This is a genomic window from Pseudomonas gingeri, from assembly GCF_013386165.1.
Lineage (GTDB): Bacteria > Pseudomonadota > Gammaproteobacteria > Pseudomonadales > Pseudomonadaceae > Aquipseudomonas > Aquipseudomonas gingeri_C.
Window position 1 is genome coordinate 779,729 of record NZ_JACAOS010000016.1, and the last position, 54,757, is coordinate 834,485.

Genomic DNA, 54,757 nt, shown 5'->3' on the forward strand with positions numbered 1-54,757 from the left:
CAAGCTCGCTCCTACAAGGGATCTGCATGTAGTCCCTTTCCCCTGTAGTGGATTTCCCCATGAGTTCTGTTGCTGTGTTCAGCAAAGCCTCGCCGTTCGATGCATTGCAGCGCTGGCTACCCAAACTGGTGCTGGCGCCCAGCATGTTCATCGTCCTGGTGGGCTTCTATGGCTATATCCTGTGGACGTTCGTACTTTCGTTCACCAACTCGACTTTCCTGCCGACCTACAAATGGGTAGGTCTGGCGCAATACGCCCGGTTGTTCGACAACGACCGCTGGTGGGTGGCGAGCAAGAACCTGGCGGTCTTCGGTGGCTTGTTCATCGGCGTCACCCTGGTGATTGGCGTGCTGCTGGCCGTGTTCCTCGACCAGCGCATCCGTCGCGAAGGTTTCATCCGCACCATTTACCTGTACCCGATGGCGCTCTCGATGATCGTCACCGGTACCGCCTGGAAATGGCTGCTCAACCCGGGCATGGGCCTCGACAAACTGCTGCGTGACTGGGGTTGGGAAGGCTTCCGCCTGGACTGGCTGATCAACCCGGATCGTGTGGTCTATTGCCTGGTGATCGCCGCCGTATGGCAAGCCTCGGGCTTTATCATGGCAATGTTCCTGGCCGGCCTGCGCGGTGTCGATCAATCGATCATCCGTGCCGCCCAGATCGATGGCGCGAGCCTGCCCCGGATCTACTGGAAAGTGGTGCTGCCAAGCCTGCGTCCGGTGTTCTTCAGTGCCGTGATGATTCTGGCGCACATCGCCATCAAGAGTTTCGACCTGGTGGCGGCGATGACCGCCGGCGGCCCGGGCTATTCGTCCGACCTGCCAGCCATGTTCATGTATTCCTTCACCTTCAGTCGCGGCCAGATGGGCATGGGCTCGGCCAGTGCGATTCTGATGCTCGGTGCGATTCTCGCGATCATCGTGCCTTACCTGTACTCCGAGCTGAGGACCAAGCGTAATGACTAGTCTCGCCCACAAACCGGCTATCAGCCTGAGCCGCGTCGCGATCTACGCGGTGCTGATCATCGCCGTGCTGCTCTATCTGGTTCCGCTGGTGGTCATGCTGTTGACCAGCTTCAAGTCGCCGGAAGATATCAGCACCGGCAACCTGCTGAGCTGGCCGACGGTGATCACCGACATTGGCTGGGTCAAGGCCTGGGCCACGGTCAACGGTTACTTCTGGAACTCGATCAAGATCACCATTCCGGCGGTACTGATCTCCACCGCCATCGGTGCGTTGAACGGCTACGTGCTGTCGATGTGGCGCTTCCGTGGTTCGCAGTTGTTCTTCGGCCTGTTGCTGTTCGGCTGCTTCCTGCCGTTCCAGACCGTGCTGCTGCCGGCCTCGTTCACCCTCGGCAAGATGGGCCTGGCGAGCACCACCACGGGCCTGGTATTCGTGCACATCGTTTACGGCCTGGCGTTCACCACGCTGTTCTTCCGTAACTACTACGTGAGCATTCCCGATGCGCTGGTCAAGGCGGCACGCCTGGACGGTGCGGGCTTCTTCACCATCTTCCGGCTGATCATCCTGCCGATGTCGACCCCGATCATCATGGTCTGCCTGATCTGGCAGTTCACCCAGATCTGGAACGACTTCCTCTTCGGCGTGGTGTTCTCCAGCGGTGATTCGCAGCCCATCACGGTGGCGCTGAACAACCTGGTCAACACCAGTACCGGGGTCAAGGAATACAACGTTGATATGGCAGCGGCGATGATCGCCGGTCTGCCGACCCTGCTGGTCTATGTGGTCGCAGGCAAGTATTTCGTGCGCGGGCTGACGGCCGGCGCAGTCAAGGGGTAATCATGGCAACGCTCGAACTTCGCAATGTAAACAAGACTTACGGCGCCGGTCTGCCGGACACCCTGAAGAACATCGAACTGTCGATCGCCGACGGTGAGTTCCTGATCCTGGTCGGGCCTTCGGGCTGCGGCAAGTCGACGCTGATGAACTGCATCGCGGGCCTGGAGAACATCACCGGCGGCGCGATCATGATCGGTGACCAGGACGTCAGCGGCATGAGCCCGAAGGATCGTGACATCGCCATGGTGTTCCAGTCCTATGCGCTGTACCCGACCATGAGCGTGCGCGAGAACATCGAGTTCGGTCTGAAAATTCGCAAGATGGCCCAGCCGGCCATCGACGAAGAAGTCGCGCGGGTCGCCAAGCTGCTGCAGATCGAGCACTTGCTCAATCGCAAGCCTGGTCAACTCTCCGGTGGTCAGCAACAGCGTGTGGCCATGGGCCGTGCCCTGGCCCGGCGGCCGAAGATCTACCTGTTCGACGAACCGCTGTCCAACCTCGACGCCAAGCTGCGGGTCGAGATGCGCACTGAAATGAAACTGATGCACCAGCGCCTGAAAACCACCACGGTCTACGTGACCCACGACCAGATCGAAGCGATGACCCTGGGCGACAAAGTGGCGGTGATGAAGGACGGCATCATCCAGCAATTTGGTACGCCGAAGCAGATCTATAACGACCCGGCGAACCTGTTCGTTGCCAGTTTCATCGGTTCGCCGCCGATGAACTTCATCCCCCTGCGCCTGCAGCGCAAGGATGGCCGGCTGATGGCCCTGCTCGACAGCGGCCAGGCCCGTTGCGAGTTGCCGCTGGGCGTGACCGACGCCGGTCTTGAAGACCGCGAGATCATCCTCGGCATGCGCCCGGAACAGATCAGCCTGATGCAGGGCGAGCCCAATGGCTTGCCGAACATCCGTGCCGAAGTACAGGTGACCGAGCCGACCGGTCCGGACACCCTGGTATTCGTCAACCTCAACGGGACCAAGGTCTGCTGCCGACTGGCGCCGGACGTGGCACCGCAGGTGGGCGAGACCCTGACCCTGCAATTCGATCCGGCCAAGGTGTTGCTGTTTGACGCCCAGACCGGTGAACGCCTGGGTGTGGTTAAACCACAAGCCCAGGTGCATGCCGACAATGTGGCGCAGTTCAAGGGCCGCTGATTGTGGCGAGGGAGCTTGCTCCCGTTGGGCCGCGAAGCGGCCCTAAAGCCTGAGGGGCGGGAGTATCAGGTAAACCGTCTGCCAAGAAGGTTCAACGCGTTACAGACGATGTAAACCACGTTCAATAAAAACCGTTAATAACAATAAGACGAGGATGTAGGGATGAAAAAGAACACCAATACCCGGCTGATCTGCCAGCTGTCAGCGGTAGCAGCACTGGTCATGGCCGGTAACGCAATGGCCGACGACGCATTCAGCGCCAACTCCAAATGGATGACCGGTGACTGGGGTGGAGAGCGGACCAAACTGATCGACGAGGGTATCGACATCAAGGCCGACTACGTCGGTGAAGTCGGTGGCAACCTGAGTGGTGGCTACAACGATCAAAAGACCGCGCGCTACAGTGACCAATTCGGTCTGGGCGTGGCACTGGATCTGCAAAAGCTGTTCGGCTGGGATAACACCCAGGCCAAGATCCAGCTCACCAACCGTAACGGTGAGAACATCTCCAATGACCGTGTCGGCGACCCGCGTGTCGGCACCATCAGCTCGTCCCAGGAAGTCTTTGGCCGTGGTCACATGGTCCGTCTGACCCAACTGTGGATTCAGCACCAGTTCCTCGACGGTAAGTTCGACGTCAAGGCCGGTTACTTCGGCGAAGGCGAAGACTTCAACACCTTCCCGTGCGAATTCCAGAACCTGACGTTCTGCGGCTCCCAGGCGGGTAACTGGGCGACCGGTATCTGGTACAACTGGCCTGTCAGCCAGGCGGCGATCCGCTTCAAGTACAACATCACGCCTGAGTTCTATGCCCAGATCGGTTTCTACAACCAGAACCCGACGCAGCTGGATTCCGGCAACGGCTTCAAGCTTGACGGCACTGGCACCAAGGGTACTGTGATCCCGGTGGAAGGCGTCTGGTCGCCGAAGTTCAACGGCCTGCCGGGCGAATACCGCCTGGGTTACTACTACAGCAGCGCCCCGGCCAACGACGTTCTCAAGGACGACAATGGTGGCGATGCGGCAGTGAGCGGTTTGCCGTACAAGACCCACAAGGGCAAGAGCGGCTACTGGTTCGTGGCCCAACAACAGCTCACCGACTACAAGGGTGATGCTTCCCGTGGTCTGAACATCGCGGCCAACGCCACGTTCCACGACAAGGACACCAACTTCATCGACAACTACCAGTCGATCATGCTGGTCTTCAAAGGTCCGTTCGATGCACGTCCGAAGGATGATGTAGGCCTGGGTATCGGTCGTATTCACGTGAACAGCGATGTGCAGAAAAATGCCGAGCTGATCAACGAAGAAAACGGCATCAGCGACTACAACAACCCGAGCTTCCTGCCGATCCAGAAGACCGAGTACAACGTCGAGCTCAACTACGGCTTCCACGTCACCAACTGGCTGACCGTACGTCCCAACCTGCAGTACATCAAGCACCCAGGTGGTGTTGATCAAGTGGACGACGCCCTGGTTGCCGGTCTGAAAATTCAGTCGGTCTTCTAAGGTTTCGACTGGTAAGCTCTCTCTCTATGTGCGCATCTTGCGGATGGTCCACCAGACCGTCCGCTTTTTTTTGCGCAGAAGGCGGGTTGATTCCTTGAGGTGCAAACGCACCTCGAATGCACCGCCACTCTCCCTGTAGGAGCGAGCTTGCTCGCGATGGTAGCCCAGGCACCGCGGACGACCAGGACGTCCGCGTTATCGTTGACGACCATCGCGAGCAAGCTCGCTCCTACAAAGGAGGGACGCGTGGTGTTTTCGACGATAGAGACGATTTTCAGGATTTGCGGCACATGCATGAGCAACCGCTACAACGCTTTTTCAAATCCCGGCGCGAGCAGCCGACCTTCCAGTGGGAGCGCTTTCAATTGCGTGAGGTGCTGGTGATCGACCACCCGCTGTGCCAGGCGGTGTTCAGTCGCCAGGGTGCGCAGTTGCTGCACTTCCAGCCACGGGGACAGAAGCCCTGGTTGTGGTGCGCGGCCAAGTGGCCACAGGTCGGGGCGATTCGCGGTGGGGTGCCGGTGTGCTGGCCCTGGTACGGCCGTCACCCAAGCGAGAATGCCTGGCCATCCCATGGTTGGGCGCGGCTGATCGACTGGAAACTGCTGGAAAGCAGCAGCGACGACGAGGGCGTCAGCCTGCACTGGCGTCTGCAACTCTGTGACTGGCAGGTTGACCTGCATGCGCGCCTCGGCGAGAGCATGGAGTTGCGCCTGAGCACCGAGCATCAGGACAGCGAACCGTGTCAGTTGAGCCACGCGTTGCACGCCTATTGGCGTATTGGCGACGTTGGTGAGATAGCGCTGTCTGGGCTCGACGGTGCGGAGGGTTATGACCAGTTGAGTCGCCAGGCGTGCCGGCAGGAAGGCGAGTTGCGGGTCGATGGCGGTTGCCAGCGGGTGTTCCAGCATGAGGGTGAGTTACAGATCAAGGATCATGCCTGGCAGCGGGAGTTGTGCATCGATACGGGCGACAGTGGCGACACCGTGGTCTGGCATCCGGGGCACCGGCCGTTGCTGGGGGTGAGCTGGAATGAAGTGATGGGCTTTGTCTGTGTCGAGGCCGCCAGTGGCGGCACCGACAGCCTGTGCCTGGCGCCCGGGGAGCGAGCGCATCTGAGCCTGCAGGCGCGGGCTTCGGCCTGACCTGGATTATCGGGTGTGGCGGATGACGCCATCGCCAGCAAGCCGGCTCCCACAAAATTGTGCCAGACACTGATCCTGTGGGAGCTGGCTTGCCGGCGATAAGGCCCGATCATTCAACGCAAATTCACACAGGCTTCAGTTGAACTCATCACCCACCGGATACCGGCTGGCGTTGAGGCTTTCCTTGATCTTGCGCAGGTGCGGTTGGAAATCCACGCCACGGCGCAGGGTCATGCCGGTGGCCAGCACGTCCAGCACCGTCAACTGGATGATCCGCGAGGTCATCGGCATGTAGATGTCGGTGTCTTCCGGCAGCGGAATATTCAGGCTCAGGGTACTGGCCTTGGCCAGGGGCGAACCCGCCGCCGTCAATCCCAGCACCGAGGCACCGTTCTCCCGGGCGATACGCGCCACTTCCACCAGTTCCCGGGTACGCCCGGTATAGGAAATGATCACGAACAGCTCACCGGTGTGGGCCACCGAGGCAATCATCCGCTGCATCAGCACGTCGGCATGGGCGGTGACCGCCAGGTTGAAACGAAAGAACTTGTGCTGGGCATCCAGGGCCACCGGCGCCGAAGCGCCCAGGCCGAAGAAGTGGATCTGCCGGGCCTGGATCAACAGGTCGACGGCGCGGCTGATCAGGTTCGGGTCCAGGGCCTGGCAGGCGCTGTCCAGGGAGGCGATGGCGCTGCCGAAGATCTTTTGCGTGTAGGCCTCGGGATTGTCGTCGGCCTCCACCGCACGGCTCACATAGGCCGCGCCGCTGGCCAGGCTCTGGGCCAGTTGCAGCTTGAGTTCAGGGTAGCCGCTGACACCGAACGAGCGGCAGAAACGGTTGACCGTCGGTTCGCTGACCGAGGCCGCCTGGGCGAGGGCGGCGATGCTGAAGCGAGTCGCCTGCTGCGGGTTGAGCAGGATGACTTCGGCGACTTTGCGCTCGGCCTTGTTCAGGTCTTCGAGGCGGCTCTGGATCTGCTCCAGAAGATTTCGCACGCGGTCCATTTGGTGATTCCTTGATTCGAGGCAACTTGGGTTCTGCAAGGCCCGGAACAATGCCCTTGGGCAGCTCCCGGCGGTGGCCTATCCTACTGATGGCGTGTGATGACCACCACTCGGAATCATCATATTGATAAAATGTTGTGGTTATTACTACATTTTTCCTTGAGTGATGCCTCGAAAAAAGGTATTTATCGTTTAACTTGATAAAAGAACAAACATCATGCCTTCGATAACGGTTGAACCGTGCACCTTTGCCTTGTTCGGCGCCCTCGGCGACCTGGCGCTTCGCAAACTGTTTCCTGCCTTGTATCACCTCGATGGCGCGGGCCTGCTGCATGAGGACACGCGCATCCTCGCGTTGGCGCGCGAGCCCGGCAGCAATGCCGAGCACCTGGCGACCATCGAAGAAGAACTGCGGGTCTTTGTCGAAGCCAAGGAAATCGACGAGGCGGTGCTCGAACGCTTCCTCGCGCGCCTGAGCTACCTGCATGTGGACTTCCTCAAGCCTGACGACTATGTCGCCCTGGCCGAGCAAGCCGGCACCAGTCAGTGCCTGATCGCCTATTTCGCCACGCCGGCCTCGGTCTATGGCGCGATCTGCGAGAACCTGGCCAAGGTCGGCTTGGCCGAAAACACCCGGGTGGTGCTGGAAAAACCCATCGGTTCGGACCTCGAGTCGTCGCGCAAGGTCAACGACGCCGTGGCGCGGTTCTTCCCGGAAAACCGCACCTATCGCATCGACCACTACCTGGGCAAGGAGACGGTGCAGAACCTCATCGCCCTGCGTTTCGCCAACAGCCTGTTCGAAACCCAGTGGAACCAGAACTACATCTCCCACGTGGAAATCACCGTGGCCGAGAAGGTCGGTATCGAAGGCCGCTGGGGTTACTTCGACAAGGCCGGCCAACTGCGCGACATGATCCAGAACCACCTGCTGCAGTTGCTCTGTCTGATCGCCATGGACCCGCCGGCCGACCTCTCGGCCGACAGCATTCGTGACGAGAAGGTCAAGGTGCTCAAGGCCCTGGCGCCGATCAGCCCGGAAGGCCTGACCACCCAGGTGGTGCGCGGCCAGTACATCGCCGGGCACAGCGAAGGGCATTCGGTCCCGGGTTATCTGGAAGAAGAAAACTCCAACACCCAGAGCGACACCGAAACCTTCGTCGCCCTGCGGGCCGATATCCGCAACTGGCGTTGGGCCGGCGTGCCGTTCTACCTGCGGACCGGCAAGCGCATGCCGCAGAAGCTGTCGCAGATCGTCATCCACTTCAAGGAACCGTCGCACTACATCTTCGCCCCCGAGCAGCGCCTGCAGATCAGCAACAAGCTGATTATCCGCCTGCAACCGGACGAAGGTATTTCCCTGCGGGTGATGACCAAGGAGCAGGGCCTGGACAAGGGCATGCAACTGCGCAGCGGGCCGCTGCAACTGAACTTCTCCGACACCTATCGCAGTGCGCGGATTCCCGACGCCTACGAGCGTCTGTTGCTGGAAGTGATGCACGGCAACCAGAACCTGTTTGTCCGTAAAGATGAAATCGAAGCCGCGTGGAAGTGGTGTGACCAGTTGATCGCCGGTTGGAAGAAATCCGGCGATGCGCCCAAGCCCTACGCGGCGGGGTCCTGGGGACCGATGAGTTCCATTGCACTGATCACACGGGATGGGAGGTCGTGGTATGGCGATATCTGAATTGAAACTGCCGCAAGGCGTGCAGGCCCACGAGTTCCGCAGCCCGGCGCTGCTGGCCGAGGGTCAGGCGCAGGCGGTGGCCGAGCAACTGCGCGGGGCCATTGCCGCCCGTGGCGCGGCGACCCTGGTGGTGTCCGGCGGGCGCAGCCCGGTGGCCTTTTTCCAGAGCCTGGTGAAACAGGAGCTGGATTGGTCCCGCGTGGTCATCAGCCTCGCCGACGAGCGTTGGGTACCGGTGGAGCACGCCGACAGCAATGCCGGTCTGCTCAAGCGCTACCTGCTCCAGGGCCCGGCGGCCAAGGCGCGCTTTATCGGCTTGTACAGAGCAGCGGCGAACCTGGAAGCGGCGGCGGAACAGGCCGATCAATTGCTCGCCGAACTGCCGGATATCGACGTGCTGGTCTTGGGCATGGGTGATGACGGTCACACCGCTTCGCTGTTCCCGGACAGCCCGAACCTCGCGGCGGCTCTGCAAGTGGATGGCAGCCGGCGGGTCTGGCCGATGCTGGCGCCGACCGTGCCGCACCAACGCCTGAGCATGAGCCGGGCCCTGCTGGCTTCGGCCACCTTTACCGTCCTGGCGATTTCCGGTCAGTCGAAGCTGACCACCCTGAATGCCGCATTGGCCGGTGATGACCTCGCCGCCATGCCGATTCGCGCTTTCTTGCAACCTACCCTGAATATTTACTGGTGCCCATGAGTCAAGGATCCGCTGCTATGACAAAAAATGCCCCGACCGTCTCCATGGCAGACAAGGTCGTCCTGATCGATGAGCTCTGCGCCCGTGCACGGATTCTTCCGGTGATCACCATTGCCCGCGAACAGGATGTCCTGCCGCTGGCCGACGCCCTGGCCGCTGGTGGCCTGACCGCGCTGGAAGTGACCCTGCGCTCGCAGTTCGGCCTCAAGGCCATCCAGATCCTGCGTGAGCAGCGTCCGGAACTGGTGACCGGTGCCGGCACCGTGCTCGATCGGCAGATGCTGGCGGCGGCGGAGGCTGCGGGTTCGCAATTCATCGTCACCCCGGGCATTACCCGTGACCTGCTGGAAGCCAGCGTCGACAGCCCGATCCCGTTGTTGCCCGGTATCAGCAATGCCTCGGGGATCATGGAGGGGTATGGCCTGGGCTATCGCCGCTTCAAGCTGTTCCCGGCGGAAGTCAGCGGCGGCGTGGCGGCGATCAAGGCCTTGGGCGGCCCGTTCGGCGAAGTGAAATTCTGCCCGACCGGCGGCGTCAGCCCGGCCAATATCAAGAGCTACATGGCCTTGAAAAACGTGATGTGCGTGGGCGGTAGCTGGATGCTTGATCCGGAGTGGATCAAGAACGGCGACTGGGCACGTATCCAGGAGTGCACCGCCGAGGCGCTGGCCCTGCTGGACTGATTCATCGTTACTGAACTCGTTGTGTGTTCTACGGCTTTACGGTGCGCTTGGTCGGCGCACCGTTTTTTTTTGCCTGGCGAAAAACCCTGCCATACCGTTATCGCATGTACGACACGGACCTGCAGGAGCAAGCTTGCTCGCGATCCCGCGCTTTCAACCGCTTAGTTCGCCCAACGCCCGGGCCAGCAACTTCAGATCCTCGGCCGAGTTGGCCAACCCCGGCGTGACCCGGATGCAATTGCCATGGGCCGTGCCTTCGCGGGCCACGGTGAACAGGTTGTACTCCGTCAGCAGTCGGTCGACCATCCGCTGCTGGTTCGGCTCATGCCGAAAGCGCAGCGAGGTGATGCCGCAATACAGCCGCGGATCATCCGGTGTCAGCACCTCGATCCCCGGCATCCCGCGTGCCGCGCTCACCCAGATATCCCGCAGGTAATTGAGCCGTGCGCCCTTGGCCGCCGAACCACCGAGTGCCCGATGTTCCTCGAAGACCAGGGGCAAGGTCATCCAGGCCGGAATATTCGGCGTGCCATAGGGCGCGCGGGAGCGGATGTCGCTGATCGGGTAGCGGTCTTCGCCCATGTCCGGGTCGATATCCGCCAGGCGCGCTGGATCGATATAGATAAAGCCCAGGCTCAGGGGCGCGCCCATCCATTTCTGCAGGTTGAAACCGGCAAACAGGATACCCAGCGCGGCAAGGTTGAAATCGATCTGGCCCAGGGCATGGGCGCCATCGAGGATCACATCCACCCCATGGTGACGGGCGGCGGTAGCGATGGCCTGGACCGGCATCACCAGCCCGCTGCGATGGGTGACGTAGGTCAGGGCCATCAGCTTCAGCCGGGGATAACGCTCGAATGCGTCCTGATAAGTCTCCACCAGGCTGGCGAAGCTCACCGGGACGGGATGGCTGATCTCGATCAGTTCGAGGCCGCGGTTGCGCGCCAGCCAGCGCATGGCGCCGAGGACGCTGGGGTATTCCTGGTCGCTGACCAATAGTTGATCGCCGGGCTGCAGGGCGTTGTAGTTGCGGATCAGTGAATGCAGGCCGTCGCTGGCGCAGCGGGTCAGGGCCACCGCTTCGTGATGAGTGCCCAGCAGATCGGCCAGTTGCGCACGAATCTCCAGGCTTTCGATGGTTTCGAAGCGCTGGCGCACATGCACCGAGTTGCTGCGGTTGATGAACTCGATATGGCCTTTGTACGCCTCCACGACACTGCGGGTCATGCGGCCGAAGTAGCCGTTTTCCAGGTTGATCGGGCCGGGCTCCACGTCATAGCGCGCAGCCACGCTGTGCCAGAAGTGTTCGTCGCGGGCGTGCTCTTCATTCCTCGGCATGGCGGTGCTTCTCTCGACAACGGGGTCAATGGCGGGGTTTGGGTTTGCCGTGTTTGGCGCGTAGCGGGTCGAGCAGGTCGGACAAACCGTTATGGTCGATCTCCTGCATCAAGGCCAGCAGGCCGCCCAGTTCGCCGTGGGGGAAACCCTCGCGAGCGAACCAGTTCAGATAAGGACCGGGCAGGTCGGCGATGATCCGTCCCTTGTATTTGCCGAACGGCATCTCGCGGGTGATCAGCAGTTCGAGTTTTTCGGGATTCATGGGCAACCTTGTCTTGCGCTGTTCCAGCGTCTTGAAAAATACAGGCATTCTGCATGCAGGCCAATTGACAGATCATGCAAATAACCGCCATACAGATACTTTGAATATTTTTAAGTGGTTGAAATATATGTAAAAAAATACCGATCAGGGCTTGGCACGGTGACTGCAACAGTCCTTGCAACTTCCACCACCAGAAGGAATTGAGCCATGACCAACATCAATAAAGAAGCCGTATCGATTCTCAACCATCTGATCGAAGTCAGCAAAGACGGTCAGAAAGGTTTTCAGACCTGTGCCGAAGATATCAAGCACCCCGAGCTCAAGGCATTGTTCGTACAGCGTGCCAGCGAGTGCGCGAACTCGGCCATGCAACTGCAGGCCGAGGTGCGCAAACTGGGTGGCGATCCGGAGACCTCCACCAGTGTCGCCGGTGATATGCACCGTCGCTGGGTTGACGTGAAGGCGCTGTTCACCGGCAAGGGTGAAGAGGCGGTGCTCAACGAAGCCGAGCGTGGTGAAGACCACGCCAAGAAAGCCTACAGCGAAGCACTGGTGAAGCTGGCCAAGTACAACCTGATGGGCCTCACCGATCTGGTGAACCGTCAGTACCAGGGTGTGTTGCGCAACCATGACCAGGTCAAGGCGCTGCGTAACATCGCTCGCGCCAGCTAAGTCGGCTGCTGCAATAAAAAACGCCGGTTGATCCGGCGTTTTTTATTGGATGGTTGTGCAAGCTTCACCGTCGCCATCGCCAGCAAGCCGGCTCCCACAAAAAACGCGGCAGACGCTGATCCTGTGGGAGCTGGCTTGCCAGCGATGAGGCCATCATGGACGCATGATCAGCCGATGGTGATCGGCGGTGGGCTGGTCAGGGTCACGGTCTGTTGCTTGCGCGGCGCGAGGATCTCGGCCTCGCCGTCGACCACCAGTTCCTCGCGCTGGTTGAACACGCGAGTGGCGATGCGTACGCGGAATTTCGGCAGCTTCTCGAGGATCTCCAGGCGCACCGTCAGGGTGTCGCCGATCTTCACCGGCTTCTGGAAACTCATCTGCTGGCCCAGGTAGATGGTGCCCGGCCCGGGTAGCTCGCAGGCCACCGCGGCGCTGATCAGCGCACCGCTGAACATGCCGTGGGCGATACGCTCCTTGAACATGCTCGCCGCAGCGAATTCGGCGTCCAGGTGCACCGGGTTGTGATCGCCGGACATGGCGGCGAACAACTGGATATCGCGCTCTTCAACGGTCTTGCTGTAGCTGGCGGTCTGGCCGACTTCAAGGGCTTCGTAAGGCGTGTTGGTAACCTGGGTCATCGCAAGGGGATCCTGTTAGGTGTTATCTAAAATCAACGGATTGATCTTAAGGAAAATAATTGAGCCGGCGATCATTCCGAGCGCGACGGTCGACGGTGGGCCAGGGCCTGTTCCAGCCACTGGATCAGGTCGCGGGTGACGTCCTCGCGGTGGGTCTCGTTGAACACTTCATGCCGTGCCTGTGGGTAGACGTTCAATTGCAGGTTCTGGCTACCGGCGGCGCGCAAAGCGTCGGCCAGATCCTTGAGACGCTTGCCTTCGCTGACCGGATCACATTCGCCGCCGATCACCAGCAGCGGCAGGCCCTGATCGATCTGGGCAAGGTTTTTCGCCTTGCTGATCTGTTGCAGGCCGCCGAGCAGATCAATCCACAATTGGTTGGTACAACGGAAGCCGCACAGCGGGTCGTTGACGTATTTGTCCACTTCATCCGGGTCACGGCTCAGCCAGTCGAAGGCCGTGCGGTTGGGTTTGAAGGCCTTGTTGAACGAACCGAAGGACAGCCAATCGATCAGCGCGCTGCGTCCGGTGGGCCCCTGGCGCCAGCGTTCGAAGCGGGCAATCGCGGCGGCCGCGCGGTACAGCGCCACCGGCTGGAAGTTCGAGCCGCTGAGGACCGCGCCCTGCAAGCTGGCACTGTGGTGCAGCAGGTAGGCCTGGGCGATGTAGCTGCCCATGCTGTGGCCGAGCAGGATGATCGGCACCCCCGGGTGCTCTTCGCCGATGCGCTGGTTGAGGCTGGCCAGGTCACTGACCACCGCGCACCAGCCGTCCTGGTCGGCGTAGTGGCCGAGCACCCCGTGTTCGGCGGTCTTGCCGTGGCCACGCTGGTCGAAGGCGTACAAACCATGGCCGGCGGCGCACAGGGCCTCGGCCAGGCGGGCGTAGCGTCCGCTGTGCTCGGCCATGCCGTGGGACAGCAGGATCAAGGCTTTCGGGCTGCCGTCCGGCAACCAGCGATTGACGTACAGGCGGCTGTGGTCACTCACGGTCAGCCAGAAGGTGTCATGGATCATGGCGGTTCCTTTGCACGGGGACGAGACGGACATCGGCCTGGGCGCGTTGTCGCTCCATTGTATAGCGCATCCTCGCACAGGAAGCAGACCCTGCCGCGCATTGGCAGCAAGATTCATGATGTTAATGACTGTGTCTGGCATGTTTGCCTGATCCGCGTTAACTGCTAACGTCCGCTAAGCACCGCTTTTTTCGCCCTGGCGCGCAGGCGGCCCCGCAGAGGCTCAGGTAAGAGGACAAAAACAATGCAACCTGATTTCTGGAATGACAAACGCCCCACCGGCGTACCCCTGGACATCGACCTGGGCGCTTACAAGTCGGTGATCGAGGTGTTCGAGCGCTCCTGCAAGAAGTTCGCTGACCGTCCGGCGTTCAGCAATATGGGCGTGACCCTGACCTACGCCGAGCTCGAGCGCTACAGCGCGGCGTTCGCCGGTTACCTGCAAAGCCACACCGAACTGCAACCGGGCGACCGCATCGCGGTGCAGTTGCCCAACGTCCTGCATTATCCGATTGCCGTGTTCGGCGCGTTGCGCGCCGGGCTGATCGTGGTCAACACCAATCCGCTGTACACCGTTCGCGAGATGCGTCATCAGTTCAAGGATTCCGGCGCCCGCGCGCTGGTGTATCTGAACCTGTTCGGCCAGCGGGTCCAGGAAGTGCTGCCCGATACCCAGATCGAGTACCTGATCGAGGCGAGGATGGGCGACCTGATGCCCGCTGCCAAGGGTTGGCTGACCAACCTGGTGGTGGACAAGGTGAAGAAGCTGGTCCCAGCCTACGATCTGCCCCAGGCGACCTCGTTCAAGAGCGCCTTGCGCCTGGGCCGTGGTCACGGAATCCGACCATTGAACGCCAGCCTGGAGGATATCGCGGTGTTGCAATACACCGGCGGCACCACGGGGCTGGCCAAGGGCGCGATGCTCACCCATGGCAACCTGGTGGCGAACATGCAGCAGGCCCGGGGCTGTCTGTCCCAGCCGGGGCCCGATGGCCAGCCACTGCTCAAGGAAGGCCAGGAGGTGATGATCGCGCCGCTGCCGCTGTACCACATCTATGCGTTCACCGCGAACTGCATGTGCATGATGGTCACCGGCAATCACAACGTGCTGATCAGCAATCCGCGGGACATCGGCGCGTTTATCAAGGAATTGAAAAACTGGCGGTTCTCCGCGCTGCTGGGGCTCAATACCCTGTTCGTGGCCTTGATGGAGCATCCCGAGTTCAAGACCCTGGATTTTTCCAACCTGAAACTCACCAACTCCGGGGGCACCGCGCTGGTCAAGGCCACCGCCGAGCGCTGGCACACGCTCACCGGCTGTCGTATCACCGAAGGCTACGGCTTGACCGAGACTTCGCCGATTGCCTGCACCAACCCCTATGGCGACAAGGGCAAGCTTGGCACGGTGGGCCTGCCGGTGCCCGGCACCGCCTTGAAGGTCATCGATGACGATGGGGTCGAGCAGCCATTGGGTGAGCGCGGCGAGTTGTGCATCAAGGGGCCGCAGGTGATGAAGGGCTACTGGCAGCAGGCGGAGGCCACCGAACAGGTGCTCGATGCCGAGGGCTGGTTCAAGACCGGCGATGTCGCGGTGATCGAACCGGACGGCTTCGTACGCATCGTCGACCGCAAGAAAGACATGATCATCGTTTCCGGTTTCAACGTGTACCCCAATGAAATCGAAGACGTGGTGATGGCCCACCCGAAGGTTGCCAATTGTGCGGTGATCGGTGTCCCGGACGAGCGTTCCGGCGAGGCGGTGAAGTTGTTCGTGGTGGCACGGGACTCGGGGGTCAGCCTCGAAGAGCTGAAGGTCTACTGCAAGGAAAACTTTACCGGCTACAAGGTGCCCAAGCACATCGTGCTGCGCGATTCGCTGCCGATGACGGCGGTGGGCAAGATTCTGCGGCGGGAGCTGCGGGATATCGCCTAGGCCGCAATAGCGGTGGCGTTATTGAGAGACCCTTCGCGGCGGTCCGGGGTGCCGGGCCGCCGCGAAGCTTTTTGGGGGCCGAAATCCCCAGTCCAGAGCGAAATTCAAGCAAATAGAATTTTTACTCTAAAAGTGACCATTGGTGTTTCTTGAGTCATGTTTGTGACCATGAGGGCCACGTTTGGCTCTAGGCGACCTATGGCAAAGCTGCTACTCTCGGCGCGCTTTGTGACTTCTCGGCGTAAGTTAAAGCCGGATTCACCCAATAAAAAACACAGACAAATAATAATCGCATCAAATGCGGTGCTGAATTCGCGTTGCCGAGGAGTAGGCTTCCATGATCGAAGACTTTTGGAAGGATAAGTACCCTGCTGGGATTGCTGCCGATATCAATCCCGACGAGTACCCGAATGTTCAGACGGTATTGAAACAGTCTTGCCAACGATTCGCCAGCAAGCCGGCCTTCAGCAACCTGGGCAAGACACTCACCTACGGTGAGCTGTACGAACTGTCGGGCGCTTTTGCCGCTTACCTGCAACAGCACACCGACCTGCAACCCGGTGATCGCATCGCCGTGCAGTTGCCCAATCTGCTGCAATATCCCGTCGCGGTCTTCGGCGCCATTCGCGCCGGCCTGATCGTGGTCAACACCAACCCGCTGTACACCGCGCGGGAAATGGAACACCAATTCAACGACTCCGGCGCCAAGGCCCTGGTGTGCCTGGCGAACATGGCGCACCTGGCTGAAACCGTGGTGCCCAAAACCGGCGTCAAGCACGTCATCGTCACTGAAGTCGCCGACCTGTTGCCGCCGCTCAAGCGCCTGCTGATCAACAGCGTCATCAAGTACGTGAAGAAGATGGTCCCGGCTTATCACCTGCCCAAGGCCGTCAAGTTCAACGACGTGCTGAGCAAGGGCCATGGCCAGCCGGTCAATGAAGCCAACCCGCTCAGCAGTGACGTTGCCGTATTGCAATACACCGGCGGCACCACCGGCGTGGCCAAGGGCGCAATGCTGACCCACCGCAACCTGGTGGCGAACATGCTGCAGTGCAAGGCACTGATGGGCTCGGACCTCAATGAAGGCTGCGAGATCGTCATTACCCCTCTGCCGCTTTACCACATCTATGCCTTCACCTTTCATTGCATGGCGATGATGCTGATCGGCAACCACAACATCCTGATCAGCAACCCACGTGACTTGTCGGCGATGGTCAAGGAACTGTCGAAGTGGAAGTTCAGTGGCTTTGTCGGCCTGAACACCCTGTTCGTGGCGCTGTGCAACAACGAGGGGTTCCGCAAGCTGGACTTCTCCGCGCTCAAGGTCACCCTGTCCGGCGGCATGGCCCTGCAACTGGCCGCGGCCGAGCGTTGGAAAGCGGTGACCGGTTGTGCGATCTGCGAAGGTTACGGCATGACCGAAACCAGCCCGGTGGCGACGGTGAACCCGAGCCAGAGCATCCAGATCGGCACCATCGGCATTCCGGTGCCTTCGACCCTGTGCAAAGTGGTCAACGATGCCGGGGAAGAACAGGCCCTGGGCGAAATCGGCGAGCTGTGCATCAAGGGCCCGCAGGTGATGAAGGGCTACTGGCAGCGCCAGGACGCTACCGACGAAATCCTCGACAGCGAAGGCTGGTTGAAGACCGGCGATATCGCGATCATCCAGCCGGACGGCTACATGCGGATCGTCGACCGCAAGAAGGACATGATCCTGGTGTCGGGCTTCAACGTCTATCCGAACGAACTGGAAGACGTGCTGGCGACCCTGCCGGGCGTGCTGCAATGCGCGGCCATCGGCGTACCGGACGAGAAGTCGGGGGAGGTCATCAAGATCTTCATCGTCGCCAAGCCGGGCGTGACCCTGACCAAGGACCAGGTGATGGAACACATGCGCGCCAACGTCACCGGCTACAAGGTGCCCAAGTTCGTCGAGTTCCGTGATGCGCTGCCCACCACCAACGTCGGCAAGATCCTGCGTCGCGAGCTGCGTGATGCCGAACTCAAGAAGCTGGGCCTGAAGAAAATCGCCTGATCCTACAGGTAAAAACGACAAAGCCCCGCACTGCGGGGCTTTGTCATTTGTAGCCGGGGCTGTTCAGCGCTGCTGGAACGGCGCGAAGTCCACACCGGTGCCGGCCGGGCGCACGTCCTTGAGGAACGAGTCCTTGTCGGCGCTCAGTTCCAGGCTCAGGGTCGGTCGGCGCTTGCCGGCGTTGCGTACCACCAGGCCTTCCATCTTCTCGCGCAGGAACGCCGTGGTCACCTTCAGGTGCAGCAACTGGTCGGTGCTCGGGGTGTGCAGCAACAGGTGCACCCATTCGTATTGCCCGATCGCCAGGCGTGCCACCGGGATATCGAACCACCAGATGTTCTTGTTGCGGTTCAGTTCGGTGAAATGACAGTTGTTGACGCCCAGCACCGCGCCGCCCAGTTCCTGGTTGCGGCGGGCAATGGCCTGCTTTTTATCGAGTTTCATGACTTTCCTACCGTTATCGATTTTCAGCGCAGCAGCCTGAATCTGGTGCGCATTCTCGGGGGTTGGCGGGCAAACATAAAGGCAAACCTGAATTCTTCGATGAAAAGCCCCGTGCAAACACTCACTGAAAAAAAATGAAACTCCGCGCGCAGGCCTCGGGTCAACCTTATGTCGAGACATGACACCCGCATTTCTTATTGGAGAAATATCATGAGCAGCACCAGCGATAAAATCAAAGGCACGGCGAACGAAGCGGTGGGTAACGTCAAGCAAGCCGTCGGCAAGGCCACCGGCAACAACCAGATGCGCGCCGAAGGCAAGGCCCAGGAACTCAAGGGCGATGCCCAGAAGGCCGTCGGTAAAACCAAGGACGCCATCAAGAAAGGCGTCGACCGAGCCTGACCCTTCGGGGAGCGGACCGTGCGGCCATCCCAGGATGGCCGTTTTTGCGTGGCGGCTACACGGGTTAAGATCGAGAAACGCTTTGAGGGTCGCCAACGGCGTTGCTTTGCGTTAGAAAGAGCTGTGTCGGAACACCCTTTGAGTCGCCTTGACTCGCTACCTCTATTTGCGGCGAAAGGAGACGCTATGATTTTCCCTGAGTTGCGCGACCTGCCCCTGCATCGCGTGATGATGCGCACGGTCACTGAGTTCGTCGCCGACGAAATGTCGACCTATGCCTCGGCATTGGCCTACCAGATGCTGTTTTCGTTGTTTCCCTTCCTGTTGTTCCTGATCGCCCTGATCGGTTTCCTGCACCTGCCGGATTTCTTTACCTGGCTGCGCATGCAATCGGAACTGGTATTGCCGCCCCAGGCGCTGGACCAGGTCAACCCGGTGATCGACCAATTGCAGCAATCCAAGGGTGGCCTGCTCTCGGTGGGTATCGTCATTGCCCTGTGGACCGCCTCGGCCGGTGTGCGGCTGATGATGAGCGCGATGAATGCCGCCTACGACGTGGTCGAGGGCCGGCCGATCTGGAAGCGCTTCCCGCTGTCGATCTTCTACACCGTGGGCATCGCCGTGATGCTGCTGGCCGCCGCCGCGCTGATGGTGCTCGGGCCGCAGGTGATGAGCTGGCTGGCGGGGCAGATCGGCATGCAGGAGTACGTCGTCACACTGTGGACCTGGCTGCGCTGGCCGGTGGTGGTGCTGTTGTTGATGTTCGCCGTGGCCTTGATGTACTACGTGATGCCTGATGTGAAGCAGAAATTCCGTTTTATCACCCCCGGCTCGGTGCTGGCGGTGGTGGTCTGGATCGTCGCGTCCCTGGGTTTCGGCTACTACGTGAAAACCTTCGCCGACTACAACGCAATGTATGGCAGTATCGGGGCGATCATCGTGTTGCTGCTGTACTTCTATATTTCCGCGGCGGTCCTGTTGCTGGGGGCCGAGATGAATGCGGTGATCGAACACATGTCGTCCGAAGGCAAGAATCCTGGCGAAAAGGACTTCCACGAGCATGACGACACCCTGCCTATCTCCGGACTTGGGCGAGACCACTCGCCGAAGCCGACTACTGACGAAGCCTGATCATGATTCGTGAAATCCTGAAAATGGGCGATGAGCGCCTGTTGCGCATTGCGCCACCGGTGCCGCCGGAACTGTTCAACAGCAAGGAGCTGTGGGAGCTGATCGATGACATGTTCCAGACCATGGAGCATGTGGGTGGGGTCGGCTTGGCCGCGCCGCAGATCGGTGTCGACCTGCAACTGGTGATCTTCGGTTTCGAGCACAGCGAACGCTACCCGGATGCCGAGGCGGTGCCGCAGACCATCCTGATCAACCCGCTGATCACGCCCCTGGGACCGGAGTTGGAAGAAGGCTTTGAAGGTTGCCTGTCGGTGCCAGGGCTGCGGGGCGCGGTGGAGCGCTATTCGCGTATCCGCTACGAAGGCTTCACGCCCAATGGCGAGCCGCTGGTGCGGATCGCCGAGGGCTTTCATGCCCGGGTCGTGCAGCACGAATGCGATCACCTGATCGGACGCCTGTACCCGTCGCGGATCAGCGATTTCAGTAAATTCGGTTTCACCGAAGTGCTGTTCCCCGACCAGGACCCGACGGCAGACGACTGACCGCCGCCGCTCCCGGCCGCTGCTATTGGGCCGCCACCTTGCCGGGTTTGACGAAGCGCAGGGTCAGGCGGTCGGATTCACCGATGGCGAGGTACTTGTCCCGATCCTGATCACCCAGTCTCAGCGACGGTGGCAGGGTCCAGACGCCGCCAGGGTAGTCCTTGGTGTCCTTGGAGTTGGCGTTGATTTCGCTTTGTCCTTCCAGCGCAAACCCGGCATCGGTGGCCAGTTTCACTACGTAGGCGGTGGGCAGATAACCGCTTTGCTTGATGCTGGCCAGATCCGCGCCGTCCTGGGCCCGATGATCCACCACGCCGAGCACGCCGCCCGGTTTCAGCACCTTGAAGAAGGCGCTGAACATCGCCGGGGCGTCGTCGGCCATGACCCAGTTGTGCACATTGCGGAAGGTCAGTACCCGGTCCGCCGAGCCCGGCTTGCCGAACACCGGCGCCTGGGGATTGAACTCGACGACGCTGGCCTTGGCGTAGTGGCTCGGGTCCTTGGCGAATTTCTGCTTCAGGTTATCGGCCGAGCGCTTGGCGAACTCACTGGTCGAAGCGGCCTGCACGGCGGCAATGTAATGCCCGTGGTCCTTGAGCAGCGGCGCGAGCACTTCGCTGTACCAGCCCCCGCCGGGAGTAATTTCGATCACCGTCTGGTTGGTCTGTAAACCGAAGAACTGCAGGGTCTGCTGGGGGTGGCGGTAGCCGTCGCGGACACTGTTTTCCGGAGCCCGCCATGGGCCCGCGAGGACCTTGGCGTATTGCCCGTCGGTGATGGCGCTACTGGCGGTTGCGGCCTGGCTGGTGAATGGAGCGAGAAGGGCGGTCAAGGATAAAGCCACGAGCGTGCGTTTCATGATCATCCTGGTCAAAACGAGTGTGGGCTTGAGGCTATCACGGGCAAATGCGCCGTCGATCACACATTTTGCACAGTCGAGTTTACCAACGGTTCTATACCCAGGGCGATCATCGGCTTGCTCCGTGAGTAGCGCGCCAGGCGCTCTGCCAATGGCTGCGGCAGTAGCGGATCGCCGTGGAAGCCCTGGCGTTCATAAAACCCGCGCAGCTCGGGATGGCAGAACAGCCAGACCGGGCCGTTGCAGGTGCCGAGTGCCTGTTGCAACAGCTGTGCGGCGATCCCCCGGCCACGGGAGAGCGGGGCGACAAACAGCCCGGTGAGCCAATGCCCCTGGGCGACGGGGGTCAACGAAAGGCCGCCGATGATCTGCCCTTGCCGGGCCACCCACAGCTGTCCATCGCTGGCCGAACGCATGGGCGAGTTGTGCGCGCGGTAGAACTTGTTCAGCAGAGGCCGCAGCGTTTCCGGCAGCAGTGCGTAGTCGGGGTCGGGCATGGAATTCATCGGTGGTGGGGCGGGGCGCGGGATTATAAGAGAGCCGAAGTGCCCGGATGGGTGTATACCTTGAGTCTACATCCTCCTGGAGTGCGCATCATGAGCAAGGGTATGGATTCAAAGAAAGCCGCCAAGAAGAAACCCGCCAAGACTGCCGACGAAAAGCGTGCGGCGAAGAAGGTGAAGAAGGTTGATGTGCTCGGCCACTGAGGGTTCTAAGGATATAACCAATCGTTCTGCAAGATTTTCCGTCGGTAATTCACACCAGAGGATAAAGCCGGGGTTTATCCATCGGCTGTCCCTGTGTGAAGCCGACCGATGCCCAATTATCTTGATGTTGCCCAACGCGAAGAAATCCTGCACCTGCACCAAACCTTCACCGGTCGTACCGAATGGCCGACCTGGCTATTGCTGATCGGTGTCTATCTGAGCTGGTTCGCCGTGCTGCTGGCCAGTCCCTGGCTGGGCCTGTGGCCGAGCACCTTTTTGTTGATTCCTGTCGTCACGCTCTGGATGTCGGTGCAACACGAGCTGTTGCACGGTCATCCGACCCGTTTTGTCTGGTTGAACAAGCTGATGGGCTACGCGCCGCTCGCCGTCTGGTATCCCTATACCCTGTATCGTGACAGCCACTTGTTGCATCACCGCGACGAGGACTTGACCTTGCCCGGTCGCGACCCGGAAAGCCGCTACTTCAGCCAGCAGGACTGGCCGCATCGCTCGGTCCTGGTGCGCGGCCTGCACCGGTTGAACAAGACGGTCCCCGGTCGCCTGCTGCTGGGGGCGCCACTGTCCTTGTTCGGCCTGGTCAAGGAAGAAGGCCAACGCTTGCGCCGTGGTGATCGCCAGGCCTGGCTGATGTGGCTGACCCACGGCGCGCTGACCCTGTTGATGCTGGCGTTCATCGCCCGTTACAGCGTGATCCCGGTCTGGCATTACCTGTTGCTGATCAGCGTCCCGGCACTGTCGGTGGGGGCGCTGCGGTCTTTCTATGAGCACCGCCCGAATGCCTTGCCGGAGCAGCGCACGGTGCTCAACGAAGCGGGCTGGCCGTGGCGCTGGCTGTTCCTCAATCTGAACCTGCACCTGGTCCATCATGACCTGCCGAAACTGCCCTGGTATTTCCTGCCGAGGGTCTATCGTGCGCGGCGTGAGGCCTGGTTGGCGCGCAGTGGTGGCTACCTGGTAAAAGGCTATGGCGAACTGGCGCGGCGGCATGCCCTGCAAGTTGTCGATAGCCCACAGCATCCGTTTGCCTGAGGAACCTTCATGACTCACCGTTATGCCGAATTGTTGATGTATGTGGCGCCGCACGAAGTGCAGGAGGCCAACGAGCGCTGGATCGAACGGATCGTGGAAACGCTCGGTGTCCGCCGTGGTTCCGCCCGGGACCTGGAGCTGATGCAACTCTGGCTGTCGCCGCAGTTGTTGTTCACCCAGACCTGCGGCTATCCGCTGATGACCCTGTTGCGCGGCCAGGTCAAGCTGATCGGGCGTCCGCGCTATGAGTTCGAGCATGCCTCGGGCGGTACTCATTGCAGCCTGCTGTTGAGCCATGAGCGTGAAGGCCGACGCACGCTGGAAGACTTCTACGACAGCCGCGGGGTGATCAACGACGAAGGCTCCAACAGCGGGATGAACCTGCTACGCCATTCCCTGGCACCCCTGCATCAGGACGGTCGGTTCTTCGACAGTGTCGGGCAGAGCGGCGCCCACCGCGAAAGCCTGCGCTGGTTGCGTGAAGACCTGGCCGACCTGGCGGCAGTGGACAGTGTGAGCTTCGCCTACCTGGCGCGTTTCGCGCCCCATGAGGTGGCCGGTTTGAGAGTGGTGGCGCGCAGCGCCTTGAGTCCGTGCCTGCCTTACATCACCCATGCCGAGACGAGTGTCGAAGCGATCGAAGGCATTCGGGCGGCGATGAACCAGGCGCTGCAGGAGCTTCCCGATGTCGCCTCGACGCTGGGTTTGAGTGAAGTGCTGCCGGCGTGCGAGGCGGACTATCAGGTGTTGCTGGATTACCGGGATGAGGCTCAGGCACTGGGGTTTGCATCAATTCGTTAAATAACTAATAAGTATATAAAAATAGTTTTTAAGTATTATTAAAGAATAAGCCGTGTTGGTAGGATTCCTGCCACCGGACCACCGGACATACAGCGCATCTCTCTTGAATTGGAGCCACTATGTCCGGCGCCGACACACCTCACCGCGATTACGTGGGCGGATTGTTCCGTAGTCATTACCCATGGCTGTGCGCCCGTATGCGCCGCCACCTGGATTCCCGCGCCAGCGCCGAAGACATCGCCGCCGACACGTTCGTCCAGTTGCTGATGGCGCCCGACGTGGTGCCGATCCGCCAGCCGCGCGCGCTGCTGACCACCATTGCCCAGCGCCTGATGTACCAGCGCTGGCGCCGTCGCGACCTGGAACGGGCCTACCTCGATGTCTTGCAACAGATCCCCGACGCCGACGTGCTGTCGCCCGAAGAGCGGGCCCAGATGCTCGAAGCCCTGGAAAACATCGACTGCCTGCTCGATGGCCTGCCGGACAAGGTCAAGGCCACCTTCCTGCTGTCCCGCGTCAACGGCCTGACCTATCCCGAGATTGCCGCCGAGCTGGGCATTTCCCAGCGTTCGGTCAGCGACTACATGACCCGGGCCAGCAAGGTTCGTATTCCAACGGGGGAAATCCCGTGCAAGGCAACGATTGACCCTGAAAACCAAACCACCACGAGGCGAGCATGAAATCCATCAAGACCCTGTTCGGCGGCTCCATCCTGGCCCTGAGCCTGTTGGCCCAGCTGGCACCCGCCGCGGAAAAGAACGCCCCGATCCACTTCGGTGACATCACCTGGGAGAGCGGCAGCCTGATCACCGAAGTCCTGCGACTGATCGTCGAGAAAGGCTACGGCTACTCCACCGACACCTTGCCCGGCAGCACCGTGAGCCTGGAAGCCGCCCTGGCGAAAAACGATATCCAGGTCATCGGCGAGGAATGGGCCGGACGCAGCCCGGCCTGGATCAAGGCCGAAAACGAAGGCAAGGTGTTCGGCATTGGCGACACGGTCAAGGGCGCCACCGAAGGCTGGTGGGTACCGGAATACGTGATCAAGGGCGATCCGGCACGCGGCATCAAGCCACTGGCGCCTGACCTCAAGTCGGTGGCCGACCTGCCACGCTACAAGGACGTGTTCCGCGACCCGGAAGATCCGTCCCGTGGACGCTTCCTCAACAGCCCCACCGGCTGGACCTCGGAAATCGTCAACAGCCAGAAAATCAAGGCCTATGGCCTGAGCGACAGCTTCGTCAACTTCCGTACCGGCTCCGGCGCGGCACTGGACGCGGAAGTGGCGTCTTCGGTCAAACGCGGCAAGCCGGTGCTGTTCTACTACTGGTCGCCGACCCCACTGCTGGGTCGCTTCAACCTGGTGAAACTGGAAGAACCCGCGTTTGACGCCGAAGCCTGGAAGACCCTGGCCGACGCCAACAACCCGCACCCAAGGGGTACCCGCTCGATGCCGGCGCACCTGGCGATCGGCGTGTCCGCGCCGTTCAAGGCGCAGTACCCGGACCTGGTGGAGTTCTTTGCCAAAGTCGACCTGCCGATCGACCTGCTGAACCGCACCCTGGCCGACATGGCTGAAAAACGCCTGCCACCCCGCCAGGTCGCCGAAGCTTTCCTGCGTGAGCAACCACAGGTCTGGAACGCCTGGGTACCCTCGGCGGTGGCCCAGCGTGTAAGTGGCAGCCTGTGATGCTCAAGGGCCTGTGCCTGTTGCTGGGGCTGATCGAGACCCAGGGTATCAGCCCGCCTCCGCCGCCAGCGCGGCGATCACCGCCGGACGTTGCTCGACGCGTGCCATAAAGCGTTGCAGTGCCGGCCATGGCGCCAGGTCCAGGCCAAGGAAGGCTGTCCAGCGCAGCACGGTGAACAGATAGGCATCGGCCACGCTGAAGTGTTCGCCCAGCAGGTAGTCATGGGCTTCCAGGGTGCTGCTGAGCAGGGTGAAACGCTTGTACAGCTTGTCGCGGAAAATTGCCTTCACCTCATCCGGTATCGCGCTGTTGAACATCGGCCCCATCGCGCCATGCACTTCGCCGGAAATGAAATTCAACACTTCCTGCAAACGCGAGCGCTCCCAGCTGCCATTGACCGGCGCCAGTCCGGCCTCGGGCTTGAGATCGGCGAGAAACTGCACGATGGCCACGCCTTCGGTGAGTACCCGACCATCGTCCAGTTGAAGCGCCGCGACATAACCCTTGGGATTGATCTTGAGGAAATCTTCACCGTGCTCGGTGACTTTGCTCTGGTTGTCGACCCGTACCAATTCGAAGGGCAGGCCGAGCTCACGCAGGACGATATGCGGTGACAGCGAGCAGGTGCTGGGAACGTAGTACAGCTTCATGACGATGAGACTCCCTGGGTAATGATCGTGTTCAGCCTTGACGGCCTTGGCGAGCGGCAGTGTCATAGGTAACCCTGACCTGGGTAAAATTAATTCTTCAGAAAATAGCCATAAGGTCAGCTACTGTCATGATGAATCTGCTCCATTGGCGCCTGTTGGTGGCGGTGCTCGATACCGGCACCCTGACCCATGCCGCCGAACAGGTCGGCCTGACCCAGTCGGCGGCCAGCCAGGCGTTGGCGGCAATGGAACAGACCCTCGGTGTCCAGTTGTTCACCCGCCATGCCCGCCAGTCGTTGCCCACCGCCATCGGCCAGCAGGTCCTTGCCCAGGCGCGGATCATGCTCGCGGCCCTGGAGAACATCCGCCAGCAGGTCGACAGCGACAAAGGGCTGGTCGGCGGCAGTATCCGCCTGGCGAGTTTCCCCATGGTCCTGAGCACCTTCTTGCCCCCGCTGCTGCGCCAGTTCCGCCAACGCCATCCCGGCATCGAGGTGGTGGCGCTGGAGGTCAGTGACGATGAAGTGCAGGCGATGCTCGCCAGTGACACCGTGGATGTCGGCGTGGTGCTCAACCCGGATATTAAAAGCGGCGCCCTGGAGCTTGGACGCGATACCTGGGTTGCGGTGGTCCCACTGGGTCACCGGTTGGCGGCCAGGGGCAGCGATGGCTGTGTGAGCCTGGCCGAACTGGTGGCCGAACCCTTTGTGCTGGCGACCGGCGGTTGCGCGGTCAATGCCCGCAGCATTGCCGGCGAAATCGGTCTGTCGCTGCAGGACATTCGGGTCGAGGTTCGTGAGTGGAGCAGCGCCTATACCCTGGTGCGGGAAAACCTCGGTGTGACCCTGGTCCCCGAGCTGGCCCTGCCCACCGAGCGCAAGGGCCTGCGGGTCTTGCGCCTGGACGTGACGATCGAGCGGCGCTTCGGCTTGCTCGCTTCAAGCTCGGGGGCGCGCTCGGCGGCGGTGCAGGCTTTGTTCGAAATGTTGCGCTGATTTGCGCGGTATTGGTATCGAATCAGCTGGCAACCGTTGGTTGCTGGCGATTGGCTTGCATCCAACCGACGGCTGTCTATGCTTTCAGATGGATTTATATGAAGGACGAAATCCAACCGTTCAAGGTGAAGTCGTCACTCGGGCCCATCCATTGACAGCGCTGAAGGGATTTAAGCCATGTTTGATTCTCGTCGCAAATCCGACCTGCTGGAAATTCAACGTTTTTCCTGCGAGTTATCCGACGTCAACGCCAAGATGGCGGCCATCAGCCGCTCCATGGCGATGATCGAGTTCAGCCCCGACGGCCATATCCTCGACGCCAATGCCAACTTCTGCACGGCCATGGGTTATGCCATCGATGAGATTCGTGGCAAGCATCATCGGTTGTTTTGCGAAGAGTCCTTTGCCAACAGCGAGGAATACGCCAAGTTCTGGCGCGACCTGGCCCGTGGCGAAGCCCTGAGCGGCGAGTTCATGCGCCTGGACAGTCAGGGCCGCGAGGTCTGGCTGGAGGCCAGCTACATGCCGGTCCTGAATGCCGATCGTCAGGTGCGCAGCGTGATCAAGGTCGCAGCGGACATTACCGAGCGTATGCACCTGGAGCATGAGAACCAGAGCATCGTGAACGCCTTGAGCCGGTCCATGGCGATGATCGAGTTCACCCCGGACGGCAAGGTGATCAAGGCCAACGAGAACTTCCTCAAGACCCTGCACTACAGCCTCCCTGAAGTGGTCGGCCATCATCACAGCATGTTCTGCCTCCCCGCCGAGCGCGACTCAGCGGAATACAAGGCGTTCTGGGCGTCCCTCAATCGCGGGGAATATCACTCACGCCGGTTCGAGCGGGTTGATAAATACGGTCATACGGTTTTTCTCGAAGCGTCCTACAACCCGATCTTCGATGCCAAGGGCCGGCTGTATAAAGTGGTGAAGTTCGCCAGCGATATCACCGCCCAGGTCACCAGCCTGCAATCGGCGGCCGAGTCGGCGCATTCCACCTCGGTGCAGAATGACGCCAGCGCCCAGAAGGGGTCGCAGGTGGTGCAGCAGACCGTGGAAATCATCGAGGAAATTTCCCGCAACCTGAACGATGCGGCGCAAAGCATCGACGCGGTCAATCGTCAGTCCGATGTCATCGGCAGCATTGTCCAGACCATTCGCGGGATTGCCGACCAGACCAACCTGCTGGCGCTCAATGCGGCCATCGAGGCGGCGCGGGCCGGGGAGCACGGACGCGGCTTCGCAGTGGTGGCCGATGAGGTTCGTAACCTGGCGGCGCGCACCAGCCAGGCGACCCTGGAGATCGTCGCCGTGGTGGGCAAGAACCATGACCTGTCCCACAGCGCGGTCACGAGCATGCAGTCGAGTCTCAGCCGAACCGGGCGCGGGGTCGAACTGGCGAACGAAGCGGGAGAGGTTATCCTGGAAATCCAGCAGGGGTCGCGGCATGTGGTGGATGCCATCAGCCAGATCAATGCGACCTTGCAGTTGCCCTGATAAAGGTAGCCGGCAAGCCGGCTACCACAGCCGATCGATTTACTGGCTGGCGCTGGCCAGGAAGGCCCCGGCTGCCTGCTGGTCGCCAGGGGTGGCCTGGTTGTCCGCAGTCTTCGCGTTGAACTCCATCTTCATGCGCTCGGCAATCTTGTCTTCGATGCCTTTCTGCTTTTCCGGCGACATGCTTTTCAGATCATTTTCGGTCAGGCCTTCTTCCTTGAGTATCTGATCACGGATGCGCTGGGCCACCGGCTTGCTCATGTAGTCCTTGAATGCCTGCGCCGCGCCGCTGTCGCTGCTCGCCACGGCAGGGGGCGCCATGCGGGTGGTCGGCGCTGTCGCGGTCAGGGTGGCGGGGGCCGCGACAGTCGGTACGGAGGCCTGCAACTGCACACGGGTCTTGGCGAAGGCCGCATTGACGTTGTCGGCGATCTGGTCCGCGGCATTTTGGGTGCCGCTGGCGCTGCTGGTGGCGCTGGCCGCCTGGGCATTCTGGATAAAACCGCTGGACAGCGCATTGGCAGCGGCGGTGGTCGGATCCAGGTCCGTGCGATGGCTGGGCTGAATCACTGGGTTATAACGGGCATTGACCAACATGGGATAAACCCCTGAATGTGGGAACATGACCCATGTCAGCAATTTGTATGCCTATCGGTACAAAGCCGGACTTATCAAGGCTTGGCGGATACACAGCGGGTAAAAAAGCCGCGGCGGGCGGAGGGGGCTTGCCGCCTGGATTGCCGCTCCCGGCAGTGCACTTCCGCAGTCAGTGCAGCGGCAACCCGAACTCCTGGGACGCATCGTCCATGGGGTGATAACCCAGGACCCGGCTGGTTTCGCTCAGGTCCAGGCGCTTGAAGCGGTTGTTGGAGATGCCGTAGGCCACCAGATGCTGTACGTCTTTGACCTCGATCGCCCGCTGCAACAATTGCACGGCGTCCCGTGGACTGAGCCAGGTACTCAGGTCGGCGGTCTTGTACAGGTCATGATCGTCGGGAAACTTGAAGGCGCCGATACGCAAGACAATGCACGATAGTCCGCGCTGGGCCGAGTAGAAGGCACACAGCGCTTCGCCGTAGCACTTGCTCACGCCGAATAAATTGGTCGGCATCACCGGCATGCCCGGCGTGATCTGCCGGCCCTGCGGGTAACCTTCGATGGTCTGGGCGCTGCTGGCGAACACCACGCGCTTGCACTGTGCGTTCGCGGCAGCCTCCAGCAGGTAGGTGGTGGCCAGGATATTGTTGGGCAGCAGTTCCTCGATGGACGAGTCGGCAAAGGGGATACCGGCCAGGTGCACCACCACGTCGATGCCGTCGACCAGGGCGACGAGCTCTTCCTTGTCAGCCATGTCGAGGCGGACGAAGCGGTGATCGCCGATGGCAAAATCCGGTTGATGGCGGTCGGCGAGAACAAAGTTGTAATGCTGTTGGGTCGCTTGGAAAAAGGTCTTGCCGATACGGCCGCAGGCACCGGTCAGCAACACTTTGAGTGTGTTCATTCAGACTTCCATGTAATTTTTTTTACGCTTGAATGAAGGCTTTGTGACGAATCAGGATAGACCATGGCCGCCAGTCTGCTTGCTTGATAAAAGGCTGGATCGAGGTTCACGTGGCGTTTTACGATAGTGGCCTGTCGCTTTCACTTACTGTCCAGAGGTCCCCGCTAGATGCACAAGGCATTGCGTAAATTCGGCTGCGTGGCCGGAGTGTTGACGCCTTTCTGGTTGCTTGTCGGGTTGGCGCTGGTCGGGGCCCTGTATCCGGGCTACAGCCATCTCAATCAGGCCATGAGTGAATTGGGGGCGCTGGGTGCGCCCACCCACGAGTTGTCACCGTTGATCAACAACCTGCCCCTGGGGCTGCTGTTCTTCGCTTTCGGCGTGACGGTCTTCGCCTGTTTCGAAGGGCGTGGCCTGGCGCAGATCAGCGGCGTGTTGATTGCGCTCCACGGGATTGCCAGCCTGTTCACCGGTTACTTTTCCTGCGATGCGGGTTGTGGCTTGCAGCACCCATCCTTCAGCCAGACCGTGCATAACAGCGCGGGGCTGATGATGTTTCTGACTTTGGTCATCGCCAACGCCTTGTGGGTTTACCTCGCCAGTCGTTTGCTGGGCTCGAAAGCCTTCGCCTGGTTTTCCCTGGCATGCACCTTGGTGGCCGTGGCGGCGTTGCCGTTGATGGGACTGGCGGTGGCGGCGGGAGAGGGCTTCGGCCTTTACCAACGAGTGAACTACGGCGCGTCGGTGGTGTGGATCGGGGTATTTGCCGCGCTGTTGCTGATCAGGGAAAAACGTCGTTCCGATCAGGTTTGATATCCACTCCCCGCTGAGTCGGGGAGTGCTCCAGGTGCTGGCGGCGGTTCAACTGCTTTCGCGCACCATCAGTTCATAACCCATGTCCTGCACCGGCTGGGCTACCGGGTTACCGGCCATCAAGCTCAGCATCTGTTCCGCCGCCCGCCGGCCAATGGCCTCCCGCGGTGTGCGGATGCTGCTCAGGCGCGGGACCATGAAGGCCGAGCCGGGCAGGTCGTTGAAACCCACCACCGCGACCTGTTCCGGCACCTTGATGCCACAGCGTATGGCCTCCAGCAGGGCGCCCTGGGCCAGGTCGTCGTTGCCAAAGAAGATCCCATCGACCTGGGGATGGTTGTGCATCAGTTGCAGGAACAACTCGCCGCCCAGGCCTACCGACGAAGGGCGCGGGGTCAGTAATTCCAGATCCGGGTGATACAAGCCTGCCGTCTGCAACGCCTGGCGAAAGCCTTCGCCACGCAGGAGCGTGCGCTGGTCCAACTGCGCACCGATATAGGCCAGGTGCTTGCGACCCCGGGAGATCAGGTGTTCGGCCACGGTGGCGCCGGCGTTCTGTTGCGAGAAGCCGACACAGTTCACCCCGGCGCCGGGGTCCAGGTCCATCATGTAGACGCACGGCACGTTGCTCGCCTCGATCATCCGCCGCGCGCTTTCCGAACGGTCGAAACCGGTCAGCAACAGGCCCCGTGGCTGGTAGGACATGTAGTTGCGCAGCAGGTTTTCTTCTTCGTCGCGGGAGTAATGATAGTTGCCGATCAGCACTTCAAAGCCGCGCGGGCGCAGCACCGAGTGAATGGCTTCCAGGGTGTCGATAAACAGCAGGTTGGACAACGACGGCACCAGCACCACCACGGAATGACTCTGGGCCGAGGCCAGGGCACGGGCGGCCGGATTGACCACGTAGTTCAATTCCTCTGCCGCATGTCGGACTTTTTCCACCAGTTCCGTGGCCACGCTGCTGATGCCACGCAGGGCCCGCGACGCGGTGATCGGACTGACGCCGGCCAGGCGCGCGACTTCGCTGAGGGTAGGGCGTCCCGTGGTACGGGTATTTTTATCGGTTTTGGTGGAGGTCATCGGGCGGCTTGCCAAACAAAATTCAAGGCACTAAGGTAGCGCTGTCTCGACGAGCCTGCAATTGTCTGAGCGTGGTTGGCCTGATCGCGCTGGATGCTGTCGTGGAGAGTGACCGCTTCCCCCCATAAAAATGACAAGAAAGCGTCGGCAGTTTGTGTTTTGTGCTTTGCTTTCCAAGTAATGGAAGGCCTGACAAAGACAGCGCTGTCTACGTGCTGAGGTGTTACATGAGTCAACCCATCACCGCCCTGGTCATCATGGGCGTCTCCGGTTGCGGCAAGTCCAGCGTGGGCGAGGCCCTGTGCCGGCTCAATGGCGCGACCCAGATCGAAGGCGACAGCTTTCACCCCGCCGCCAATATCGCCAAGATGAGTGCCGGCATCCCCCTGACCGATGACGACCGTGCCGGCTGGCTCGACAGCCTGTGCGACGAGTTGCGCGCGGTCCTGGCCACGGGCGGCCATCCGGTGCTGACCTGCTCGGCGCTCAAGCACAGCTACCGCGAGCGCCTGCGCAGTGCGGCGCCGGGGCTGGGTTTCGTGTTTCTCGAACTGAGCCGTGAAGTGGCCGCCGAGCGGGTGGCCCATCGCCCCGGGCACTTCATGCCTTCAACCCTGATCGATAGCCAGTTCGCCACCCTTGAGTCACCCGTTGGCGAGCCCCTGACCCTGGCCCTCGATGCCTCGACCCAGAGTATCGAGCGTTTGGCCCAGTCGGCCCATCGCTGGTGGCAGGCCCACGGGCTGGATCGATCCGCCTGATTTTCGTCTCGAAAAGATAGCGCTATCCCAATCGGCTATCGTCAAACAACGCAGCGTATAAAAACAACAAGCAGGAGACACCTTATGTTTGGACTGTCCCACGAGACCTATCTGTTGCTGGATGCAGTGGTCACGATTATCGGGCTGATCGTGTTGATCACCCGCTTCAAGATTCACCCCTTTATTGGCCTGATCATCGCTTCGGCGTTTCTCGGCCTGACCTCGGGCATGCCTGCGGACAAGATCATCAAGGCGTTCCAGGACGGCTTCGGTGGTGTGCTGGGTTTTGTCGGTATCATCCTTGCGCTGGGTACCATGCTCGGCAAGATGATGTCCGATTCCGGTGGTGCCGATCAGATCGCCCAGACCCTGATCCGTGCCTTCGGCAAGGAGCGGGTGCAATGGGCGATGATGTGCTCGGCGTTCCTGGTGGGCATTCCGCTGTTCTTCGAAATCGGCTTTGTGCTGCTGATTCCGCTGGTGTTCATCGTCGCGCGGCGTACCGGCGTGCCACTGATCAAGATCGGCATCCCGCTGCTGGCCGGGCTCTCGGCGGTGCACGGCCTGGTGCCGCCGCATCCGGGGCCGCTGCTGGCCATCGGGGTGTTCAACGCCGACATCGGCAAGACCATTTTCTACGGTCTGATCGTCGCCTTGCCGACTGCCATCATCGCCGGGCCGATCTACGGCACCTTCATTGCCAAGTACATCCCGGGCAACCCTTCCCAGGAACTGGTCGACCAACTGGCCCGCGAGCCGGAAGTCAAAGCGCTGCCGAGTTTTGGCGTGACCCTGGTCACCGTGTTGCTGCCGGTGTTCCTGATGCTGCTCAAGACCTTCGCCGACATTGCCCTGCCGGATGGGCATTTCTTCCGCATCTGGATGGACATGATCGGTCATCCGATCAGTGCCTTGCTGCTGGCCCTGCTGTTGGCGTTGTATACCTTCGGCAAGCGTCAGGGCATGGATTCCAAGCGTGTGCTCAAGTTGCTGGATGCGAGCCTGGCGCCGACGGCGGCGATCATCCTGATCATCGGCGCCGGCGGTGGTTTCAAGCAGATGCTGGTGACCAGTGGCGTGGGTGATGTGATCGGGCATATTGCCGTGAATGCGCAGATTTCGCCGATCCTGCTGGCATGGCTGGTGGCGGCGGTGATTCGCGTGGCCACGGGCTCGGCGACGGTCGCGACCATTACCGGGGCGGGTATCGTGATGCCGGTGGTGGACCTGATCCCCGGAGTGAACCGCGAACTGTTGGTGCTGGCGACGGGGGCGGGTTCGTTGATCCTGTCCCACGTCAACGATGCCGGGTTCTGGCTGGTCAAGCAGTACTTCAACATGACCGTGGCCGAGACGTTCAAGACCTGGACGGCCATGGAGACCATTCTGTCAGTTGTGGCTCTGGTGTTTATCCTGCTGCTGTCGCTGGTGGTCTAAACGACTCGGGGCCGACACTCATGATGAATGTCGGCCGCAATAAATGTGGCGAGCGGGCAAGCCCGCTCGCCACCCGGGTTATTCCGCGCTGGCTTTCTTCAGCAGGCCATCGGCGCGGAACATCCCGCGAATTCCGCGTACGGCCTGGCGAATGCGGTCGAGGTTTTCAATCAGGGCGAACCGCACATGGTCGTCGCCGTACTCGCCAAACCCAACCCCCGGCGAGACGCAGACCTTGGCTTCGGCCAGCAGCTTCTTGGCGAATTCCAGCGAGCCCATCTGGGCATACTCTTCGGGAATCTTCGCCCAGACATACATCGATGCCTTGGGGTTTTCGACCATCCAGCCCAGTTCATGCAAGCCCTTGACCAGCACGTTGCGGCGTTGGCGATACTGCTCGGCGATGTCCTTGACGCATTGCTGATCGCCTTCCAGCGCAGCGATGGCCGCCACCTGCAAGGGCGTGAAGGTGCCGTAGTCGTGGTAGCTCTTGATCCGCGCCAGGGCACTGACCAATTCCGGATTGCCGACCATGAAACCGATGCGCCAGCCCGCCATGTTGTAGCTCTTGGACAGGGTGAAAAACTCCACCGCGATGTCCTTGGCCCCCGGCACCTGCATGATCGACGGGGCTTTCCAGCCGTCGTAGACGATGTCGGCATACGCCAGGTCGTGGATCACCAGCACGTCGTACTGTTTGGCCAGGGCGATCACCCGTTCGAAGAACTCCAGTTCCACGCACTGCGCGGTCGGGTTCGACGGGAAACCGAGAATCATCATCTTCGGCTTGGGAATGGAACCGCGGATGGCCTTTTCCAGTTCGGCGAAGAAGTCCACGCCGGGTACCAGTGGCACCGAACGGACCTGGGCGCCGGCGATCACCGCGCCGTAGATGTGAATCGGGTAGCTGGGGTTGGGCACCAGCACCGTGTCGCCCTGGTCGAGGGTGGCGAGCATCAGGTGCGCCAGGCCCTCTTTCGAACCGATGGTGACAATGGCTTCGCTTTCCGGGTCGATATCGACCTGATAACGATCCTTGTACCAGTGGGAAATCGCCCGGCGTAGCCGTGGGATACCCTTGGACGTGGAGTAGCCGTGGGTGTCTTCGCGTTGGGCGACGGTGACCAGTTTTTCGACGATATGCGGCGGGGTGGCGCCGTCGGGGTTACCCATGCTCAAGTCGATGATGTCTTCGCCACGACGACGGGCGGCCATCTTCAGCTCGGCAGTGATATTGAATACGTAAGGGGGGAGTCGATCAATGCGCGCAAAGCGGCGCGGCGAACCTGGGTTGGCCATGTAAACCTCTGACACGTAAGCGCCCGGAACCGTCCGAGCGACGTTGGCCACTGCGGTGGCCTGCGGGGCAGACAATAAAGGGGATACTGGCCTTCTGTCCAGATGGCCCGCGGAAATATTTCTGACGCTGGGGGGACAGCCGCCGTGTTGCTCAAACGACGGGATTATTTGCTTCTATACTGCCTTTCGGAGTCGTTTCCCATATGGAGTTTGCACCCATGGACGCAGCACACAGCCTTGGCTACACGCATGCCTTGCCCGCACCACGCTTCGAGCATGGTCATTTCCAATTGATCGCCGGCCTGGGTGCGCGTTTCACCGCCGAGACATCGGGCTCGATCCCGGATCTGTGGGACGCCTTCGTGCCGCATATCGGAAAAGTCCCCAGTCAGATGGGGGAAGCGACGTACGGTATCTGCTGCAATCCGGACGGCCAGGGCGGCTTCGAGTACATCGCCGGAGTGCAGATCAGCAAGCTCGACGACCTGCCCGAGCTGTATCGCTGGGTCGAGTTGCAGGACCAGCAATACGCGGTGTTTGAACACCAGGGCTCCCTCGATACCCTCAAGCAGACCTTCGAGGCCATCTGGAACCACTGGTTGCCGCAATCCGGCTACCTGGCCGCCGATGCGCCGGAGTTCGAGCGCTACAGCGCCGATTTCAATCCGAAAAAAGGCACCGGGAAAGTGGAGATCTGGTTGCCGATCAAGGCCTGATCCCACGCTCTGACGTTCCCTGTCCGGTCGGCCTGTGACGGCTTATTTGTTCTCCCTTTGCGCCTTGGCCGCCCGCCAGAAATCGAGGTAGAGGGTGATCACACCGAACGCGCTGATGCCCAGCAGCATAAGCAAGCCGATCTGAATATGGGTCATGACAGGTCTCCGGAAAACACCGCATCAGGCGGCGACCTGCAGAGAAATAGTCGAAAATTCGCGCAAATGACATCGACTATATGAAAGCTTTACGGGGTGTTCGCGCAACAATATGGGGCGGATACGAAGTGGGCTGTAATCGTCTTCTCGATGCTGTTCATGGCGGTTTCAAATCGTCGCCGGCTTTCGATCTAGAGGGGCGCCTGGGTGGGTTATGTTCGTCGAGTCGCTGATGCTTTTCTCGTATTCCTTAGAGGAATGCATTGCATTAAAAACATGAATTTTCTTTATTTTCGAGCGACGACTACCTTGGGCTGAAGTCCCCGGCCAAGAGAAAAAGCCCATGTCGTCTGAACACCCGGATTCGGCTCGAAAGTTCGATGTGTCCCGTGCTGGCGAGTACGCCGAGCAAAGCCGTATCGCCCTGGCCGGTTATGACGCCTGTCACGAATTGGTCGCCTGCATGCTGGCGGCCAGCCTGGGCAGCGGGCGCGAGGCGAGGGTGCTGGTGGTGGGCGCCGGCGGTACGGCCCAGGAAATCCTCACGGCGGGGGCGCTTGAGCCGCTTTGGCAGTTCACTGCGGTCGACCCTTCGGCGCCGATGCTCGAGTTGGCCCAGGCCAGCCTCCAGGCACAGGGCCTGCTTTCGCGTACCCGGGTATTCCTCGGCACGGTCGAGGAACTGACGGATGAGCCACCCTATGACGCTGCGACCCTGATCGGTGTGTTGCATCACCTGCCCGGCGATCAGGCCAAGCACAACATCCTCAAGGCGATTGCCGCCCGGCTCAAACCGGGGGCGCCGTTGATTGTCGCCGGCAACCATCAGGCCTATGCCAGTCAGCCGCTGTTGTTGGCGGCTTGGGGCGAGCGTTGGCGTCAGCAGGGTGCGAGTGCTGACGCCGTTCGCGCCAAGCTCGGCAAGATTCTCCAGGGCGCCGATCCGCCCCACTCGGAGGCGGCGGTTCAGCACTTGCTCGAGGAGGCTGGGTTCGGCACCGCGACGCGGTTCTTTTCCAGCCTGTTCTGGGGCGCCTGGGTGGCCGCGAGGAACGTCACGTAACCGAGATGACGTTGCCTTCCAGGCGCTATGTGAACTCAGTTGCCGTAACAGCGAATCACCGCCGAATGGCTGGCGTAGCGTCCGGAGAGCAGGATCTTGCCATCCGTCTGCAACTCCAGGTTGGAGAGGTAGCTGGTGGAATCGCCGATGTAGATCAAGCGGCTGATCCCGTTGTCGCCAAAGTCAGGGTCGAGTTCGCCGTTGCTCAAATGGCGCATCAACCAGCAGCGGCTGCCGCTGTTGATATGACCGGCGCTGACGATTTTCCCGTCCTCCTGCACCAGCAGGGCGAAGGCGATATCCAGTTCCGGCAGCTCCCAGGGCACCCCGGCGTTGAAGGTGACGTCCAGCTTGCCATCGGCCGTGACACGGGTGAGCAGGACGATGTTGTGGGTGAGATCGGCGGAGCCGGTGACGACGATTTTCTGATCGGGCTGCACGGCGATATCAAAAAACGCCGCGTTGCCGTCGCGGGCCGGCTCCAGCTCCAGATAGCCGGCGCAACCGAAGGTCTTGTCCGGCAGGCCGGTGGCCCCGTAGCGCATCAGCATGGCCTTGCGGCCCCGTCGTCCGGCCACGACCAGCTTGCCATCGGCCTGGACCTGAACCGCCTCGAAGGCGATGTCCGGTTCCGGTGCCGTGACGACACCGCAGGTGCCGAAGCGCGGGTCGAAACTGCCGTTGCGGTCCAGACGCACGATGACGTCGCGCTCCGGCTCGCCCACGGCGCTGTTCTTGAGGGCCAGGACGATAAAACCGTCCTGGGGTTGTACGGCGAGTCGGCGGCCATAGCCCATCCAGGGTGCCGTGTAAGGCAGGGTGACCTGACCGTTGTCGCCGAAGTCGGGGTCCGGGGCGCCGGTTTCAGTCACTCGGGCGCAGAAGACCTGTTCACCCGCACGGAAGTGGCCGAGCAAGAGGAAGGTGTCATCTTCGTCGACGACCGCCTTGATCAGTCTTCGGCTGGAGCTTCCGAGGGATTGGGCGAAGTCATGATAGTAAAGGCCGTCTTCACTGAAGTTGGCTTGGGTGATACTTTCCGGCCAGTCTTCATGTACACCGATAAACCGATGACGGCCGTCGGGTTGCAATAAAGAGGGGCCGACAAAGCCAGGACCTCTTTCGGAAAAGATAACCAGGCCGTCGCGGTGCTCACCAAATTCCAGGTCAAATTTTCCGGCACTGCCGGGCCGTTCGATGACCGCGGAGGGCGAGGTTTTGGGGGCGCTGTTCGAGATTCGGTTTCGTGCATCCATGGGGATTGAGTCCTTTCAAGTTTATTAAATGGCCACTTGCGTTAAATAACGGCTTATCAAGTAGCGACACGCTGATGTAGCAGCGACGTCATCGATTTAATAACTGGAAAGTGAGTTTGCCCAGCGATCAAGTTTTACCGTAAGTGACCAACTGATTTCATACTTATGGCCACCCGGAACTTTACAGTACCAGGGTCAAGCGTCGTTCGCCGCGATAGGCTTCACCGGTATCCACCCAACCCTGTTTCAGGTAAAGATTCATCGCCGCGTTGTTATCGGTTCCTACCGATAGCAGTAACTGATGGACCTGGGGCCAGGCCTGGCGTGCCGCTTCGGGCAGGGCTTGCAGGCAGGCCGAGCCGAACCCCCGGCCTTGAAGCCGTTTGTCGACCTGCAGGGCATGCAGGGTGGCGCTGCCTTCGTCGGCCCAGTGTGGGACAAAAGGATGGCGCTTGAGTAACAGGAAGGCCACCGGCGTCTCGTTGTCCAGCAGGGCGAAACCGAGCACGCCGTCATGGGGCTCGCGGGGCAGGAAGTACAGGGCCGCGTGGATATCGCCGCAAAATGGCAACTGCTCGGGATGGACTTCGAGGCTTGTGAGCTGTTCGCGCTGAAGGGCGTTGAGGTCTTCGTAGCGGGCCAGTCGGGCATTCATGGGAATCTGTTGTCGTCGACAAGAGCAGTTCTCACAGCGGTCTATCCTGTTTCCGACAGTAGGGGGGCTGATTCTATCGGCTTTGGCGGGCTTGATATTATTTTTCCCGAGGCTTTTTACGCCTGTCGATTTCCCTGGCTACCAGGCGACTATTCGTACACGTGCTGATCGGCAGCGGTCTTCGCCAAAGTCCGAAACAGCAGCCATAGTTGTTCGACCGCCCCGGAGACCTGCCATGAAATACCTGTGCCTGATCTACAGTAATGAAGACCTGTCGCATGCCCATCCCGACAGTCCCCGGGACCCCGAGTGCCTGGCCTACGCCGACTCGATCCGGGCCAGTGGCCGAATGCTCGCCGCCGAGCCTCTGGAGTCGGTGAGCACCGCTACCACGGTGCGCATGCGCGGCGGCAAGCTGTCGATCGTCGACGGCCCGTTTGCCGAAACCAAGGAGCAGCTGGCCGGGTTCTATCTGGTGGAGGCCCGCGACTTGAACGAGGCCTTGCAGATCGCCGGGCATATCCCGGCCGCGCGGGTGGGCAGCGTGGAGGTACGGCCAGTACGGGAACTGAATCTCTGAGGGCGCGACCACTTTCAAACGGCAACCCATAAGAATAAAAGGAGCCTGAATATGAACCGTCAACCGCTGCCCCTTGGGGGAGCCGAGCATGAGTTGTCCATCTGTCGCCTGTTCGAGGCGCCACGTAACCAGGTCTTTCGAGCCTGGACCGAACCGCGTCTGCTGAGCCAATGGTGGGGCCCCCGCGGCATGACCATGCCGGTCTGTGAAATGCAGCTATGGGTCGGCGGTTTGTTCCGGACCCTGATGCGCACCGCGGAGGGGGTTGAGTATCCCTATCAGGGCGTATTCCTGGAGATCGCCGCACCGGAGCGGATCGTCTTCACCGATGCTTTTACTCCCGACTGGACACCGACGGGCAAGCCGTTCATGACGGCGCGAATCACCCTCGAGGAGGCGGACGGTCATACCTTGTATACCGCCCGGGCGATGCACTGGTCGGCGGCGGAAAAGACCGCGCACGAACAGATGGGGTTTTATCAGGGCTGGGGCGAAAGCCTCGATCGATTGGCCCTGCTGGTCAGCCAGGGGCTGCTGGATTGAGTCTTGAGACCGATAGCGTCAAGCAGCAGGTCGAGAGGGTGTATCGGCAGGAGTCGCGGCGGATCCTGGCCACCCTGATCCGTTTGCTGGGGGATTTCGATCTGGCTGAGGAGGCCATGCACGAAGCCTTTTTTATCGCTGTCGAACGCTGGCAGCGCGATGGCGTGCCGGACAATCCCCGGGCCTGGCTGGTCTCCACCGGACGTTTCAAGGCCATCGATGTGTTGCGCCGCCGGGCACGCTTTGCCGCCTCCCAACGGCAGTTGATCGCCCAGGCCGAAGCCTTGGAGCAAAGCGAGTGGAACGATGAGGAACTCGAGGATGACCGGCTGCGGCTGATCTTTACCTGCTGTCACCCGGCACTCTCGGCGGATGCCCAGGTACCGCTGACGCTGCGCGAAGTCTGTGACCTGACCACCGAGGAAATCGCCCGGGCCTTTCTCTCGAGCCCCTCGACCATCGCCCAGCGTATTGTCCGGGCCAAGACCAAGATTCGTGATGCGAAGATCCCTTATCAGGTGCCTTCCCTGGCGGAATTGCCCGAGCGCTTGGACAGTGTGCTGCGGGTTATCTACCTGGTGTTCAACGAGGGATATTCGGCCTCCCTGGGGACCAGCCTGACTCGCGACGAACTGACGACGGAAGCCATTCGCCTTGGGCGCCTGTTGCTGGAGTTGCTGCCCGACCCGGAGGTCATGGGCTTGTTGGCGTTGATGTTGTTGCATGAGTCGCGGCGTCAGGCGCGGGTGTCCGAGAGTGGCGAGTTGGTGCTGCTCGATGCCCAGGATCGTTCCTGTTGGAATGCGTCGCTGATTGCCGAAGGCTGTGGGCTGGTGGAGCGGGCATTGGGCACGGGACGCTTCGGCCCCTATGGCTTGCAAGCCGCGATTGCCGCCGTGCATGCCGAGTCGGCGACGATCGAGGACACCGACTGGCGGCAGATCGTCGGGCTCTATGACCTGTTGCTGCGGGCAGTGCCTTCGGCGGTGATCGAACTCAATCGGGCGGCGGCGGTGGCGATGTTTGATGGGCCGCTGGCGGGGCTGGAGTTGGTGGAGGGCATCCTCGGGCGCGGCGAGTTGCTGGACTATCACCTGGCGCATTCGGCGCGGGCGGATTTCTGTCGACGGTTGGGACGGGTGGAGCAGGCGCGTGAGGCTTATTTGCGGGCACTGGAGCTGACACAGCAGGCGCCTGAGCGGCGTTTTATCGAGCGTCGGCTGGAAGAGTTGAAAGGCGCCGGGTAGGCGCCGTTACTCCAGCATTCTCGCCAGCAACCAACTACCGGCCGGTCCCGGTGGATGCAGGCGCGACCAGAGGGCATCCACCGCCACCGGCCTCGGCCAGCCACGCAGCGGCAGTTCCACCAGCGTCGCATTGTCGAAGCGTTCCACCAGCCAGCGCGGCAGCGGTGCCCAGCCGAAGCCGCGCTGGGCCATTTCCAGCAGCATCAGGTAACTCGACGCCGACCAGAAGCGGCCCTGGGCCCGGCTTTCATACGGATTGACGATGGTCGCCAGACGCAGTTCACGGTGTTGCTGCAGGCAGGCTTGATCGACCTTGGCCTGCTGCGCCAGGGGATGTTCGCGGTGGACGAACACGGCAAATTCAGTGCGTTCATCCACGGTGGCGCTGCCCAGGTCCGGCGGGTAGCTGTCCTGTCGTTCGGCAAAGGCCACCTGGGCCCGGCCTTGGCGGACCAACTCCACCAGGTCGTCGCACTCGGCGATCAGGCATTCCAGTTCGAGGTCCGGGTAGCGGGCTTCGAAATCGCTGAGGGTGGCCTCGAAACGGTTGGACTGGTAGGTGTCGGAAATCACCACCGTCAGCCTCGCTTCCAGCCCTCCGGCCAATTGGCGGGCGCTCATCTCAAGGCGGTTGTTGGCGGCGAGGATGTCTTCGGCCTTTTGCAGCATGACGTGGCCGGCCGCAGTCAGGCCGGGCTTGCGGGTACTGCGGTCGAACAGCTCGAGGCCCAGATCGATTTCCAGGCTCGCGACGGCCGCGCTGATGGTCGACTGGCTCTTGCCCAGCTTGCGCGCCGCAGCGGAAAAAGAACCCAGGGTCGCGGCCTGGACAAAGGCCTGGAGCATTTCGTTGGAAGCCATGAACTATCGCTTTTGTCGATGGTAATCGACTTTTAGTATCTGTAAGGCTGGCGATAATGACAACCCCAGGCATCAATGGAGGCGTCTGTCATGACCCCCGGCAAGTCCCTTACCGAACGTGTATTACAAGCCATCGGCTTCGAGGTGTTCGCCGTGCTGCTGTGCACGCCGCTGTTCGCCTGGTTGATGGGCAAGCCGCTGCTGGAGATGGGTGTGGTGACGGTCGCCAACTGCTTTATCGCCCTGGGCTGGAACGTGTTGTTCAACGGAATGTTCGATCGTATGCGGGTGCGCTTTGCCCTGGCGCAGAACGTCTGGACGCGCCTGCTCCATGCGCTGCTGTTCGAGGGTGGATTGGTGGTGGTAAGTGTGCCGCTGGTGGCCTGGTGGCTGGACCTCAGCCTGTTGACGGCGCTGTTGCTGGATATCGGCGTGTTGCTGTTTTTCCTGCCCTATACCTACCTGTATCACTGGGCCTATGACGCAATACGCGAACGCCTGCGGCTACATGTAACCCTGTAGGAGCAGAGCTTGCTCGCGATCCGCCGCAGGCGGCCATACACAGGCTCATCAAGTTTTTTGCTCAGGCCGAATCAGGCAGCACTCAGCCCAATAATAAAATCCAGAAACGCCCTGACCTTGGCCGGCGGCAGATGCCGGGACGGATAAAGGGCGTAAAGCGGAAAGCGTTCATCCGGCCAATCGGGAAACAACTCCACCAGCCGACCCGCCTCCAGGGCGGGGCGTATCCCCAGGTCGAGCACCTGGGCGATGGCGTGGCCGCTTTCACACAGGCTGTGCAGGGTGCCGACATCGTTGAGCACCAGCCGCGCGTTATTGCGCACATCCACCCGCTGGCCGGCGCGGTGAAATTCCCAGGGAAACGGCCGCCCGGTTTCCGGATCGCGGAAGGACACGCAGACATGCCGTTCGTCCTCCATGTCCAGTGGCATGAGTGGTCGTCCGTGGCGTTTCAGGTAGGCCGGTGCCGCACAGGTCAGTACCCGCACGTCCAGCAGCTTGCGCGCCACCAGGGACGAATTGGCCGGATGGCCGAAGCGTACGGCCAGATCGAAACCGTCGGCCACCACATCGCCCAGTTGGTCGCGGGTATAGAGTTCCAATTGCAGTTGCGGATGGCGGCTCATGAATTCGCCCAGGGCGGGGCCGAGGATCAGGCGGGAAAAATACGGATCGATATTGACCCGCAACCGCCCGCGTACCTGGCTGGCGCTGCCGCTGGCGGCATAGGCGGCTTCTTCGAGGCCCGCCAGCAGCGGGGTGACTTCCTCGTACAGACGGCGGCCTTCGTCGGTCAACTTGACCGAGCGGGTGGTGCGGTCGAACAGGCGGATGCCCAGGCGTTTCTCCAGCCGGGCGATGGCCCGACTGACGCCGGAGGCGGTCATGTCGAGGGTGTCGGCGGCCTTGACGAAGCTGCCGCCGTCGACCACCGCGCTGAGGACACCGAGGCCACTGGCCAGGTTTGAGTCGAAGCTCATTGCTGATTACCGGTCACTTATTCAGTGACATCCATGCTATCGGAGAATTTTCGAGCGTGGTGGAAAATCCCTCCATCGCGACAGAGTGTCGCCGCTTCCTGGAGGAACTTTCATGTACGCAGTCATGGGCATTACCGGACAAGTAGGCGGTGCCGTCGCCCGTACCTTGCTCAGCGCCGGGCAATCGGTGCGCGCAGTGGTGCGCAGTGCGGAGAAAGGCGCGGTGTGGGCCGGACAAGGTTGTCAGGTGGCCTTGGCCGATGTGGACGATGGACAGGCGCTGGCGCAGGCGTTCAGTGGTGTCGAGGGCGTGTTTATCATGATGCCGTCGAACTTTGATCCGACCCCGGGTTTTCCGGAAGCCCGGCAAGTGGTGGAAACCCTTCGCACGGCGTTGGAGCAAGCCCGGCCGGCGAAGGTGGTGTGCTTGTCGACCATCGGAGCCCAGGCGACCCAGCCGAATCTGTTGAACCAGTTGCAGATACTGGAGCAGGGCCTGGGCACGCTGGATTTGCCGGTCACCTTCCTGCGTCCGGGCTGGTTTATGGAAAACGCCCTGTGGGATGTGGCGGCGGCGGTGGAGGCCGGGGTGATCCCGAGCTTTCTGCAACCGCTGGACAAGCCGGTGCCGATGATTGCCACGGCGGATGTCGGGCGCCTGGCCGGGCAGTTGTTGCAGGAGTCCTGGAATGGCAAACGTATCGTCGAGCTGGAAGGACCGGAGCGTGTGACACCGGAGCAGATTGCCGCGGGTTTTGCCGAGTTATTGGGCAAGCCGGTGCGCATGGAAGGGGTGCTGCGTGATACCTGGCAGGATCTGTTCACGGCGCAGGGCATGAATAACCCGCTGCCGCGTATGCAGATGATCGACGGCTTCAACGAAGGCTGGATCGAGTTCGCCGGAACGCCGCGCAAGGGCGAGGTGCCGTTGCGCAGCGTGCTGAAAGATCTGTTGATTCGCAGTGGTGTGTCCGACTGACGGGCCTCATCGCCGGCAAGCCGGCTCCCACAGTCCTGTGTCGTTCGCTCGATCATGGAATGACACAAAACTACAGTCCTGTGCCGTTCGCTCGATCATGGAACGGCACAAAACTACTGTAGGAGCCGGCTTGCCGGCGATAGCGTCAGCTCAGGCACCGCGACATTTACAGGAACATCCCACCCGAAGCTTCGATGCGCTGGCCGGTGATCCACTGGCCGCCATCACTCAGCAGCAGCGCAATGGCGCCACCGATGTCGTCCGGCAAGCCAGCACGGCCCAGCGCGGTGTTGGCCGCGACAAAGGCATTCAGATCTTTGTTGTCGCGCACGCCGCCGCCGCCGAAATCGGTCTCGATGGCGCCCGGGGCCAGGCAGTTGACGCTGATCCCCCGTGCACCCAACTCCTTGGCCTGGTAACGGGTCAAGGTTTCCATCGCACCTTTCATCGCCGCATAGGTGGCATAGCCCGGCAGGCTGAAACGCGCCAGGCCGCTGGAAATATTGACGATGCGCCCACCGTCGGCCAGCAGCGGCAGGAGTTTCTGGGTCAGGAAAAACGGCCCCTTGAAGTGTACGTTCAACAACTGGTCGAACTGTTCTTCACTGGTCTCGGCGAACAACGAATGCACCCCGACCCCGGCATTGTTCACCAGGAAATCAAAGCGCTCACGTCCGAAGACCGTGACCAATACCTTGGCAAGCCCCTCACTGAAGGCCTTGAGCCCATCGATCAGGCCCACATCCAGTTGCAGCATGGCGGCACGGCCACCGAGTTTTTCGATCTCGGCCACCACGCCCCGGGCATCGTCGCCCCGGCTGTGGTAGGTGCCGATGATATCGACGCCTTGGGCGGCCAGATGCAGCGCGGTGCTTTTGCCAAGGCCGCGACTGGCGCCGGTGATCAGGGCGATTTTACGAGTCATGTCGTGTTCCTCAAGGAGTGGTTAACGTTGAGGAAAGTGTATTTGTCCGGCTGGTATTGGATAAACGCGGTGAAATCGGAAACACTGATCGCCTGATCCGAACAATAGGCAGACGTGGTGATGAATAAACTGGACCTGCTGCGAACCTTTATCCGGGTCACCGAACTGTCGAGCTTCACCCTGGCGGGAGAAAGTCTCGGTTTGCCCAAGTCCAGTGTCTCCGAGCATGTCCAGGCGCTGGAAGACGTGATGGGCACGCGTTTGTTGCAGCGCACCACGCGTAAGGTCCAGGCAACCCAGGACGGGTTGGTGCTGTATGAGCGCAGCAAGGATTTGCTGGCGCAGATGGATGAATTGCAGGGCTTGTTCCGTCAGGATGCAGCCTTGCTGACCGGGCGGATCCGTTTCGACATGCCCAGCGTCATGGCCCGTCGCGTGATCATGCCGCGTCTGCCGGAATTCATGGCGGTGCATCCGCGCATCGAGCTGGAAATCAGCAGTACCGACCGCCGCGTGGACCTGTTGGGCGAAGGTTTCGACTGTGTGTTGCGGGTCGGTGCGCAACCCGATCAATCGGTGGTGGCACGCCAGGTGTGTGAGTTGCCGATGGCCAACTGCGCCAGTCCCGCCTACTTGCAGCGTTATGGTCGGCCGGAGTCTGTCGCCGACCTCGACGGGCATCGGCTGATTCACTATGTCGGGATGCTGGGTGCCCGCTCCCCGGGGTTCGAGTACCTGCAAAACGGCAAGTTGCAGCAGGTGCCTATGGCCGGGAGTGTGACGGTGAACAGCACCGATTGCTACGAGTCGGCGTGCCTGGGCGGGTTCGGCTTGATCCAGGCGCCGTATCTGGGGGTACGCAAGCATCTGGACAGTGGTGCGCTGGTGGCGCTATTGCCCGACTTTTTGCCGGCGCCGCTGGAGGTGTCGTTGCTGTATGCCCAGCAACGCCATTTACCCCAGCGGGTGCGGGTGTTCATGGCCTGGTTGGGGCAGGTGTTGCAGGAGGAGTTGGGCGAGGCTTGAAGCTGACCGCATGCCAGGGGCATGCGGTCATCGGGGCAGGAATCAGAAGATCTTCGTGAACAGCCAGTACAGGCTACCCGACAACAGGATTGCCGCCGGCAGGGTCAGCACCCAGGCCATGACCAGGTTGCGGATGGTGCGCATCTGCAAGCCGCCGCCATTGGCGACCATGGTCCCGGCCACGCCCGAGGACAGTACGTGGGTGGTCGACACCGGCAAACCGTACATGTCCGCCGCGCCGATGGTCAGCATCGCGACCATTTCCGCTGAGGCACCTTGGGCGTAGGTCAGGTGGGTCTTGCCGATTTTCTCACCGACGGTGACCACGATGCGCTTCCAGCCGACCATGGTGCCCAGGCCCAGGGCGATGGCCACGGCAATCTTCACCCACAGCGGAATGAAGCGCGTGGAGGTGTCGATCTGCTGTTTGAACAGTTGCACCTTGCTCTGGGTTTCAGCATCGAAGTTGCCGATCTTGTCCTTGTCCATCAGGCGGATGGTTTCGCTGCTCAGGTACATGTCGTTACGCACGTTGCCCATGGCTTCGGCCGGAACCTTGGCCAGCGAGCCGTAGGTCTTGACGTCAGTACCGATATTGCCGGCCAGGGCGGCCAGGGCCGGAACGATGTCCGGTGTTACCTGTTTGGTCCGCACATATTCCGACAGCACATGGCGCGGATCAGCGGGCGCCGGTTGTGGTGCACTGCGTACCAGCGCCTGTTGGGTGACTTCGGCGACCGCGGCAAATTGCAGTGCCTGGTCGGCCGGCATGGTGCGGTTCAGGGCGTAGGCCATCGGCAGGGTGCCGACCAGGATCAGCATGATCAGCCCCATGCCTTTTTGCCCGTCGTTGGAACCGTGGGCGAAGGACACGCCGGTGCAGGTCAGGATCAGCAGGCCACGAATCCACCATGGCGGCGGCGCGTTGTCCTTGGGGGCCTTGTACAGTTCACGGTTCTTCACCAACAGGCGCAAAACCAGCAGCACCAGTGCGGCGAAGAAGAAACCGACCAACGGTGATACCAGCAAGGCGTAACCGATCTTGGCGGCCTGGCTCCAGTCCACGCCGCTGGTGCCGTCACGTCCGTGCATCAGAGCGTTGGCCACGCCGACGCCGATGATCGAGCCGATCAGGGTGTGGGACGAGGAAGCCGGCAGGCCCAGCCACCAGGTGCCGAGGTTCCAGAGGATGGCGGCGATCAGCAGGGCAAAGATCATTGCGAAGCCGGCCGAGGAGCCGACTTGCAGGATCAGTTCCACCGGCAGCAGGGCGATGATGCCGAAAGCCACCGCGCCGCTGGAGAGCAGCACGCCGAGGAAGTTGAAGCAGCCGGACCAGACCACCGCGAAATGCGGCGGCAGGGAGTTGGTGTAGATCACGGTGGCCACGGCGTTGGCCGTGTCGTGGAAGCCGTTGACGAACTCGAAACCGAGGGCGATCAACAGTGCGACGCCGAGTAGCAGGAAGGGCGTCCAGGTGGTGACCACGGTGCCGAAGTCGTGCATGTCGTGCATCAGGCTATAGGCGGTGAACAACAGCCCCATGGCCACCAATGCGAAAAAGATGACCGCCGTGAAGACGCGGGGTTTGCTTTCGAACCGCTGTTTACCTGCGCCCTGGGCGGGCGAGGTCGCAGTCAGTGAGGGGATGGCCATGCCGGGAATCCTTTTTGAGAACGGATGCCAGCCATAATCGTTGCCAAATGTTACAGAAAGAGTGGCTGTAAAGAGCAGCGACAAGCTTCAAGCGACAAGCCAGAGTGTGTTCGAGGCAACTCCAGTGGCCGTTACGCAACCCGGCTTGCGGCTTGGCGCTTGAAGCTCGCCGCTGCCCCTAATAATCCTGCCGTTTGCGAAACGCCCAGCGCCCGGCCAGCAGGGTGAATGTCACGACCAGCGCCACCAGGATCCAGAAACCCTCCGGGTCGCCCGCCAGCGGAATGCCGCCGACGTTCATGCCGAAGAAACCGGCAATGATGTTGATCGGCAGTGCCAGGACCGTCACCACGGTGAGGGTGAACAGGGTGCGGTTGCTCTGTTCGTTGAGGCTGGCGGCGATCTCTTCCTGCAACAGTTTGATCCGCTCGCCGAGGGCCTCCAGGTCGCTGAGGATCAGCGAGAACTCCTCGGTGGACTTGCGCAATTCCTTGACGTCCTCCTTCTGCAGCCATTGCGGCGGACGGTTGAGCAGCCGCAGCAAGGAGCCCGGCTCCAGGGCCAGCAGGCGTTGCAGGCGCACCAGTACCCGGCGCATGGCACCCAGTTCGGCGCGGTTGTTGCTCAGGCGCAAGGCCAGCAACTGGTCTTCGATCTGGTCGACGCTGGTGCTGGTCTTGCGCACGATCTGGGTCAGCACTTCGCCCTGGTCGCGCAGCAGGTGCACGAGCAATTCCAGCGGCGAGCGAAAGCGTTCGCCGGCCTTGACCGAGGAGCGCAGCTTGTCCACCGAGTGCAGGGGTTGCAGGCGCGCGCTGATCAACAGCCTGCTGCGGGCGCAGACCCACAGGGTGGAGATGTCCGAGGAGACGATGCTGCTGAGGTTGAACACTACGTCGTTGACCACCGCCAGCAAGGCGTTGTCCACATGTTCGATACGGGTCGAGCGCGAGCCTTCGTGCAGGGCCTCGAAAAACTCTTCGGGCAACGCCAGGTGCGTCTTCATCCAGCGCTCGCAGGCGGCGTGCGCCAGGTTCAAGTGCAACCAGAGAAACTGATCAGGATCTTCCGGTTGTTGCAGGCATTGCAGGGCGGTGGCCGAGTCGATTTCTTCGCCCCGTTCGCCGGCACGGAAGCGAAAACCGTAAAGCAGGCCGAACAGATCCGGGTCACGATGGCTTTGGTCAAGGCTGTGGTTCATGGAGGCTCGCTGGAGGGAAACGCCTGAAACATTTTTTTACAGGTTCGCGGCGCTCATCATCGCAACGCTTCTTGACATTTTTGTGACGGTTTTTTTTGGGGCGAGCGAGGGCTTCGCGTTTTTTTCACGGCCGAGGCGTATGATGCGCGCCGTTGACCGATGGTCGGCCCCATTCAAGTACCGCACCGGTACGTCGATGGTAGTGATGTGTAATCCACAGCACTAAGTGGCCTCGTGCCCGGTTGTCGCTGACAAGGATGTTTCGACTCCTTGCGTTTCCTACAGGGGACGCTTAATCCTTGTTCAGAGATTCTTCCCATGTTGCAACAATCCCTGCGAGCCCAGATTCTCGCGCTCCTGAGCGGTAGCCTGATCGCTGTGTTGCTGATCGCGCTGACCTGTTTTCATTTCCTGTCCAATAGCGTTCAGGATTATCGCAACCTGATCGAAGGCCCCTTGCACACCTCGCACTTGATCGATGAGGCCAATGTGCAATTCAAGGCACAGGTGCAGGAGTGGAAGGATGTCCTGTTGCGCGGCAAGCAACCGGAGGATTTCAACCGGTACTGGTCGCAGTTTGAAGCGCGTCAGCGCGATGTGCAGGACATCCTGGGCCGTCTGGACAGTCAACCGGGCATGGATGCACGGCTCAAATCGCAGATCGAGCAGTTGCGTGAAGAGCACCGGGTGCTGGGCTCCGCTTACCTGAAAGGCCGTGAGGCCTATCTGGCTGCCGGGTCCGACGCGAGCGCCGGTGACCAGGCGGTCAAGGGTGTCGACCGCGCCGCCAGCGAGCAGATGAAGACGCTGGTTGCCGAGCTGCGCCAGCAAGGTGATGAGCAGTCTCAGGCCATCAGTGACAATGCTGAACGGACAATCTGGATCGGCATCCTGGTGTTGGTGGCTTCGGGGCTGTTGATCGGCTTGTTGAGCCTGTGGCTGATCAACCGCAATCTGGTGGCGCCGATCCGCCGCCTGATCGACTACGTGGCGCAATTGAGCCATGGCAAGTTCGAGAATCGGGTCAATGCCGATCGCCAGGACGAACTGGGTCGCCTGGCGGTGGCGGCGAATACCTTGCGCGACTTCCTCGCGGAGACCTTCAGCCATCTCAAGCGCAGCACCTCGGACCTGGACGGCGCCAGCGGTGAGTTGAGCTCGATTGCCGGCCTGATGGCCAACGGCACCCACGAACAGTTCCAGCGGACCGACCAGGTGGCCACGGCGATGACCGAAATGTCCGCCACGGCCCAGGAGGTCGCGCGCCATGCGGTGGATGCCGCTACGGCGGCGGATGACGCCGACCGTGCGGCCCAGCAGGGTGAGTTGGTGATGCAGTCGACCATCGAGACCATTACCCGGATGCGTGGCGAGATCAGCACCACCGCCGCGGTTATTCGGCGGCTGGAAGCCGATAGCGGGCGGGTCGGCAAGGTCCTGGAAGTGATTCGCGGGATCGCCGAACAGACCAACCTGCTGGCGCTCAACGCCGCTATCGAGGCCGCTCGTGCCGGTGAAGCCGGACGCGGCTTTGCCGTGGTTGCCGATGAAGTGCGCAGCCTGGCCCAGCGCACGGCGGCGTCGATCATCGAGATCAACCAGATCATCCATTCGGTGCAGACCGGTGCGGTGGATGCCGCCCAGGCCATCGAAGGCGGACAGGCGCGCAGTGAAGAGAGCGTCGAGCAGGTGACCGAGGCCGGTGCCATGCTCGAACGTATCACTGTGGCGGTGGAGGCGATCCGTGACATGAACCGTCAGATCGCCACCGCCGCCGAAGAGCAGACCTCGGTGGCCGAAGATATTTCGCGCAACCTGACCGAGATCACTGCCATCGCCAGTACCAACCTGGACAACGTCAAGCGCACTGAGACCGCCAGCCAGAACCTGCACGGCTTGTCGGGACAGTTGAATGACGTGACGGCCCGTCTCGGGGCCTGATTGGCCGCCACAGGGACGTGGCCTTGTATCGGGACGCTGACACGCGTGATACAGAATCAATCTCAAAGATGGCGCAAGTCTGTCGATGACAAGATTGCCCATAACTGAATCGGGAGATCCCCCATGGTCAGCATCACTTCGGTCACCATTGCCCCAACCCTTTCCACCACCAGCACCAACAAGAACACCGGCACCACCAGCACCACCGATACTGATACCTCCAGCACCACCACCACAGGGGCTGCGAGTAGCACCACCCAGGCTGGCGGCACCCCACCGGCCGGCGCTGGCGGCGCGTCCGGTAGTGGCAGCGACAGCTCCAGCAGCAGTTCTTCCTCCCAGCAGGTCCAGGACCTGCAAAAGCAACTGGCCGATCTGCAAAAGCAATTGCAGCAAGCGGAGTTGCAAATGCAGAAAGCCCAGGACAGCAAGGGCGACCCGGACGCCAAGGCCACCTTGCTCGCGACTGCGGAATCCCAGGTGTCTTCCATTGCCGGTTCGATTTCCACCGTCAGCGCTGCCCTGACCACCGCCTTGCAGGCAGAGGGCAGCAGCACCTCGGGCACTTCGGTGAACACCACCGCCTGAGTCAAAGGCTGTGATTGTGCAGATCGCTCACCAGCATGCAGCCCGGTGCATGGGTAATGCATAACGGTGGGCGTGACGCTTGCACCACCGCTTGCGGGGTCACGCCGCAAGCCCAGAACACCGGTAGCTCATCGTCAGCCAGGGGCACGGCGTCACCATAATCCGGTGTGCCGAGGTCGTGGATGCCGATCAGTCGCGGGTCGCCGATGTGTACCGGTGCGCCATGCACATTGGGCATGCGCCCGGTGATCTCGATCGCCCGGATCGCGTCGGCGGCCTTCAACGGCCGCATGCTCACCACCAGCTTGCCTTGCAGGCGCTCGGTGGGGCGGGTCTCTATATTCGTCTGGAACATCGCCACGTTGCGTCCCAGTTTGACGTGGCGCAGGTCGATGCCGGCATCCAGCAAGGGTTGTTCGAAGGAGAATGAGCAACCGATGGCGAAGGCCACCATGTCGTCGCGCCAGAGATGCTTGATGTTCTGCGGCTCCTCGCTCAGTTCGCCGTGGCGATAGACCCGGTAGCGCGGGACGTCGTGGCGGATATCGACGCTTTCGCCCAGGTGGCGGAACATCGGGTCCCCGGGTTGAGTGATGTCGAGTATCGGGCAGGCCTGGCGATTGAGGGTGCAGAAGCGCAGGAACTCATCGGCCCAGTCCCCCGGCAAAATCACGATATTGGCTTGTACCCGGCCCAGGCCCAGGCCGCTGGTGTGGCCCTGGTACTGGTCGGTGGCGATGTGTCGGCGCAAGGCGCGCGGCGCCAGATGGCGCAACTGATCGAAGGACAGCGCAGGCAGGTTCATCGAACGTCTCTCTTGTGTTGGGTCGAGGCCTTTTTAGGGCGCCGCGACAGCCCCGTCCAACGAGAAAATCTGTTATTGCGAACAAGAAAAACTGATCCACGCTGACGCACAGTGCTCCTGAATCCGGCACGGGTCCCTGAGGGGCCATCAACTTTTCTTATGCATTGACCGGCTTTTTTCCCGTTTGACGCTGAACCGCTCCGGCGCGAAGAATCCACCCCACGATGTAGCGCATCTGCATCGGTTCTCCACGACAACGCCTTCACAAAAAAACAACGAGGCGTGTCCGTCATCTTCCCTTGCTGCCGCAGGAACCCTCCATGGAACACACCATGACTGATAACGTGCCTTCAGGGACGCGCCGTGCCGGCCCGTTCAGTTGGTACGGCCCGCTGTCCAAAAATGAAAAGCGTACTTTCTGGAGCTGCAAGATCGGCTATGGCCTGGACGGCATGGACACCCAGATGTTGAGTTTCGTGATTCCCACCTTGATTGCCACCTGGGGCATTTCCAAGGGGGAGGCCGGGCTGATCGGTACCTCGACCTTGTTGGCCTCGGCGGCCGGCGGCTGGATCGCCGGGATTCTGTCCGACCGCGTCGGTCGGGTGCGCACCCTGCAACTGACGGTGCTGTGGTTTGCCTTCTTCACGTTCATGTGTGGGCTGGCGCAGAACTACGACCAACTGTTGGTGGCGCGTACGCTGATGGGCTTTGGTTTTGGTGGTGAGTGGACGGCGGGGGCGGTGCTGATCGGCGAGGTGATCCGTTCCCAGGATCGGGGCAAGGCGGTGGGCATGGTGCAGGCCGGTTGGGCCTTGGGCTGGGGCCTGACGGCGTTGCTGTATGCCGGCTTGTTCAGTTTTCTGCCACCGGAGCAGGCCTGGCGGGCACTGTTCATGATCGGTCTGGTTCCGGCGCTGTTCGTGCTGGCGATCCGTCGGTTGGTCAAGGAGTCCGATACCTTCGAGCAGGCGCGGGACGAGCGTCTGACCCAAGCTGAAAAGCCTTCGCCGTGGGCTTTTTTCGAGATCTTCGCGCCACGGATGCTCAGCACCACCTTGCGTGCCTCGTTGCTGACCACTGGCGCCCTGGGCGGTTACTACGCGATCACCACCTGGTTGCCGACCTACCTGAAAACCGAACGTGGCCTGAGCGTACTGGGCACCGGCGGTTACCTGGCGATGGTGATCGTCGGCTCCTACGTCGGTTACGTCGTCAGCGCCTTGCTGACCGATGCCATCGGCCGCAAGAAGAACTTCATCCTCTTTGCCGTCGGCTCCATGAGCATCGTCCTGGCCTATACCCAGTTGCCCATCGATAACACCTGGATGCTCTGGTTGGGCTTTCCCCTGGGGTTCTTCGCCTCGGGCATCTTCGCCGGCATGGGCGCGTTCCTCACTGAGCTGTTTCCCACCCGCATGCGTGGGTCGGGCCAGGGCTTCTGCTACAACGCCGGGCGCTCCATCGCCGCGTTGTTCCCGCTGTTCATCGGCGCGCTGAGTGAAACCCTGCCGATTGGCGTCGGCATCGGCGTGTTTGCCGCCGGTGCTTACGCCGTGGTGATCCTGGCGGCCCTGAGCCTGCCGGAAACCCGCGGTCGCCAGCTAGAGAACTGATGCTCGACGCACCTGGGTCCGGCGGGCCCAGTCACTACTGATCCTGACATTTCAACCACATCGGCCGCGATCCCAACGCCCCCGAGAGGGTCGGCTCGCGTCCGCGATAAGGAGCACACCATGAAGCCGTTCGATTATTTTTCCCGTTTGTCTGTGCCGGCGGGCACATTATTGGGCCTGGGCCTGATTTGCG

Annotated in this window: 55 protein-coding genes and 2 pseudogenes (1 of these 57 only partly in view); 36 read left to right on the top strand and 21 right to left on the bottom strand. The window is 61.3% G+C overall.

The features are described 5' to 3' along the window. Window positions 1-59 precede the first annotated feature (59 nt). From HX866_RS19875 to HX866_RS19895, 5 genes are all read left to right on the top strand, one after another. Window positions 60-968, top strand: coding sequence for a carbohydrate ABC transporter permease (locus tag HX866_RS19875; RefSeq protein ID WP_177096778.1), 909 nt, complete (start codon window positions 60-62; stop codon window positions 966-968). After that, the gene (locus tag HX866_RS19880) at window positions 961-1,806 is read left to right on the top strand and encodes a carbohydrate ABC transporter permease (RefSeq protein ID WP_177096781.1); all 846 of its coding nucleotides are present in this window, start codon (window positions 961-963) and stop codon (window positions 1,804-1,806) included. Before HX866_RS19875 ends, HX866_RS19880 begins: the two co-directional genes overlap by 8 nt. Window positions 1,807-1,808: 2 nt before the next feature. Then, a complete protein-coding gene (locus HX866_RS19885) occupies window positions 1,809-2,966 on the top strand; it encodes an ABC transporter ATP-binding protein (protein WP_177140281.1) in 1,158 nt (385 codons plus the stop codon). A gap of 162 nt (window positions 2,967-3,128) precedes the next feature. Continuing rightward, window positions 3,129-4,475 carry a carbohydrate porin gene (locus HX866_RS19890; protein ID WP_177096784.1) on the top strand — a complete coding sequence of 449 codons (1,347 nt, stop codon included), beginning with the start codon at window positions 3,129-3,131 and terminating at the stop codon, window positions 4,473-4,475. A 290-nt stretch (window positions 4,476-4,765) separates the two neighbouring features. Further along, entirely contained in the window at window positions 4,766-5,620 is an 855-nt protein-coding gene (locus HX866_RS19895) for a D-hexose-6-phosphate mutarotase (protein WP_177140282.1), read from the top strand. A gap of 135 nt (window positions 5,621-5,755) precedes the next feature. On the opposite strand, the gene HX866_RS19900 is transcribed toward HX866_RS19895, so the two are convergent. Next, window positions 5,756-6,616, bottom strand: coding sequence for a MurR/RpiR family transcriptional regulator (locus HX866_RS19900; RefSeq protein ID WP_177096979.1), 861 nt, complete (start codon window positions 6,614-6,616; stop codon window positions 5,756-5,758). 226 nt (window positions 6,617-6,842) lie between these two features. Between HX866_RS19900 and zwf the strand changes: the two genes are divergently transcribed. Genes zwf through HX866_RS19915 form a run of 3 tightly spaced genes read left to right on the top strand, consistent with a single transcriptional unit; the run spans window position 6,843 to window position 9,695 of the window. Next, window positions 6,843-8,312, top strand: a complete 1,470-nt coding sequence (gene zwf, locus HX866_RS19905; protein WP_100944086.1) for a glucose-6-phosphate dehydrogenase — start codon at window positions 6,843-6,845, stop codon at window positions 8,310-8,312. Next, window positions 8,299-9,012 carry a 6-phosphogluconolactonase gene (gene pgl, locus HX866_RS19910; protein WP_177140283.1) on the top strand — a complete coding sequence of 238 codons (714 nt, stop codon included), beginning with the start codon at window positions 8,299-8,301 and terminating at the stop codon, window positions 9,010-9,012. Before zwf ends, pgl begins: the two co-directional genes overlap by 14 nt. A gap of 17 nt (window positions 9,013-9,029) precedes the next feature. Beyond that, window positions 9,030-9,695, top strand: coding sequence for a bifunctional 4-hydroxy-2-oxoglutarate aldolase/2-dehydro-3-deoxy-phosphogluconate aldolase (locus HX866_RS19915; protein WP_177096792.1), 666 nt, complete (start codon window positions 9,030-9,032; stop codon window positions 9,693-9,695). A 153-nt stretch (window positions 9,696-9,848) separates the two neighbouring features. Here the strand turns inward: HX866_RS19915 and HX866_RS19920 are convergent, their stop codons facing one another. Then, entirely contained in the window at window positions 9,849-11,033 is a 1,185-nt protein-coding gene (locus HX866_RS19920; RefSeq protein WP_177140284.1) for an aminotransferase class V-fold PLP-dependent enzyme, read from the bottom strand. Between the two features lie 25 nt (window positions 11,034-11,058). Continuing rightward, window positions 11,059-11,295, bottom strand: a complete 237-nt coding sequence (locus tag HX866_RS19925; protein WP_095169812.1) for a DUF3820 family protein — start codon at window positions 11,293-11,295, stop codon at window positions 11,059-11,061. Window positions 11,296-11,502: 207 nt separating this feature from the next. Between HX866_RS19925 and HX866_RS19930 the strand changes: the two genes are divergently transcribed. Next, a complete protein-coding gene (locus HX866_RS19930; RefSeq protein ID WP_177096796.1) occupies window positions 11,503-11,967 on the top strand; it encodes a PA2169 family four-helix-bundle protein in 465 nt (154 codons plus the stop codon). 167 nt (window positions 11,968-12,134) lie between these two features. Here the strand turns inward: HX866_RS19930 and HX866_RS19935 are convergent, their stop codons facing one another. Together HX866_RS19935 and HX866_RS19940 are read right to left on the bottom strand one after the other, a co-directional pair. Then, window positions 12,135-12,605: a MaoC family dehydratase gene (locus tag HX866_RS19935; RefSeq protein ID WP_177096797.1), complete on the bottom strand. Its 471-nt coding sequence runs from the start codon at window positions 12,603-12,605 to the stop codon at window positions 12,135-12,137. Between the two features lie 71 nt (window positions 12,606-12,676). Continuing rightward, window positions 12,677-13,621, bottom strand: a complete 945-nt coding sequence (locus HX866_RS19940) for an alpha/beta hydrolase (RefSeq protein ID WP_177125631.1) — start codon at window positions 13,619-13,621, stop codon at window positions 12,677-12,679. Between the two features lie 243 nt (window positions 13,622-13,864). On the opposite strand from HX866_RS19940, the gene fadD2 reads away from it, so the two are divergent. Together fadD2 and fadD1 are read left to right on the top strand one after the other, a co-directional pair. Further along, on the top strand, window positions 13,865-15,553 hold the full coding sequence (fadD2, locus tag HX866_RS19945; RefSeq protein WP_177096802.1) for a long-chain-fatty-acid--CoA ligase FadD2: 1,689 nt from the start codon (window positions 13,865-13,867) through the stop codon (window positions 15,551-15,553). 337 nt (window positions 15,554-15,890) lie between these two features. After that, window positions 15,891-17,588 (top strand): long-chain-fatty-acid--CoA ligase FadD1, encoded by a 1,698-nt coding sequence (fadD1, locus tag HX866_RS19950; RefSeq protein WP_177096803.1) that lies wholly within the window; start codon window positions 15,891-15,893, stop codon window positions 17,586-17,588. Window positions 17,589-17,651: 63 nt separating this feature from the next. On the opposite strand, the gene HX866_RS19955 is transcribed toward fadD1, so the two are convergent. After that, on the bottom strand, window positions 17,652-18,032 hold the full coding sequence (locus HX866_RS19955) for a hypothetical protein (RefSeq protein WP_177096805.1): 381 nt from the start codon (window positions 18,030-18,032) through the stop codon (window positions 17,652-17,654). A 210-nt stretch (window positions 18,033-18,242) separates the two neighbouring features. Between HX866_RS19955 and HX866_RS19960 the strand changes: the two genes are divergently transcribed. The 3 genes from HX866_RS19960 (at window position 18,243) to def (ending at window position 20,107) form a co-directional block, all read left to right on the top strand. Further along, entirely contained in the window at window positions 18,243-18,434 is a 192-nt protein-coding gene (locus tag HX866_RS19960) for a CsbD family protein (protein WP_177096807.1), read from the top strand. Between the two features lie 186 nt (window positions 18,435-18,620). After that, window positions 18,621-19,565 (top strand): YihY/virulence factor BrkB family protein, encoded by a 945-nt coding sequence (locus HX866_RS19965; protein WP_177096809.1) that lies wholly within the window; start codon window positions 18,621-18,623, stop codon window positions 19,563-19,565. Between the two features lie 2 nt (window positions 19,566-19,567). Further along, window positions 19,568-20,107, top strand: coding sequence for a peptide deformylase (gene def / locus HX866_RS19970; protein WP_177125632.1), 540 nt, complete (start codon window positions 19,568-19,570; stop codon window positions 20,105-20,107). Window positions 20,108-20,129: 22 nt separating this feature from the next. Here the strand turns inward: def and HX866_RS19975 are convergent, their stop codons facing one another. Further along, window positions 20,130-20,966, bottom strand: coding sequence for a class I SAM-dependent methyltransferase (locus tag HX866_RS19975; protein ID WP_177103849.1), 837 nt, complete (start codon window positions 20,964-20,966; stop codon window positions 20,130-20,132). 59 nt (window positions 20,967-21,025) lie between these two features. Further along, window positions 21,026-21,463 (bottom strand): GNAT family N-acetyltransferase, encoded by a 438-nt coding sequence (locus HX866_RS19980; RefSeq protein ID WP_177140285.1) that lies wholly within the window; start codon window positions 21,461-21,463, stop codon window positions 21,026-21,028. A gap of 318 nt (window positions 21,464-21,781) precedes the next feature. On the opposite strand from HX866_RS19980, the gene HX866_RS19985 reads away from it, so the two are divergent. The 4 genes from HX866_RS19985 (at window position 21,782) to HX866_RS20000 (ending at window position 25,214) form a co-directional block, all read left to right on the top strand. Beyond that, window positions 21,782-22,723, top strand: a complete 942-nt coding sequence (locus HX866_RS19985; protein ID WP_177125634.1) for a fatty acid desaturase — start codon at window positions 21,782-21,784, stop codon at window positions 22,721-22,723. A gap of 9 nt (window positions 22,724-22,732) precedes the next feature. Beyond that, window positions 22,733-23,524, top strand: a complete 792-nt coding sequence (locus tag HX866_RS19990; RefSeq protein WP_177140286.1) for a phosphate/phosphite/phosphonate ABC transporter substrate-binding protein — start codon at window positions 22,733-22,735, stop codon at window positions 23,522-23,524. 119 nt (window positions 23,525-23,643) lie between these two features. Continuing rightward, a complete protein-coding gene (locus tag HX866_RS19995) occupies window positions 23,644-24,204 on the top strand; it encodes a sigma-70 family RNA polymerase sigma factor (RefSeq protein WP_177140287.1) in 561 nt (186 codons plus the stop codon). Continuing rightward, window positions 24,201-25,214, top strand: a complete 1,014-nt coding sequence (locus tag HX866_RS20000) for an ABC transporter substrate-binding protein (RefSeq protein WP_177125636.1) — start codon at window positions 24,201-24,203, stop codon at window positions 25,212-25,214. Before HX866_RS19995 ends, HX866_RS20000 begins: the two co-directional genes overlap by 4 nt. A gap of 48 nt (window positions 25,215-25,262) precedes the next feature. Here the strand turns inward: HX866_RS20000 and gstA are convergent, their stop codons facing one another. Then, complete coding sequence (gene gstA / locus HX866_RS20005) at window positions 25,263-25,865, bottom strand: glutathione transferase GstA (RefSeq protein WP_177103951.1); 603 nt, start codon at window positions 25,863-25,865, stop codon at window positions 25,263-25,265. A 128-nt stretch (window positions 25,866-25,993) separates the two neighbouring features. On the opposite strand from gstA, the gene HX866_RS20010 reads away from it, so the two are divergent. The 3 genes and pseudogenes from HX866_RS20010 to HX866_RS34850 all read left to right on the top strand — a co-directional run. Next, window positions 25,994-26,860 (top strand): LysR family transcriptional regulator, encoded by an 867-nt coding sequence (locus HX866_RS20010; protein WP_177103858.1) that lies wholly within the window; start codon window positions 25,994-25,996, stop codon window positions 26,858-26,860. Window positions 26,861-27,142: 282 nt separating this feature from the next. Beyond that, a pseudogene (locus tag HX866_RS34845) lies at window positions 27,143-27,811 on the top strand (PAS domain-containing protein); the annotation flags it as partial. Window positions 27,812-27,925: 114 nt separating this feature from the next. Continuing rightward, window positions 27,926-28,357 (top strand): annotated as a pseudogene (locus HX866_RS34850) (methyl-accepting chemotaxis protein); the annotation flags it as partial. Between the two features lie 39 nt (window positions 28,358-28,396). Here the strand turns inward: HX866_RS34850 and HX866_RS20020 are convergent. Both HX866_RS20020 and HX866_RS20025 read right to left on the bottom strand, forming a co-directional pair. Further along, the gene (locus HX866_RS20020; protein WP_177125637.1) at window positions 28,397-28,954 is read right to left on the bottom strand and encodes a hypothetical protein; all 558 of its coding nucleotides are present in this window, start codon (window positions 28,952-28,954) and stop codon (window positions 28,397-28,399) included. A 169-nt stretch (window positions 28,955-29,123) separates the two neighbouring features. Beyond that, a complete protein-coding gene (locus HX866_RS20025) occupies window positions 29,124-29,858 on the bottom strand; it encodes an NAD-dependent epimerase/dehydratase family protein (RefSeq protein ID WP_177140288.1) in 735 nt (244 codons plus the stop codon). Window positions 29,859-30,026: 168 nt separating this feature from the next. Between HX866_RS20025 and HX866_RS20030 the strand changes: the two genes are divergently transcribed. Beyond that, entirely contained in the window at window positions 30,027-30,671 is a 645-nt protein-coding gene (locus tag HX866_RS20030) for a DUF998 domain-containing protein (RefSeq protein WP_177096833.1), read from the top strand. A 48-nt stretch (window positions 30,672-30,719) separates the two neighbouring features. Here the strand turns inward: HX866_RS20030 and HX866_RS20035 are convergent, their stop codons facing one another. Beyond that, the gene (locus tag HX866_RS20035) at window positions 30,720-31,751 is read right to left on the bottom strand and encodes a LacI family DNA-binding transcriptional regulator (RefSeq protein WP_177140289.1); all 1,032 of its coding nucleotides are present in this window, start codon (window positions 31,749-31,751) and stop codon (window positions 30,720-30,722) included. A gap of 227 nt (window positions 31,752-31,978) precedes the next feature. Here HX866_RS20035 and HX866_RS20040 point away from each other — a divergent pair, with 227 nt between their 5' ends. Continuing rightward, the gene (locus tag HX866_RS20040; protein WP_177096837.1) at window positions 31,979-32,512 is read left to right on the top strand and encodes a gluconokinase; all 534 of its coding nucleotides are present in this window, start codon (window positions 31,979-31,981) and stop codon (window positions 32,510-32,512) included. Window positions 32,513-32,596: 84 nt separating this feature from the next. Beyond that, window positions 32,597-33,949, top strand: coding sequence for a GntP family permease (locus HX866_RS20045; protein WP_177096839.1), 1,353 nt, complete (start codon window positions 32,597-32,599; stop codon window positions 33,947-33,949). A 78-nt stretch (window positions 33,950-34,027) separates the two neighbouring features. Here the strand turns inward: HX866_RS20045 and alaC are convergent, their stop codons facing one another. Continuing rightward, window positions 34,028-35,248 carry an alanine transaminase gene (gene alaC / locus HX866_RS20050; RefSeq protein WP_177096841.1) on the bottom strand — a complete coding sequence of 407 codons (1,221 nt, stop codon included), beginning with the start codon at window positions 35,246-35,248 and terminating at the stop codon, window positions 34,028-34,030. Between the two features lie 218 nt (window positions 35,249-35,466). Here alaC and HX866_RS20055 point away from each other — a divergent pair, with 218 nt between their 5' ends. Both HX866_RS20055 and HX866_RS20060 read left to right on the top strand, forming a co-directional pair. Further along, window positions 35,467-35,964 (top strand): GyrI-like domain-containing protein, encoded by a 498-nt coding sequence (locus HX866_RS20055; RefSeq protein WP_177096842.1) that lies wholly within the window; start codon window positions 35,467-35,469, stop codon window positions 35,962-35,964. 499 nt (window positions 35,965-36,463) lie between these two features. Next, window positions 36,464-37,183, top strand: a complete 720-nt coding sequence (locus HX866_RS20060) for a class I SAM-dependent methyltransferase (RefSeq protein ID WP_177125638.1) — start codon at window positions 36,464-36,466, stop codon at window positions 37,181-37,183. A gap of 35 nt (window positions 37,184-37,218) precedes the next feature. On the opposite strand, the gene HX866_RS20065 is transcribed toward HX866_RS20060, so the two are convergent. Then, window positions 37,219-38,439, bottom strand: a complete 1,221-nt coding sequence (locus tag HX866_RS20065; protein WP_177125639.1) for a hemolysin — start codon at window positions 38,437-38,439, stop codon at window positions 37,219-37,221. A gap of 181 nt (window positions 38,440-38,620) precedes the next feature. Further along, window positions 38,621-39,094, bottom strand: a complete 474-nt coding sequence (locus tag HX866_RS20070; protein ID WP_177140290.1) for a GNAT family N-acetyltransferase — start codon at window positions 39,092-39,094, stop codon at window positions 38,621-38,623. 235 nt (window positions 39,095-39,329) lie between these two features. On the opposite strand from HX866_RS20070, the gene HX866_RS20075 reads away from it, so the two are divergent. Genes HX866_RS20075 through HX866_RS20085 form a run of 3 tightly spaced genes read left to right on the top strand, consistent with a single transcriptional unit; the run spans window position 39,330 to window position 41,464 of the window. Next, window positions 39,330-39,674 (top strand): YciI family protein, encoded by a 345-nt coding sequence (locus HX866_RS20075; protein ID WP_177096850.1) that lies wholly within the window; start codon window positions 39,330-39,332, stop codon window positions 39,672-39,674. A gap of 51 nt (window positions 39,675-39,725) precedes the next feature. Next, the gene (locus tag HX866_RS20080; RefSeq protein WP_177125641.1) at window positions 39,726-40,217 is read left to right on the top strand and encodes an SRPBCC family protein; all 492 of its coding nucleotides are present in this window, start codon (window positions 39,726-39,728) and stop codon (window positions 40,215-40,217) included. Continuing rightward, window positions 40,214-41,464: an RNA polymerase sigma factor gene (locus HX866_RS20085; protein ID WP_177125642.1), complete on the top strand. Its 1,251-nt coding sequence runs from the start codon at window positions 40,214-40,216 to the stop codon at window positions 41,462-41,464. The genes HX866_RS20080 and HX866_RS20085 overlap by 4 nt, the downstream gene beginning before the upstream one ends. 6 nt (window positions 41,465-41,470) lie before the next feature. Here HX866_RS20085 and HX866_RS20090 read toward each other — a convergent pair whose 3' ends face one another. Next, window positions 41,471-42,325, bottom strand: a complete 855-nt coding sequence (locus HX866_RS20090) for a LysR family transcriptional regulator (RefSeq protein ID WP_177096855.1) — start codon at window positions 42,323-42,325, stop codon at window positions 41,471-41,473. A gap of 90 nt (window positions 42,326-42,415) precedes the next feature. Here HX866_RS20090 and HX866_RS20095 point away from each other — a divergent pair, with 90 nt between their 5' ends. Then, window positions 42,416-42,847: a multidrug/biocide efflux PACE transporter gene (locus tag HX866_RS20095; protein ID WP_177103879.1), complete on the top strand. Its 432-nt coding sequence runs from the start codon at window positions 42,416-42,418 to the stop codon at window positions 42,845-42,847. A gap of 71 nt (window positions 42,848-42,918) precedes the next feature. On the opposite strand, the gene HX866_RS20100 is transcribed toward HX866_RS20095, so the two are convergent. Further along, a complete protein-coding gene (locus HX866_RS20100) occupies window positions 42,919-43,827 on the bottom strand; it encodes a LysR family transcriptional regulator (RefSeq protein WP_177096860.1) in 909 nt (302 codons plus the stop codon). Between the two features lie 112 nt (window positions 43,828-43,939). On the opposite strand from HX866_RS20100, the gene HX866_RS20105 reads away from it, so the two are divergent. Beyond that, window positions 43,940-44,806, top strand: a complete 867-nt coding sequence (locus HX866_RS20105) for an NmrA family NAD(P)-binding protein (protein WP_177140291.1) — start codon at window positions 43,940-43,942, stop codon at window positions 44,804-44,806. A 166-nt stretch (window positions 44,807-44,972) separates the two neighbouring features. Here the strand turns inward: HX866_RS20105 and HX866_RS20110 are convergent, their stop codons facing one another. Then, window positions 44,973-45,731, bottom strand: a complete 759-nt coding sequence (locus tag HX866_RS20110; RefSeq protein ID WP_177096864.1) for an SDR family NAD(P)-dependent oxidoreductase — start codon at window positions 45,729-45,731, stop codon at window positions 44,973-44,975. 120 nt (window positions 45,732-45,851) lie between these two features. Between HX866_RS20110 and HX866_RS20115 the strand changes: the two genes are divergently transcribed. Then, window positions 45,852-46,757 carry a LysR family transcriptional regulator gene (locus HX866_RS20115; RefSeq protein ID WP_177096866.1) on the top strand — a complete coding sequence of 302 codons (906 nt, stop codon included), beginning with the start codon at window positions 45,852-45,854 and terminating at the stop codon, window positions 46,755-46,757. A gap of 42 nt (window positions 46,758-46,799) precedes the next feature. On the opposite strand, the gene HX866_RS20120 is transcribed toward HX866_RS20115, so the two are convergent. Then, complete coding sequence (locus HX866_RS20120; RefSeq protein ID WP_177096869.1) at window positions 46,800-48,413, bottom strand: inorganic phosphate transporter; 1,614 nt, start codon at window positions 48,411-48,413, stop codon at window positions 46,800-46,802. Window positions 48,414-48,591: 178 nt separating this feature from the next. Next, the gene (locus HX866_RS20125; RefSeq protein ID WP_177096870.1) at window positions 48,592-49,614 is read right to left on the bottom strand and encodes a transporter; all 1,023 of its coding nucleotides are present in this window, start codon (window positions 49,612-49,614) and stop codon (window positions 48,592-48,594) included. A gap of 318 nt (window positions 49,615-49,932) precedes the next feature. Here HX866_RS20125 and HX866_RS20130 point away from each other — a divergent pair, with 318 nt between their 5' ends. Continuing rightward, the gene (locus HX866_RS20130; RefSeq protein ID WP_177096872.1) at window positions 49,933-51,555 is read left to right on the top strand and encodes a methyl-accepting chemotaxis protein; all 1,623 of its coding nucleotides are present in this window, start codon (window positions 49,933-49,935) and stop codon (window positions 51,553-51,555) included. A 123-nt stretch (window positions 51,556-51,678) separates the two neighbouring features. Beyond that, on the top strand, window positions 51,679-52,143 hold the full coding sequence (locus HX866_RS20135; RefSeq protein ID WP_177096874.1) for a hypothetical protein: 465 nt from the start codon (window positions 51,679-51,681) through the stop codon (window positions 52,141-52,143). A gap of 1 nt (window position 52,144) precedes the next feature. Here HX866_RS20135 and HX866_RS20140 read toward each other — a convergent pair whose 3' ends face one another. Beyond that, the gene (locus HX866_RS20140; protein WP_177096876.1) at window positions 52,145-52,948 is read right to left on the bottom strand and encodes a putative hydro-lyase; all 804 of its coding nucleotides are present in this window, start codon (window positions 52,946-52,948) and stop codon (window positions 52,145-52,147) included. A gap of 332 nt (window positions 52,949-53,280) precedes the next feature. Here HX866_RS20140 and HX866_RS20145 point away from each other — a divergent pair, with 332 nt between their 5' ends. Next, complete coding sequence (locus HX866_RS20145) at window positions 53,281-54,564, top strand: MFS transporter (protein ID WP_177096878.1); 1,284 nt, start codon at window positions 53,281-53,283, stop codon at window positions 54,562-54,564. Window positions 54,565-54,684: 120 nt separating this feature from the next. Then, window positions 54,685-54,757, top strand: the 5' portion of a protein-coding gene (locus HX866_RS20150) for an OprD family porin (RefSeq protein WP_177140292.1). The gene runs 1,172 nt beyond the window's last position; 73 of the gene's 1,245 nt are visible here — the first part of the coding sequence; the start codon lies at window positions 54,685-54,687; the stop codon falls past the right edge of the window.

Excerpts from the sequence above, each read along its gene's own strand:
- HX866_RS19875 (WP_177096778.1), top strand. The coding sequence starts at position 60 with ATGAGTTCTGTTGCTGTGTTCAGCAAAGCCTCGCCGTTCGATGCATTG.
- HX866_RS19880 (WP_177096781.1), top strand. The coding sequence starts at position 961 with ATGACTAGTCTCGCCCACAAACCGGCTATCAGCCTGAGCCGCGTCGCG.
- HX866_RS19885 (WP_177140281.1), top strand. The coding sequence starts at position 1,809 with ATGGCAACGCTCGAACTTCGCAATGTAAACAAGACTTACGGCGCCGGT.
- HX866_RS19890 (WP_177096784.1), top strand. The coding sequence starts at position 3,129 with ATGAAAAAGAACACCAATACCCGGCTGATCTGCCAGCTGTCAGCGGTA.
- HX866_RS19895 (WP_177140282.1), top strand. The coding sequence starts at position 4,766 with ATGCATGAGCAACCGCTACAACGCTTTTTCAAATCCCGGCGCGAGCAG.
- zwf (WP_100944086.1), top strand. The coding sequence starts at position 6,843 with ATGCCTTCGATAACGGTTGAACCGTGCACCTTTGCCTTGTTCGGCGCC.
- pgl (WP_177140283.1), top strand. The coding sequence starts at position 8,299 with ATGGCGATATCTGAATTGAAACTGCCGCAAGGCGTGCAGGCCCACGAG.
- HX866_RS19915 (WP_177096792.1), top strand. The coding sequence starts at position 9,030 with ATGACAAAAAATGCCCCGACCGTCTCCATGGCAGACAAGGTCGTCCTG.
- HX866_RS19920 (WP_177140284.1), bottom strand. The coding sequence starts at position 11,033 with ATGCCGAGGAATGAAGAGCACGCCCGCGACGAACACTTCTGGCACAGC.
- HX866_RS19925 (WP_095169812.1), bottom strand. The coding sequence starts at position 11,295 with ATGAATCCCGAAAAACTCGAACTGCTGATCACCCGCGAGATGCCGTTC.
- HX866_RS19930 (WP_177096796.1), top strand. The coding sequence starts at position 11,503 with ATGACCAACATCAATAAAGAAGCCGTATCGATTCTCAACCATCTGATC.
- HX866_RS19935 (WP_177096797.1), bottom strand. The coding sequence starts at position 12,605 with ATGACCCAGGTTACCAACACGCCTTACGAAGCCCTTGAAGTCGGCCAG.
- HX866_RS19940 (WP_177125631.1), bottom strand. The coding sequence starts at position 13,621 with ATGATCCATGACACCTTCTGGCTGACCGTGAGTGACCACAGCCGCCTG.
- fadD2 (WP_177096802.1), top strand. The coding sequence starts at position 13,865 with ATGCAACCTGATTTCTGGAATGACAAACGCCCCACCGGCGTACCCCTG.
- fadD1 (WP_177096803.1), top strand. The coding sequence starts at position 15,891 with ATGATCGAAGACTTTTGGAAGGATAAGTACCCTGCTGGGATTGCTGCC.
- HX866_RS19955 (WP_177096805.1), bottom strand. The coding sequence starts at position 18,032 with ATGAAACTCGATAAAAAGCAGGCCATTGCCCGCCGCAACCAGGAACTG.
- HX866_RS19960 (WP_177096807.1), top strand. The coding sequence starts at position 18,243 with ATGAGCAGCACCAGCGATAAAATCAAAGGCACGGCGAACGAAGCGGTG.
- HX866_RS19965 (WP_177096809.1), top strand. The coding sequence starts at position 18,621 with ATGATTTTCCCTGAGTTGCGCGACCTGCCCCTGCATCGCGTGATGATG.
- def (WP_177125632.1), top strand. The coding sequence starts at position 19,568 with ATGATTCGTGAAATCCTGAAAATGGGCGATGAGCGCCTGTTGCGCATT.
- HX866_RS19975 (WP_177103849.1), bottom strand. The coding sequence starts at position 20,966 with ATGAAACGCACGCTCGTGGCTTTATCCTTGACCGCCCTTCTCGCTCCA.
- HX866_RS19980 (WP_177140285.1), bottom strand. The coding sequence starts at position 21,463 with ATGCCCGACCCCGACTACGCACTGCTGCCGGAAACGCTGCGGCCTCTG.
- HX866_RS19985 (WP_177125634.1), top strand. The coding sequence starts at position 21,782 with ATGCCCAATTATCTTGATGTTGCCCAACGCGAAGAAATCCTGCACCTG.
- HX866_RS19990 (WP_177140286.1), top strand. The coding sequence starts at position 22,733 with ATGACTCACCGTTATGCCGAATTGTTGATGTATGTGGCGCCGCACGAA.
- HX866_RS19995 (WP_177140287.1), top strand. The coding sequence starts at position 23,644 with ATGTCCGGCGCCGACACACCTCACCGCGATTACGTGGGCGGATTGTTC.
- HX866_RS20000 (WP_177125636.1), top strand. The coding sequence starts at position 24,201 with ATGAAATCCATCAAGACCCTGTTCGGCGGCTCCATCCTGGCCCTGAGC.
- gstA (WP_177103951.1), bottom strand. The coding sequence starts at position 25,865 with ATGAAGCTGTACTACGTTCCCAGCACCTGCTCGCTGTCACCGCATATC.
- HX866_RS20010 (WP_177103858.1), top strand. The coding sequence starts at position 25,994 with ATGATGAATCTGCTCCATTGGCGCCTGTTGGTGGCGGTGCTCGATACC.
- HX866_RS20020 (WP_177125637.1), bottom strand. The coding sequence starts at position 28,954 with ATGTTGGTCAATGCCCGTTATAACCCAGTGATTCAGCCCAGCCATCGC.
- HX866_RS20025 (WP_177140288.1), bottom strand. The coding sequence starts at position 29,858 with ATGAACACACTCAAAGTGTTGCTGACCGGTGCCTGCGGCCGTATCGGC.
- HX866_RS20030 (WP_177096833.1), top strand. The coding sequence starts at position 30,027 with ATGCACAAGGCATTGCGTAAATTCGGCTGCGTGGCCGGAGTGTTGACG.
- HX866_RS20035 (WP_177140289.1), bottom strand. The coding sequence starts at position 31,751 with ATGACCTCCACCAAAACCGATAAAAATACCCGTACCACGGGACGCCCT.
- HX866_RS20040 (WP_177096837.1), top strand. The coding sequence starts at position 31,979 with ATGAGTCAACCCATCACCGCCCTGGTCATCATGGGCGTCTCCGGTTGC.
- HX866_RS20045 (WP_177096839.1), top strand. The coding sequence starts at position 32,597 with ATGTTTGGACTGTCCCACGAGACCTATCTGTTGCTGGATGCAGTGGTC.
- alaC (WP_177096841.1), bottom strand. The coding sequence starts at position 35,248 with ATGGCCAACCCAGGTTCGCCGCGCCGCTTTGCGCGCATTGATCGACTC.
- HX866_RS20055 (WP_177096842.1), top strand. The coding sequence starts at position 35,467 with ATGGACGCAGCACACAGCCTTGGCTACACGCATGCCTTGCCCGCACCA.
- HX866_RS20060 (WP_177125638.1), top strand. The coding sequence starts at position 36,464 with ATGTCGTCTGAACACCCGGATTCGGCTCGAAAGTTCGATGTGTCCCGT.
- HX866_RS20065 (WP_177125639.1), bottom strand. The coding sequence starts at position 38,439 with ATGGATGCACGAAACCGAATCTCGAACAGCGCCCCCAAAACCTCGCCC.
- HX866_RS20070 (WP_177140290.1), bottom strand. The coding sequence starts at position 39,094 with ATGAATGCCCGACTGGCCCGCTACGAAGACCTCAACGCCCTTCAGCGC.
- HX866_RS20075 (WP_177096850.1), top strand. The coding sequence starts at position 39,330 with ATGAAATACCTGTGCCTGATCTACAGTAATGAAGACCTGTCGCATGCC.
- HX866_RS20080 (WP_177125641.1), top strand. The coding sequence starts at position 39,726 with ATGAACCGTCAACCGCTGCCCCTTGGGGGAGCCGAGCATGAGTTGTCC.
- HX866_RS20090 (WP_177096855.1), bottom strand. The coding sequence starts at position 42,325 with ATGGCTTCCAACGAAATGCTCCAGGCCTTTGTCCAGGCCGCGACCCTG.
- HX866_RS20095 (WP_177103879.1), top strand. The coding sequence starts at position 42,416 with ATGACCCCCGGCAAGTCCCTTACCGAACGTGTATTACAAGCCATCGGC.
- HX866_RS20100 (WP_177096860.1), bottom strand. The coding sequence starts at position 43,827 with ATGAGCTTCGACTCAAACCTGGCCAGTGGCCTCGGTGTCCTCAGCGCG.
- HX866_RS20105 (WP_177140291.1), top strand. The coding sequence starts at position 43,940 with ATGTACGCAGTCATGGGCATTACCGGACAAGTAGGCGGTGCCGTCGCC.
- HX866_RS20110 (WP_177096864.1), bottom strand. The coding sequence starts at position 45,731 with ATGACTCGTAAAATCGCCCTGATCACCGGCGCCAGTCGCGGCCTTGGC.
- HX866_RS20115 (WP_177096866.1), top strand. The coding sequence starts at position 45,852 with ATGAATAAACTGGACCTGCTGCGAACCTTTATCCGGGTCACCGAACTG.
- HX866_RS20120 (WP_177096869.1), bottom strand. The coding sequence starts at position 48,413 with ATGGCCATCCCCTCACTGACTGCGACCTCGCCCGCCCAGGGCGCAGGT.
- HX866_RS20125 (WP_177096870.1), bottom strand. The coding sequence starts at position 49,614 with ATGAACCACAGCCTTGACCAAAGCCATCGTGACCCGGATCTGTTCGGC.
- HX866_RS20130 (WP_177096872.1), top strand. The coding sequence starts at position 49,933 with ATGTTGCAACAATCCCTGCGAGCCCAGATTCTCGCGCTCCTGAGCGGT.
- HX866_RS20135 (WP_177096874.1), top strand. The coding sequence starts at position 51,679 with ATGGTCAGCATCACTTCGGTCACCATTGCCCCAACCCTTTCCACCACC.
- HX866_RS20140 (WP_177096876.1), bottom strand. The coding sequence starts at position 52,948 with ATGAACCTGCCTGCGCTGTCCTTCGATCAGTTGCGCCATCTGGCGCCG.
- HX866_RS20145 (WP_177096878.1), top strand. The coding sequence starts at position 53,281 with ATGACTGATAACGTGCCTTCAGGGACGCGCCGTGCCGGCCCGTTCAGT.